Origin of the sequence: Waddlia chondrophila WSU 86-1044 (genome assembly GCF_000092785.1) — a bacterium.
Classification (GTDB): Bacteria; Chlamydiota; Chlamydiia; order Chlamydiales; family Waddliaceae; genus Waddlia; species Waddlia chondrophila.
On the sequence record NC_014225.1, the window covers coordinates 1612713 to 1669762 of the forward strand.

At 43.0% G+C, this 57050-nt stretch carries 57 protein-coding genes, 3 tRNA genes, 1 pseudogene and 1 riboswitch (2 of these 62 cut by a window edge); of the genes and pseudogenes, 25 read left to right on the top strand and 36 right to left on the bottom strand.

Annotated elements, in window-relative coordinates; genetic code table 11:
• Positions 1-39 carry the 3' portion of an FKBP-type peptidyl-prolyl cis-trans isomerase gene (locus WCW_RS07375; protein WP_013182586.1) on the top strand. 714 nt of this gene lie to the left of the window's left edge, so 39 of the gene's 753 nt are visible here — the last part of the coding sequence; its start codon lies beyond the left edge, outside the window; its stop codon occupies positions 37-39.
• Positions 39-503 carry a tRNA (cytidine(34)-2'-O)-methyltransferase gene (locus WCW_RS07380; protein WP_013182587.1) on the top strand — a complete coding sequence of 155 codons (465 nt, stop codon included), beginning with the start codon at positions 39-41 and terminating at the stop codon, positions 501-503. Before WCW_RS07375 ends, WCW_RS07380 begins: the two co-directional genes overlap by 1 nt.
• Here the strand turns inward: WCW_RS07380 and trxA are convergent.
• A complete protein-coding gene (trxA, locus tag WCW_RS07385) occupies positions 500-826 on the bottom strand; it encodes a thioredoxin (RefSeq protein WP_013182588.1) in 327 nt (108 codons plus the stop codon). The two genes, WCW_RS07380 and trxA, sit on opposite strands and share 4 nt — an antisense overlap.
• Positions 827-895: 69 nt before the next feature.
• On the opposite strand from trxA, the gene WCW_RS07390 reads away from it, so the two are divergent.
• On the top strand, positions 896-1750 hold the full coding sequence (locus WCW_RS07390; RefSeq protein WP_013182589.1) for a phosphatase domain-containing putative toxin: 855 nt from the start codon (positions 896-898) through the stop codon (positions 1748-1750).
• 18 nt (positions 1751-1768) lie between these two features.
• Positions 1769-2752 (top strand): oxygen-dependent tRNA uridine(34) hydroxylase TrhO, encoded by a 984-nt coding sequence (trhO, locus tag WCW_RS07395; protein ID WP_013182590.1) that lies wholly within the window; start codon positions 1769-1771, stop codon positions 2750-2752.
• A 4-nt stretch (positions 2753-2756) separates the two neighbouring features.
• Here trhO and WCW_RS07400 read toward each other — a convergent pair whose 3' ends face one another.
• From WCW_RS07400 to WCW_RS10290, 5 genes are all read right to left on the bottom strand, one after another.
• On the bottom strand, positions 2757-3068 hold the full coding sequence (locus WCW_RS07400; protein WP_013182591.1) for a hypothetical protein: 312 nt from the start codon (positions 3066-3068) through the stop codon (positions 2757-2759).
• Positions 3069-3160: 92 nt separating this feature from the next.
• On the bottom strand, positions 3161-3994 hold the full coding sequence (locus tag WCW_RS07405) for a hypothetical protein (protein WP_013182592.1): 834 nt from the start codon (positions 3992-3994) through the stop codon (positions 3161-3163).
• A gap of 111 nt (positions 3995-4105) precedes the next feature.
• The gene (locus WCW_RS07410) at positions 4106-4285 is read right to left on the bottom strand and encodes a hypothetical protein (protein ID WP_143876369.1); all 180 of its coding nucleotides are present in this window, start codon (positions 4283-4285) and stop codon (positions 4106-4108) included.
• A 308-nt stretch (positions 4286-4593) separates the two neighbouring features.
• Positions 4594-5934 carry a hypothetical protein gene (locus WCW_RS07415; RefSeq protein ID WP_013182595.1) on the bottom strand — a complete coding sequence of 447 codons (1341 nt, stop codon included), beginning with the start codon at positions 5932-5934 and terminating at the stop codon, positions 4594-4596.
• An 87-nt stretch (positions 5935-6021) separates the two neighbouring features.
• Positions 6022-6189 (bottom strand): hypothetical protein, encoded by a 168-nt coding sequence (locus tag WCW_RS10290; RefSeq protein ID WP_013182596.1) that lies wholly within the window; start codon positions 6187-6189, stop codon positions 6022-6024.
• 67 nt (positions 6190-6256) lie between these two features.
• Here WCW_RS10290 and WCW_RS07420 point away from each other — a divergent pair, with 67 nt between their 5' ends.
• Positions 6257-6766, top strand: a complete 510-nt coding sequence (locus tag WCW_RS07420) for a hypothetical protein (protein WP_013182597.1) — start codon at positions 6257-6259, stop codon at positions 6764-6766.
• 33 nt (positions 6767-6799) lie between these two features.
• Here WCW_RS07420 and WCW_RS07425 read toward each other — a convergent pair whose 3' ends face one another.
• Both WCW_RS07425 and pheT read right to left on the bottom strand, forming a co-directional pair.
• Positions 6800-7780, bottom strand: coding sequence for a toxin-antitoxin system YwqK family antitoxin (locus WCW_RS07425; protein WP_013182598.1), 981 nt, complete (start codon positions 7778-7780; stop codon positions 6800-6802).
• Position 7781: 1 nt separating this feature from the next.
• On the bottom strand, positions 7782-10175 hold the full coding sequence (gene pheT, locus WCW_RS07430) for a phenylalanine--tRNA ligase subunit beta (protein WP_013182599.1): 2394 nt from the start codon (positions 10173-10175) through the stop codon (positions 7782-7784).
• A gap of 158 nt (positions 10176-10333) precedes the next feature.
• Between pheT and ndk (WCW_RS07435) the strand changes: the two genes are divergently transcribed.
• From ndk (WCW_RS07435) to WCW_RS07450, 4 genes are all read left to right on the top strand, one after another.
• Positions 10334-10765, top strand: coding sequence for a nucleoside-diphosphate kinase (gene ndk, locus WCW_RS07435; RefSeq protein ID WP_013182600.1), 432 nt, complete (start codon positions 10334-10336; stop codon positions 10763-10765).
• A gap of 6 nt (positions 10766-10771) precedes the next feature.
• Positions 10772-11344, top strand: a complete 573-nt coding sequence (locus WCW_RS07440; RefSeq protein WP_013182601.1) for an anthranilate synthase component II — start codon at positions 10772-10774, stop codon at positions 11342-11344.
• Between the two features lie 3 nt (positions 11345-11347).
• Entirely contained in the window at positions 11348-11824 is a 477-nt protein-coding gene (gene ndk / locus WCW_RS07445; RefSeq protein WP_013182602.1) for a nucleoside-diphosphate kinase, read from the top strand.
• Positions 11825-11952: 128 nt separating this feature from the next.
• Positions 11953-12683 (top strand): IS1 family transposase gene (locus tag WCW_RS07450; protein ID WP_227738806.1). Its coding sequence is split into 2 segments (ribosomal slippage): positions 11953-12442 and positions 12442-12683, totalling 732 coding nucleotides; the frame shifts between segments, so codons are not numbered across the junction.
• Between the two features lie 20 nt (positions 12684-12703).
• Here the strand turns inward: WCW_RS07450 and lptB are convergent.
• Genes lptB through folK form a run of 4 tightly spaced genes read right to left on the bottom strand, consistent with a single transcriptional unit; the run spans position 12704 to position 15987 of the window.
• Entirely contained in the window at positions 12704-13435 is a 732-nt protein-coding gene (lptB, locus tag WCW_RS07455; protein WP_013182604.1) for an LPS export ABC transporter ATP-binding protein, read from the bottom strand.
• Positions 13428-14654 carry a hypothetical protein gene (locus tag WCW_RS07460; protein ID WP_013182605.1) on the bottom strand — a complete coding sequence of 409 codons (1227 nt, stop codon included), beginning with the start codon at positions 14652-14654 and terminating at the stop codon, positions 13428-13430. The genes lptB and WCW_RS07460 overlap by 8 nt, the downstream gene beginning before the upstream one ends.
• A complete protein-coding gene (kdsA, locus tag WCW_RS07465; protein ID WP_079891192.1) occupies positions 14651-15472 on the bottom strand; it encodes a 3-deoxy-8-phosphooctulonate synthase in 822 nt (273 codons plus the stop codon). Before kdsA ends, WCW_RS07460 begins: the two co-directional genes overlap by 4 nt.
• A gap of 2 nt (positions 15473-15474) precedes the next feature.
• Positions 15475-15987, bottom strand: coding sequence for a 2-amino-4-hydroxy-6-hydroxymethyldihydropteridine diphosphokinase (gene folK / locus WCW_RS07470; protein WP_013182607.1), 513 nt, complete (start codon positions 15985-15987; stop codon positions 15475-15477).
• A gap of 203 nt (positions 15988-16190) precedes the next feature.
• Between folK and WCW_RS07475 the strand changes: the two genes are divergently transcribed.
• A tRNA-Arg gene (locus WCW_RS07475) sits at positions 16191-16263 on the top strand.
• A gap of 1 nt (position 16264) precedes the next feature.
• On the opposite strand, the gene WCW_RS07480 is transcribed toward WCW_RS07475, so the two are convergent.
• The 3 genes from WCW_RS07480 to dtd all read right to left on the bottom strand — a co-directional run bounded on the left by WCW_RS07480 (position 16265) and on the right by dtd (position 17583).
• Entirely contained in the window at positions 16265-16630 is a 366-nt protein-coding gene (locus tag WCW_RS07480; RefSeq protein WP_013182608.1) for a hypothetical protein, read from the bottom strand.
• 80 nt (positions 16631-16710) lie between these two features.
• Positions 16711-16986 carry a KH domain-containing protein gene (locus WCW_RS07485; RefSeq protein WP_013182609.1) on the bottom strand — a complete coding sequence of 92 codons (276 nt, stop codon included), beginning with the start codon at positions 16984-16986 and terminating at the stop codon, positions 16711-16713.
• A 150-nt stretch (positions 16987-17136) separates the two neighbouring features.
• Entirely contained in the window at positions 17137-17583 is a 447-nt protein-coding gene (dtd, locus tag WCW_RS07490; protein ID WP_013182610.1) for a D-aminoacyl-tRNA deacylase, read from the bottom strand.
• 106 nt (positions 17584-17689) lie between these two features.
• On the opposite strand from dtd, the gene WCW_RS07495 reads away from it, so the two are divergent.
• Positions 17690-18535 carry a hypothetical protein gene (locus WCW_RS07495; RefSeq protein ID WP_013182611.1) on the top strand — a complete coding sequence of 282 codons (846 nt, stop codon included), beginning with the start codon at positions 17690-17692 and terminating at the stop codon, positions 18533-18535.
• On the opposite strand, the gene WCW_RS07500 is transcribed toward WCW_RS07495, so the two are convergent.
• The 6 genes from WCW_RS07500 to WCW_RS07525 all read right to left on the bottom strand — a co-directional run bounded on the left by WCW_RS07500 (position 18510) and on the right by WCW_RS07525 (position 24424).
• Positions 18510-19442, bottom strand: a complete 933-nt coding sequence (locus WCW_RS07500) for an RluA family pseudouridine synthase (protein WP_013182612.1) — start codon at positions 19440-19442, stop codon at positions 18510-18512. The two genes, WCW_RS07495 and WCW_RS07500, sit on opposite strands and share 26 nt — an antisense overlap.
• Positions 19429-19725: a hypothetical protein gene (locus WCW_RS07505; protein WP_041941582.1), complete on the bottom strand. Its 297-nt coding sequence runs from the start codon at positions 19723-19725 to the stop codon at positions 19429-19431. The genes WCW_RS07500 and WCW_RS07505 overlap by 14 nt, the downstream gene beginning before the upstream one ends.
• 15 nt (positions 19726-19740) lie before the next feature.
• Positions 19741-20040: a hypothetical protein gene (locus WCW_RS07510; protein ID WP_013182614.1), complete on the bottom strand. Its 300-nt coding sequence runs from the start codon at positions 20038-20040 to the stop codon at positions 19741-19743.
• Between the two features lie 61 nt (positions 20041-20101).
• Positions 20102-20707, bottom strand: coding sequence for a regulatory protein RecX (locus WCW_RS07515; RefSeq protein WP_013182615.1), 606 nt, complete (start codon positions 20705-20707; stop codon positions 20102-20104).
• Positions 20704-22605: a DNA topoisomerase IV subunit A gene (locus WCW_RS07520; RefSeq protein ID WP_013182616.1), complete on the bottom strand. Its 1902-nt coding sequence runs from the start codon at positions 22603-22605 to the stop codon at positions 20704-20706. Before WCW_RS07520 ends, WCW_RS07515 begins: the two co-directional genes overlap by 4 nt.
• 1 nt (position 22606) lies before the next feature.
• Positions 22607-24424 carry a DNA topoisomerase IV subunit B gene (locus WCW_RS07525; protein WP_013182617.1) on the bottom strand — a complete coding sequence of 606 codons (1818 nt, stop codon included), beginning with the start codon at positions 24422-24424 and terminating at the stop codon, positions 22607-22609.
• 84 nt (positions 24425-24508) lie between these two features.
• Here WCW_RS07525 and pseB point away from each other — a divergent pair, with 84 nt between their 5' ends.
• Entirely contained in the window at positions 24509-25522 is a 1014-nt protein-coding gene (gene pseB, locus WCW_RS07530; protein WP_013182618.1) for a UDP-N-acetylglucosamine 4,6-dehydratase (inverting), read from the top strand.
• 44 nt (positions 25523-25566) lie between these two features.
• Complete coding sequence (locus WCW_RS07535) at positions 25567-26595, top strand: Rossmann-fold NAD(P)-binding domain-containing protein (RefSeq protein WP_013182619.1); 1029 nt, start codon at positions 25567-25569, stop codon at positions 26593-26595.
• Here WCW_RS07535 and WCW_RS07540 read toward each other — a convergent pair.
• Genes WCW_RS07540 through WCW_RS07550 form a run of 3 tightly spaced genes read right to left on the bottom strand, consistent with a single transcriptional unit; the run spans position 26592 to position 29771 of the window.
• Complete coding sequence (locus WCW_RS07540; RefSeq protein WP_013182620.1) at positions 26592-27482, bottom strand: hypothetical protein; 891 nt, start codon at positions 27480-27482, stop codon at positions 26592-26594. The two genes, WCW_RS07535 and WCW_RS07540, sit on opposite strands and share 4 nt — an antisense overlap.
• A 6-nt stretch (positions 27483-27488) precedes the next feature.
• Positions 27489-28892 (bottom strand): asparagine--tRNA ligase, encoded by a 1404-nt coding sequence (gene asnS, locus WCW_RS07545; RefSeq protein ID WP_013182621.1) that lies wholly within the window; start codon positions 28890-28892, stop codon positions 27489-27491.
• A 12-nt stretch (positions 28893-28904) separates the two neighbouring features.
• Positions 28905-29771 carry a deoxyribonuclease IV gene (locus WCW_RS07550; RefSeq protein WP_143876370.1) on the bottom strand — a complete coding sequence of 289 codons (867 nt, stop codon included), beginning with the start codon at positions 29769-29771 and terminating at the stop codon, positions 28905-28907.
• Between the two features lie 89 nt (positions 29772-29860).
• On the opposite strand from WCW_RS07550, the gene murJ reads away from it, so the two are divergent.
• Together murJ and WCW_RS07560 are read left to right on the top strand one after the other, a co-directional pair.
• Positions 29861-31210 (top strand): murein biosynthesis integral membrane protein MurJ, encoded by a 1350-nt coding sequence (murJ, locus tag WCW_RS07555; RefSeq protein ID WP_013182623.1) that lies wholly within the window; start codon positions 29861-29863, stop codon positions 31208-31210.
• Between the two features lie 60 nt (positions 31211-31270).
• On the top strand, positions 31271-35077 hold the full coding sequence (locus WCW_RS07560) for a hypothetical protein (protein WP_013182624.1): 3807 nt from the start codon (positions 31271-31273) through the stop codon (positions 35075-35077).
• 68 nt (positions 35078-35145) lie between these two features.
• Here the strand turns inward: WCW_RS07560 and rpsD are convergent, their stop codons facing one another.
• Positions 35146-35766, bottom strand: coding sequence for a 30S ribosomal protein S4 (gene rpsD / locus WCW_RS07565; protein WP_013182625.1), 621 nt, complete (start codon positions 35764-35766; stop codon positions 35146-35148).
• 206 nt (positions 35767-35972) lie between these two features.
• Between rpsD and WCW_RS07570 the strand changes: the two genes are divergently transcribed.
• From WCW_RS07570 to WCW_RS10550, 3 genes and pseudogenes are all read left to right on the top strand, one after another.
• On the top strand, positions 35973-36611 hold the full coding sequence (locus tag WCW_RS07570; RefSeq protein ID WP_013182626.1) for a sensor histidine kinase: 639 nt from the start codon (positions 35973-35975) through the stop codon (positions 36609-36611).
• Between the two features lie 25 nt (positions 36612-36636).
• Positions 36637-37803, top strand: a pseudogene (locus tag WCW_RS07575) (sigma-54-dependent transcriptional regulator); the annotation flags it as partial.
• Positions 37804-37872: 69 nt separating this feature from the next.
• Complete coding sequence (locus tag WCW_RS10550; RefSeq protein ID WP_420805050.1) at positions 37873-38022, top strand: helix-turn-helix domain-containing protein; 150 nt, start codon at positions 37873-37875, stop codon at positions 38020-38022.
• 147 nt (positions 38023-38169) lie between these two features.
• Here the strand turns inward: WCW_RS10550 and WCW_RS07580 are convergent, their stop codons facing one another.
• The 3 genes from WCW_RS07580 to WCW_RS07590 are packed head-to-tail and all read right to left on the bottom strand — an operon-like array spanning position 38170 to position 40259.
• Positions 38170-38664, bottom strand: a complete 495-nt coding sequence (locus WCW_RS07580; protein ID WP_013182628.1) for a hypothetical protein — start codon at positions 38662-38664, stop codon at positions 38170-38172.
• A gap of 16 nt (positions 38665-38680) precedes the next feature.
• The gene (locus WCW_RS07585) at positions 38681-39769 is read right to left on the bottom strand and encodes an IS630 family transposase (RefSeq protein WP_013182629.1); all 1089 of its coding nucleotides are present in this window, start codon (positions 39767-39769) and stop codon (positions 38681-38683) included.
• Positions 39747-40259 (bottom strand): IS1634 family transposase, encoded by a 513-nt coding sequence (locus WCW_RS07590; protein WP_041941584.1) that lies wholly within the window; start codon positions 40257-40259, stop codon positions 39747-39749. Before WCW_RS07590 ends, WCW_RS07585 begins: the two co-directional genes overlap by 23 nt.
• Positions 40260-40379: 120 nt before the next feature.
• On the opposite strand from WCW_RS07590, the gene WCW_RS07595 reads away from it, so the two are divergent.
• The gene (locus tag WCW_RS07595) at positions 40380-41627 is read left to right on the top strand and encodes an ankyrin repeat domain-containing protein (protein WP_013182631.1); all 1248 of its coding nucleotides are present in this window, start codon (positions 40380-40382) and stop codon (positions 41625-41627) included.
• A gap of 55 nt (positions 41628-41682) precedes the next feature.
• Here the strand turns inward: WCW_RS07595 and WCW_RS07600 are convergent, their stop codons facing one another.
• On the bottom strand, positions 41683-42942 hold the full coding sequence (locus WCW_RS07600; RefSeq protein WP_013182632.1) for a hypothetical protein: 1260 nt from the start codon (positions 42940-42942) through the stop codon (positions 41683-41685).
• 357 nt (positions 42943-43299) lie between these two features.
• Here WCW_RS07600 and WCW_RS07605 point away from each other — a divergent pair, with 357 nt between their 5' ends.
• Positions 43300-44388 carry an IS630 family transposase gene (locus WCW_RS07605; RefSeq protein ID WP_013181751.1) on the top strand — a complete coding sequence of 363 codons (1089 nt, stop codon included), beginning with the start codon at positions 43300-43302 and terminating at the stop codon, positions 44386-44388.
• A gap of 109 nt (positions 44389-44497) precedes the next feature.
• Here WCW_RS07605 and WCW_RS07610 read toward each other — a convergent pair whose 3' ends face one another.
• The 7 genes from WCW_RS07610 to WCW_RS07640 form a co-directional block, all read right to left on the bottom strand.
• Positions 44498-46375 (bottom strand): motility associated factor glycosyltransferase family protein, encoded by a 1878-nt coding sequence (locus WCW_RS07610; protein WP_013182634.1) that lies wholly within the window; start codon positions 46373-46375, stop codon positions 44498-44500.
• On the bottom strand, positions 46359-49103 hold the full coding sequence (locus tag WCW_RS07615) for a 6-hydroxymethylpterin diphosphokinase MptE-like protein (protein WP_013182635.1): 2745 nt from the start codon (positions 49101-49103) through the stop codon (positions 46359-46361). The genes WCW_RS07610 and WCW_RS07615 overlap by 17 nt, the downstream gene beginning before the upstream one ends.
• 5 nt (positions 49104-49108) lie before the next feature.
• A complete protein-coding gene (locus WCW_RS07620) occupies positions 49109-52210 on the bottom strand; it encodes a 6-hydroxymethylpterin diphosphokinase MptE-like protein (protein WP_013182636.1) in 3102 nt (1033 codons plus the stop codon).
• 10 nt (positions 52211-52220) lie between these two features.
• Entirely contained in the window at positions 52221-52643 is a 423-nt protein-coding gene (locus WCW_RS07625) for a hypothetical protein (RefSeq protein WP_013182637.1), read from the bottom strand.
• Positions 52644-52747: 104 nt separating this feature from the next.
• The gene (locus WCW_RS07630) at positions 52748-53206 is read right to left on the bottom strand and encodes a type I restriction enzyme HsdR N-terminal domain-containing protein (protein ID WP_041941585.1); all 459 of its coding nucleotides are present in this window, start codon (positions 53204-53206) and stop codon (positions 52748-52750) included.
• Positions 53203-53841, bottom strand: coding sequence for a ribosome hibernation-promoting factor, HPF/YfiA family (hpf, locus tag WCW_RS07635; RefSeq protein WP_013182639.1), 639 nt, complete (start codon positions 53839-53841; stop codon positions 53203-53205). Before hpf ends, WCW_RS07630 begins: the two co-directional genes overlap by 4 nt.
• A gap of 31 nt (positions 53842-53872) precedes the next feature.
• Positions 53873-53946: transfer RNA gene (locus WCW_RS07640), tRNA-Arg, on the bottom strand.
• On the opposite strand from WCW_RS07640, the gene recO reads away from it, so the two are divergent.
• The 5 genes from recO to WCW_RS07665 form a co-directional block, all read left to right on the top strand.
• Positions 53943-54695, top strand: coding sequence for a DNA repair protein RecO (gene recO, locus WCW_RS10005; RefSeq protein ID WP_143876371.1), 753 nt, complete (start codon positions 53943-53945; stop codon positions 54693-54695). The genes WCW_RS07640 and recO overlap by 4 nt on opposite strands.
• A 46-nt stretch (positions 54696-54741) precedes the next feature.
• Positions 54742-54825 (top strand) — tRNA-Leu (locus WCW_RS07650).
• Positions 54826-54853: 28 nt separating this feature from the next.
• Positions 54854-55633 carry an RMD1 family protein gene (locus WCW_RS07655; RefSeq protein WP_013182641.1) on the top strand — a complete coding sequence of 260 codons (780 nt, stop codon included), beginning with the start codon at positions 54854-54856 and terminating at the stop codon, positions 55631-55633.
• The gene (gene yidD, locus WCW_RS07660) at positions 55630-55839 is read left to right on the top strand and encodes a membrane protein insertion efficiency factor YidD (protein WP_013182642.1); all 210 of its coding nucleotides are present in this window, start codon (positions 55630-55632) and stop codon (positions 55837-55839) included. Before WCW_RS07655 ends, yidD begins: the two co-directional genes overlap by 4 nt.
• A gap of 40 nt (positions 55840-55879) precedes the next feature.
• Positions 55880-56080, top strand: a riboswitch (cobalamin riboswitch).
• A 188-nt stretch (positions 56081-56268) separates the two neighbouring features.
• A protein-coding gene (locus WCW_RS07665) for a ribonucleoside-diphosphate reductase subunit alpha (protein WP_013182643.1) crosses the window boundary here: on the top strand, positions 56269-57050 show its beginning. 1975 nt of this gene lie beyond the right edge of the window; only the first 782 of its 2757 coding nucleotides appear in the window; its start codon is at positions 56269-56271; its stop codon lies off the right edge, out of view.

Below are 57050 nucleotides of genomic sequence, written 5' to 3' on the forward strand. Positions count from 1 at the left end.
GCCATGCTTCAAGAAGAGGATGACGATCAACTCCCCTAATGGTAAAAGTCGTCTTATATCAACCTCAAATTCCACAGAATACCGGAAATATCGTCCGTACATGTTCTGTCACAGGGAGCGACCTCTATCTGGTCGCCCCCTTAGGCTTTCAAATCACAGACCGTTGGTTAAAAAGAGCCGGGCTAGATTATTGGGAAGGTGTGAACATGCAAGTATTGGAAAATTTAGAAGAAGTATTAGAATCTCAGCAAACGCCTTTCTATTTTTTCTCCAGCCATGCAAAGCGACCCTATAGCAAAATTTCTTTCACAACTGACGACTGGCTGGTTTTTGGCTCAGAAACACACGGACTGCCCAAAACGTTTGTGGAAAAATGGCCAGAGAAGTTTATCTCCCTCCCAATGATTGAAGGGAAAAGATGCTTAAATTTAGCGACTTCTGTCGGCATCGCCGTCTATGAAGCGTACCGACAGAATCAATTCAACTTTTTCAAGGGCGACTAAATAGACATCTCTGCCGAAATCATCTCTTTGAGAGAGTCTTTGTCTTTGACACCAACGATTCTCTTCACTTCATTTCCGTCTTTAAAGAGGATCATAGTAGGAATAGAAGTCACATTGTACACAGATGTCGTCTTTTGAGAAGCTTCAATATCAAGTTTGCCAATTTTTGCTGTGCCTGAAAACTCTGCAGCCAATTCCTCAATAATCGGCTCCATCATGCGGCATGGCCCACACCAATCAGCATAAAAATCTACAAGCGTTAAGCCTTCTGTGATTTCACTATCAAAATTATCATCATTAAAATGTGCGATTTGACCGGACATAACTACATCTCCCTTTAAAACATCTGTGTAATTTGTTATCATTCTTGCATATTAAGAGAGTTTTTTTCCATGTCTAAGTGGCTGCTTTTAACCATTTTGTTAATTTTAATTTTCCTTGGACTTATCTATCCGCCTTTTGCCAAAAAATACTCCTACCTTCTGATCCTCAATAGCAAAAACCGCTATGAACTCCCAAGAAATTTCCACACAACTCCTTTTAACAGCTCAGGAAGCGGCCAGTTCAGCGAAAAAGAGCTTCAACGGATGATTTCTCAAATTCCAGCTTCAAACATTATGATTGTAGACTTGCGCCAAGAACCGCACGGATTTCTCAACGGCAATGCCGTCAGCTGGTATCATGAACATAATTGGGGCGATACCGAAAAGAATACAGCGGAAGTGCTGCATCAGGAGGATTCCTTTGTAGAAAATTTGAGGAAGCATTTAGTAACCATCGTTTATCACAACTCGATGTTTCCAGTTCCATATCTTGTAAAAACCGCACGAACAGAGCAAGATATCGTCGAACTTCAAAGATTGCAATACTGCCGGTTTTCGATTACAGATCACAGACGTCCCAAAGACAAACATGTCGATGCTTTTGTCCACTGGATTAAAAGCATTCCTCCTGATACATGGCTGCACTTCCACTGCTCAGCCGGGAAAGGGAGGACAACAACATTTCTTGCTATGCAAGACATGATGCTTCATGCGTCAAAAGACTCTTTGCAAACAATTATTCGCAGACAACACGATTTAGGCGGCATCAATTTGCACAGAATCTCCGATGCGGCAAACGACAGATGGAAAAAAAGTCACATTAAGAAAAGAGCTGACTTTATCGATATGTTTTACGACTACTGTAGAGAAGTCCCTTCATTCGATATGACATGGTCGGAATGGGTTGAAAAAAAAGGAATCTAAACCTTATAATTCTTAAGCATGAATCCATACCGCGTATTAGCTTTTTATCATATTGTTCCTTTGGAAAATCCCCATAATGAAGTTTTACGCCACAAGATTTTTTTTAAGGGAAGAGAGATCACTTCCCGGATCTATATCTCTGAACAAGGGATCAATGCTCAGATGTGCGCTTCGATTCAAGACGCAGAGGACTACATTTCCTGGCTGCAAGAAAATCCCCTTCTTAAGGATGCCTCTATTAAAATCGACGAATGGCATGAGCAGGTTTTCCCTAGGCAAACTGTAAAATACAGGAAAAATTTGGTTGCATGCGACCAATCGATCGACTTTTCCAAAAGAGGCGAACACATCTCTCCAGAAATTTGGAAAGAGATGCTTGAAAGTGATGAGGAATTTTGCCTGATCGATGTACGCAATGACTACGAATCAAAAATCGGACATTTCGAAGGGGCAGAGCTTCCTCCCTGCAAAGACTTTCGAGAATTTGAAAAATATGCCGACGAGCTAGATCGGCGGCACGGGAGTGAGAAACCTCCTGTGATGATGTACTGCACAGGAGGGATTCGTTGCGAGCTTTACTCCTCCATCCTTAAAGAGAAAGGATATGACAAGGTGTACCAGCTTGAAGGCGGCGTGATCAATTATGGCCATAAAGTGGGCAACAAGCATTGGCAAGGAAAGCTTTTCGTCTTCGACGATCGACTAACTGTTCCCGTTGGGGACGAGGAAACCCCTCCTATCTCCCATTGCCAATTTTGTTCCAAACTTTCTGATCACTACTACAATTGCGCAAACATGGACTGCAACACGCTTTTTATCAGCTGCTCCGAATGTATCAAAACTTACATGGGATGTTGCCAAAAGTCATGCCAGAATGCTGATCATGTAAGGCCTTATCATCAACAAAACCCTCACAAGCCCTTTCGCCGAAAGCATTTTTATGAGAAAGTTAGCTGCTCGTGCTCCAAGGCTCAAAGTGGCGACATACCCTCAGACCACTAATTGTCTATTTTTTAACTGCGCCCTTTAAAAAAGTGATGATAGCAGTTAAAACGCCCCCACTGACACCTCCAGCTCCAATACTAGCTAAAATTTGACTGATATCTAGTTCGTTTCCAGTTGCAGCTCCATTTCCTACAGCTGTAGCGGCTGTAATGACTCCAAAAGCTTTCAAGAGAAAATCTCCGGCTCCACCACCAATAAGTCCTGCGATTGTATTGACAATAGGACCTAAGTTTTTTTGAGACAGAGAAGAACCGGCAATATTTCCCCCAATAGCTCCACTAATTAAAGAGATAACTAGACTAAGAACGTTCATATAAATTCCCTCCCTGGAATTTGCTTTCCTTATAAAATAATCTTTATATTTTTTCGATTTATTTTGTCAAGGTCAACGAAATTCTCACTCTTTTATTTGGATGGGTTGCTGGATGCCCGCAAAATTTTCAGTAGATCCAGGATTCTTTTTTGTGTTTCGTCAGTGACAACGGTTAAACCAGGTTTGATTCCATTTTCAGAGAGTTCAAACGCACGCATTGTATTGCAAACCCGGCCATCCAGCCTCACCCCAATTCCTTGAATGCCGACCATATTTCCTAAATCTCCAAACATCTTCAGAGTCATCTCGCAAGCGGTGATGATAAATAATACACGTTTTTCGGGATGTTGATGCACAATCTCAAAAACTTTTCCCCCAATATAGTGCACAGTGGGAATTGATAGAGGAATCACGTTTTTTTCCGGAGCTGCATTGATCGCTTTGCCAATAAAGCATTGCCTGCAGGTCGGATGCTCGGGATCATGTATACAGCTATCTGTAAATCTTCCCGATGGACATTCAAAAGGTTTATGACAATAGGAAAATCCCAAAACCAAAAGAGAATCTTCTTTCCGTAAAAGCTCTTCAAAAGCTTTCACAGACTGTATTCCATAGAGGAAAAAGTCTTGATCGCGAATAAATGAGTCTTTACGAACGATAGACTTCAAATACCCCACTCCATATTTCAAAGGACGTTTCAAAAAGCCTTTCCGCACCTCTTTCTTATGATCCTTAGTCAAAATCCATTTTAAGCTTTTCCACTTAAGATGTTTGGCTGTCTCCGAGGTGATGCCGGGCATTTGAGGAAGTTTGGTCAATTTTTTGATAGGATAATTTTTTTCGAGTTTTGCCGAACCCGCTTCCCACTCTTTCTCCGCTTCATCCCAAGAGGAGCAGGTATCCCACATTTTTAGTTTTTGTCCCATTAGAGTCCTTATCTCTAGATATTTTTAAAATATCCGTGTTGAAAAAGGACTCATTATAGCCACTTCAAGCTCTCAAGGCAACTCTTTGTCAAAATTCAAATTCTTGAAAAATCACGATTGATATAAGTCGTTGTTATCATAGAGATGCCAAGCGGTTTCCTTGACCGTATCAAGGCCATCGGCAAATCCAATAAAACGCATCATTTCATCAACCTCTTCCATTTCTGAAATTAATTGATCATTGACGAATTCAAGATAAGCGATTTTTCTTCTCATCTCTTGCTCATCCATTGCACACCTCCTAAATGTTTTCATTTAGTATGCAAAAAAGATGCCATAAGAATGGTAAAAAAAACTCCCTCAAGCTCAGCAATACTTGCCGCTCCTGAGGGAAGTTTTACGGGAATAGAATGCTTTTCTGATTATCAATCAATCCAGAGGATCTAACACTCTGGCTAGATCTTCAGGATTTTATGACAATCCATGATGTTCAAATGAACTGCCTGCAAGTTAATCACAAAAATATTAACGACAGATTAAGATCAAATAAATATTTCGTAAAACACAGGGAAAGTTTGACCCCCTAAAACCGAAGGCAATCAAACTCCCTCTATCCATTGAGTGAGTCTAAGAGTATTTGCCATCATTCTAGCACTTCCTCGACTCTGAAATACTTGAAGACGTACTTGAATTTTTTTATCTATTAACCGACTTTCATACTCTTTTGCTGCAACATAAAATGCTTTGGCAACATTATCCACCCTGTTACCAAAAACTCCCAATCCCGGGGCTGTCGGCTTAAAAATTAATTGCTTTTGAGGATGCAATGCCGCTAATTTAAGAGCCTGCTGAAATTGGGCCCTATAGCTCTGTAAAGCACAAAGAAATTCTATCTTTTTCTTTTTCTGATCTGTAATTTTACCAAGGCTGTATATTCCAAATGCGGGAGCTGCAACCAATATCTCATAGACTTTTTCTGTGTTAGCTCCTTTAGGAATGTTTCCAATGCAAGGAAACTCCATCTTATGCCCGTTTGCTTTCAGTTGTTCAATCACAATACTCGCTGATTTTTCTGTTTTAGGGGTAAGATACCCGTGTTTTACAGCATTTTTAGTTGAATCATCAAGAACTTCACACAACCCGTTAAATCCTAGATTTGCTGCATGGTTAATAATCTCTACTTGTTCATCAGGAAATTGTAGCTGAGCACCAGGCCCCTGAGTAGGATCTGTTCGATAAGTCTCAACAGCAGTGCCGGGTTCTGGTGTAAAGCGGCTCACTGCTTCACAGGAATTGAATTGGCTTGCAACTCCATAGAGCACAACATGATCAGAGTTTTTGCCATCTGCTTGAATATCACCTTGAACGCCGTTTGTGTTTTGCCAAGTAAATACCTTTGCATCTAAATGTTTAATTTCTACATCATCAACCTTTGGACAAGACGAAAGCTTCCCAGGCAAAACAAAGAAAACTTCTGCTCCTATCCTTTCCGCTTCTTGCTGCATGTATTTTTTGGCGTTTTTGTGAGCTTCCCTTTGCTCAATAATCGATTTAACTTCAGTAAATTCGGGGTCTATCTTCTGTATGTGCATCATTTCCACAGGCTCATGAATCAAACGAGGCTCAGAAGCGCTCCTCAAAGATTCAGATCCCAATGTAGTTGCTGTGTGGGTGTTAGGCGTGCGCTCAAAGGTTTCATTTGCACTATTTCTTGAAAATATTTTTTGAAATAATCGACTGATTTTCTCGTGCGTGTCATTTTGATCAATGTGTCTTAGTTTTCTCCAAAGAGCGCTCAAACCTTGTATAATTCCAATAGTCCCAAAACCTAAAATGATTGTCGTGGTCCATGCGATCCCTTGAGTTAATGGTTCCCGAGCGTTATTACTAGGATCCATTATGAAGGAAGTTAAATTATCTATAGTATTTTTTGTAATCATTTAATGATTTTTAGTAAATTCAATTTATTAAATAGAACAATAGGGATTTTTCTTTAAGATTCGATAAACTTCAAAATCGGGCGGCAGTCAGGAAGCCTCTTTTATCAGTTCCCTTGCAACATCTTTTAGGGACACCATGCCATAAGGAAAACCTATTGCTCTTAGCACCTGGTCAATTTCTTTGTATTCCTCTGTCAATTGTTCATAGATGCGCTCCAATTCAGAAAGCTTTTTTTCTAAATTCATCCTTTCCATGAAATGTACCTCCGAATAAACTTTGTTGTAGGAAAGATGCTATTTTCATGCCAACAAGGACACCGTGATGACTGCTAACTACTTAGACTACAAATGGAAAGGGGGAATTCCTTATGGAATCCAAAAAGTGCCTGAATCGGCTGAAACAAGCTACCGGATACTTTCCGATCCCTATCGCAAGTGGATTTCGATTGAACAATACCAAGGAAATAAATTCGTCAAAATGATCTATGACTCCATCTTATTTGATTTCCGGATGTTGAAAACACTAAATCAAGCCGCCTGGAGAAAAGAGCAAGACGCCTCCCGTCATTTGATTCGCAATCAAGACGATCGAGCAGTCCTGATCGAAGAATACTCCTTTCACAAGGGAAAATGCATCGCATGCAAGACCTATTCAATCCACGGCATCTTAATCTCCCAACACAAAATCCATTACAAATCCCTAGGAGATTTCTTCGATGGGGTTGTCCTCTACGACGCAAACAGACACGTTGTTATGGAAAAACGCTATGCCATCGATGATTCCAGCAATGAGTTTGGAGAACTTCTCAGTGAAAACTGGAATCCAGCTTGAGAAGCTATCCTCTTAGAGGATAGCTTCAGTTGTTTATCTGATCAAATGGTTCATCTGCCTGTCGTACTCTACACGGGGAACTTTTCTTCCATACATGTAGTACTCCACAATTGTCGTTTCACCGATAGTGCGGTAGCAAGGACCATGCTTCTGACCATTTTTCCAAGTGATCTCTTCGACAAGAAACTGGCCATCGCGATACCTCTGCTCCACTCCATTTTTTTGACCGTTCAAATAAGGCACTTCCGCAATCTTTTCGCCATTTTGATAGACAACTGTGACCCCCTCTCGGTGATCATGATTCCAAGATTCGACTGTTTGAGGCTCCCCGCCAGGCAGAAACGTTTTTCTTTCTCCACTGACAATGCCGTTTTGATAGGGAATCACCTCTTTCGGCGCTCCATTTGGATAGAAAAAAGTGCGCAATACCAGCTCGCCATGCTGAATCTTATCTTCGGACTCCATGACACCATACTGGTCTCTATTAACGCGCCGCCCGCTTCCTTGATCCACTCTCGCTTCCAATTGCTGGTAAGGAGTAAAATATTCCCCTTCGATCAATTTGTTCCCTTCATATTCCTCATTATAATGAGGAGCGCTGTTTTCATACCAAACAGACACCTTCTTATGTGTCGGAGTGTCGTAATCGACCTGCTTCACCTTTATACCTGTGGAATCATTTTCCGTTGCTTGAACTAACCGCCCTTGGCTATACATTTCCGTTTTCTGAATTGCACCACTATGAGGGAATGTGTAAGTCGTCTCACCATCCAGAAAGCCATCTTTGTAATTTTTCGTCACCACAACACCCGATTTCAACGTAGAAACCACTCTGCCGTTCTGGCCACGATCCTTCCACTCCCTTTGTGGAACCTCCATTCCATATTTGTGAATATATGTTTGGCTCAAAGCCTCCTTTTCAGGCTTGCAAACGTCTCCGCACGAACGTTTGGAACAGCCAGAAAGCGCTACCGCCATCCCAACCGACAACCCCATTAAAACCACCTTATGCATATCAATACCTCCTAATACGTGCCTCAATTTGTGATGTGATCCGCGCATGTTCTGCGTCGACAGCTTCTTGAGAAACCGTTTTCTTCACATTTCTATAAATAAATCTCAACGTGACATTTTTCTTACTTTCACCAACCTTCTCTCCACGATAGATATCGATCAACGAAACATTTTCCAATAAACGCGACTTCACCGATGAAATCACCTCCAAAATTTCCTGAATTGCAACATTTTCTTCCACTGTGACCGTTAAATCTCGATCCGATGCCGGATAAACCGGCATCGGCTCCATCAGCCTACGGCTTTGCCGCATCTGATAAAGCAAATGAAGATCAATCTCTGCATAGTAAACCTTATTCGATAAATCCATCCGCCTCAAAATGGTTGGATGGATCTCTCCTAGAATTCCCACTTCCTGCTCTCCGATACAGAGACTTCCCTGCCTTCCAGGGTGGAAAAAATGGAGATTTCCGCTGCGGAATTGGTAATCCAATACTCCGGTTTCCAAGAGAAGCGATTCCACAATTCCTTTGAGATCAAAAAAATCCGCTCCATCCTTTTTCCTTTCCCAGTGATCCGGATGGCGGTTTCCCATCAGCAAAACTCCCGCCATCGATTGTTCCTTGAACCGGCCCTCTTCTTTAAAATGGATTCTGCCGATTTCAAAACCACTCAAATTGCGGCATTCATGATCGTAGTTGTGCTTAGCCACCTGCAAAAGCCCTGGCAAAAGGGAAGTGCGCAAAATGGATTGCTCAACAGATACTGGGTTGAGCACCTTTACAATATTTTCCGGAGGCATGATCGGCCCATTAACCGCTTCCTGCAATTTCGGCCCGATGAGATCGCAAGTCAAAAGCTCCTGAAGCCCCTCAGCCATCAATCTTCTGCGAATCTCTCTCTCAAACACAAAAATGGGTGCGTGGGGCATATCCGAACTTGTGAAATAGGAAGAAGGTTTTGGAATATTGTCAAATCCATAAATCCTTGCCACCTCCTCGATCAGATCCACTTCACTATTGATATCTGCCCGATAGGTCGGAATCGTCAAAGTGAAAGTATCCTTTCCGTCCCATTTAACACCAAATTCCAAGCGCGTGAAAAGGTCATTGACTTCACTCATTCCAAGCTGTGTTCCAAGTACCGCATTAACACGGGACAATCGGCATTTGACCTCTTTCGGCGAAAAATCCTTCTGTTTGACATCAACCACGCCACGGCAAATTTCTCCACCGGAAATTTCCTTAATCAGCACAGCCGCTCGATCAAGTGCCGCTAACACCTGGTTAGGGTCTGCTTCCCTTTCAAACCTGCGCGATGCCTCCGTCTGCAGCGCCAGCCTCTTGCTTGTTCTGCGAATACCTGCAGCCTCAAAATAAGCCGATTCTAAAAGGATATTGACTGTGCCCTCATGAACTTCAGAATTCAAGCCCCCCATAACGCCAGCAATTGCCACCGGTTTTTTTCCGTCGCAAATCAAAAGATCATCACTTGTCAGGACACGCCTCTTTTCATCCAAAGAGACAAAAGCTTCTCCTTCCTGAGCTGTCCGGACAACAATGCGCCTCTCTTCCAACAGGTCGTAATCAAAAGCGTGCAAAGGGTGTCCCATCTCCATCAACACATAATTCGTTGCATCGACAACGTTGTTGACAGGTCTTTGGTCGCACGCTAGCAGCTTTTTCTGCAGCCAATCAGGCGACGGCCCGACTTTTACCCCTTTGATGACGCGGCAGGCATAGCGGGGACATTTTTCAAAGCAAGCAACCTCAACAGAAACTGCCTCGAAAGCTTCTTCTTCATTTTCCTCGATCTTTATCGCAGGGAGTCGATACTGCTTGCCCGTCATTGCTGCTAATTCTCTTACGACACCAAGCACACTTGCGCAATGTCCTAAGTTAGGCGTCAGGGAAATTTCTAAAACTGTATCTCCATAAATCTCAGAAATATCCGCCCCGACCTGAATTCTGTCGGCAAACTCCATAATCCCGCTGCCATGATCTCCGATCCCAAGTTCGTCCTCGGAACATAACATGCCATACGATTCCACGCCTCTCAACTTTGTTTTTTTTATTTTAAAGGCTTTTCCCTCTTCATCTCTCAACACCGAGCCGATTTTCGCAAATGCGGTTTTCAATCCGGGACGGCAATTGGGAGCTCCACAAACAACCTGAAACTGCTCTTCGCCATCGAAAACCGTCGCTATGCAAAGTTTTTCCGCATCAGGGTGTCTTTCCGTACGCAGGACCTCGCCGACTACAACGTTTTCAAAAGCAAGCGGCAACGGAGTACATCCATCGACTTCCAGTCCGGCCATCGTCAGCATATTTGCGATCTTATGGGACGGCAAATTCAAATCAATCACTTCAAGAATCCAGGATAAAGGGAGTTTCATCAATCACTATCGGGGTTAAGTCAGGTTTTAGAAAGAGATCTAAAATACACGATCCCTCTAAATTTCGCAATGTTGCGATAAATCGGCGAATCGTCTAGAATTTATTCTTTAATTTCTTGATCTGAAACGATTTAAACCATTAAGGAGAGAATATTCAAATGGCTACTGAAAGAACGCTTTCGATTATCAAACCGGACGGCATCGGCAAAAACGTGGTTGGAGAGGTGATCTCTAAACTGGAAAAAGGAGGACTGAAGATTGTCGCCGCTAAAATGCTTCATTTGACTCAAGAGCAGGCTCAAGGGTTTTATGCTGTTCACAAAGAACGTCCCTTCTTCAATGACTTGGTGGCTTTTATGACTTCCGGCCCTGTCATGGTCATGGTATTGGAAGGAGACGATGCTATTTTGAAAAACCGCGAAATCATGGGAGCTACCAATCCTGCAGAAGCTAACCCAGGAACAATCCGCGCAGAATTTGCGACAACGATCGATGAAAACGTCGTTCACGGCTCCGACAGTCCAGAAACGGCAAAAACGGAAATCAACTTCTTCTTCTCTCCTGAAGAGATTTGTGCAAGAACGCGATAAATTGAGATGTTGCTCCTGATCGACAACTTCGACTCTTTTACCTATAACATTGCACATGCAATTGGGCTGCAAGGAGTCGACGTTCAAGTCAGGAGAAACAACAAATTAACCATTGAGGAGTGCCTGGAAATCGATCCCGATTTTCTGCTAATAGGGCCAGGGCCGGGCACTCCTAAAGAGAGCGGGATCTCTTCTTCCCTGATCAGGGAATATATGGGAAAAGTTCCCATTTTTGGAATTTGCTTAGGGATGCAGCTAATTGCCGAAATGTTTGGCGGAAAAGTTGTGCAATCGTCTTTTGGACCCATGCACGGAAAAACCAGCCGGATCTATCACAATAATGACAGAGCATTTAACAATCTTCCTCAAGGATTCAAAGCCGTTCGCTACCATTCCTTAATCGTGAACCGCTCCCAGCTTCCTGCATGTCTGGAAGTCACTGCCGAAACAGAAGAGGGCGAAATCATGGGCTTGGCTCATAAGAATTACCCTATTGAAGGTGTTCAGTTTCATCCCGAGTCCGAGATCTCCGATTGCGGCTCTCAATTATTCAATAACTTTCTAAACAAGGACTCTTAATACATGTTAAAAAAATTGATCTTCACAGCAGCCATCTTATTTGCTCCCCTTTTTGCTCAAGTAGAGCAAACTTTATCCATTATCAAACCCGATGCCGTCCAAGGCCATCATATCGGAGAAATCATTCAGATTTTCGAGGGAAACGGCCTACAGGTTGCAGCAATCAAAATGGTGCGGATGTCAAAAAACGATGCAATGGAATTTTATGAAGTGCACAAGGACCGCCCTTTTTACGAACAACTGACAAACTTTATGCATGCAGGCCCAGTTGTTGCGATGGTACTGGAGGGAGAAAATGCAGTTGCCAAAAACCGCCAGCTAATGGGCGAAACCAACCCTGAAAACGCCAAACCAGGAACGATTCGCTATCGATTCGCAAAAAGCGTTCAGAGTAATGCCGTGCATGGATCAGATTCTCTTGAAAACGCAAAAAAAGAGATTGCGTTTTTCTTTAATCGACAAGAAATTCACACCAGATAAATCGCGGACTCTCCAATCAAAAGGAGAGTCCAAGGTAGTCCTAAACATGTAATGCTCAAATCAAAATTCGTTTGACACTGATGGAAATTTAAAGTTTCATATTCAGCCATAACAGCTGGAGAAATGAAATGAACCCATCGTGCCCTAAATGCGAGTCAACCGCGGTAAAAAAGAATGGACATATCCACAATGGAAAACAAAATCATCGTTGCCTTGTTTGCGGCCGCCAATTTGTTCTAGACCCCCAACAAAAAATTATTACAGATCAAACTAAAAGTGAGGTCCGTCAAGCACTTCTGGAAAGAGTTTCTTTAGAAGGCATCTGTAGAATTTTCAGTGTGAGTATGCCCTGGTTATTGAGCTTTATACAACAGATAATTTATGAGTTGCCCGACGATTTAAACGCTACTGTGGTCAAGGATTATAAGGATTTTGAAGTGGCAATTATAGAGCTTGATGAACAGTGGAGTTATGTCGGAAATAAGAAAAATCAGCAATGGCTTTGGTTGGCGTTCCATTCGGCTAGCAGGCAGGTTTTGGCAATGCATGTAGGAAAAAGGGATAAGAGAGCTGCCGAAGCATTATTAGCAAAACTTCCTGAGGATTTAAAAAAAAAACCTTCTTTTACTCTGATAAGTTCTCTGTGTACTACGAAGTCCTTCCTTGGAAGCAACACCAGGCAGTCGGAAAAAATTCAGGAAAAACGAGTTACATTGAAAGATTTAACAACACCTTGAGGCAAAGATGTTCGAGGCTGGTTAGGAAAACCCTGTCATTTTCAAAAAAATTAGCCAACCATATTGGTATGATTCAGTATTTCATTTGTGATTACAACAAAAGGATGGCATTACTTGTTTAGGACTACCGAGTCCAAAATCATCATAACTTGAAATCTGCACCAAGATATGTTTTTTTTGCCTCTTCATTACTAATCAATTGCTCGACAGAGCCTGAAACCATCACTTTTCCGTCCGCAACAAGATAACTGCGATCAACAACGCTGAAAATTTCCCGTGCATTGTGGTCTGTGATCAAAATACTGATCCCTTTTGAAGATAGGTGGCTGATGAGCTCTTTTACCTCTTGGACAGAAATGGGATCGATATTGGCAAACGGCTCATCGAGAAGCAGAAATGTTGGCCGCGTGACCAAAGCCCGCGTAATTTCCAAGCGCCTTCTCTCGCCTCCCGAAAGCGCTGCCGCCTTTTTTTTCGCCAACCGCGTTAAATGAAGCTCCTCTAATAACTCTTCCAGCCGTAACTTTCGCTCACTTTTCTTTAAACTGAGATTTTCTAAAATGCACATCACATTCTGCTCAACCGTAAGACTGCGAAAAACTGAAGGTTCTTGCGCAAGATATCCCATTCCCATGCGCGCCCTCTTGTGCATCGGCACACGCGTCACATCCTCGCCTTTAAAGACGACCTTTCCTTTTTCGGGACGGATCAGCCCTACAGTCATGTAAAATGCTGTTGTCTTACCTGCTCCGTTCGGCCCCAAAAGGCCGACAATTTCACCGGCATCCACATAAAAGGACAGATCGTTGACAACTCTGCGGCCGCTATAAGTTTTCACAAGATTTTGTACTGTTAATACGTGCTGCTCACTCATTGACTTTCTCTATTAAAAAATATTGTCTCAGCCTGTCATACTCTTCATCTTTAAAATGAAAGCGCACCTTACCCTTTCCGGTCACTGTGTTTTTGTTTTTCTGGGAGTCCTTCAAAACAGATATTTCCGGCGCACTCATTTGCAGACGGTTGATTTTATCATAAAAAAGCACTCTTTTCCCCTGATCGGAAAAAAAACGGATTTCCTTCTCGCCTTTAATCATTTTAACCCTGTCTGCCAAGGCATATTGTTCAAGCGGCCCCTCTCGGTGGACCATTTTAACGTCTCCCATCAATAAACACTCTTGGGAATGGAGGTCAAAAACTGCATGGCGCGCATGAATTTTTCCTCTCGAGTCTGCGAAAAACAGATAGGCATCCGGATCTTCTTTGACAGAAAGCTCAACTAAATTCCCCATCTTGTCATATCTGGCAGCATCTGCTGTAAGCGACCACTGTCGATCTTTTGACAAAACCACATTTCCAGTTGCTTCGAGCGACAAGACCTCTTGCGCAATGCTGCCCCCCCCCCTGGGTACTTCCTCCATGACAAGAACCATTTGATCAGCTATCAACCGCGAGCCATCTAAGTTTGAGACTGTGACAGCCTCAAAAAAATGGGCATGTCTACTCTTTTCGTCAAATTGGGCGTATCCGCAATTCAGCACCATGCCGTCTGGAAACCGCATCTTTACATGACCCGATAAGATCATGATCCCTTGTCGATAAGAAAGATGATCTGAAGATAAAAAGGAAAAAATAACAGGGGAGAAATCCTCGATCTCAATATTAGCAGCCTCAAGAGTCTGGGAAGTGTAATGATACTCTGCCTCCTCTGCGCGCGCACTTTTTAGTGCACGATTTGTAGAAGCTCCATCAACTGTTGAATCTTCTAAAAGAGTTGCGGTGACCCAAAAAAATTGCTCGATAATCTCTTTTCCTTGCAGCGAGTTGGCATATTTAATATCTGCCCGATCGGCTTCCAAAGCCACCTGCAAACGGTGTTTGCCCTCATTGACCCAAATTTCCTTTTTGACCCCGAGCCTCCCCTGCTCTGCTTGCAACTCCCGACTTTCTTCGAATTGGCTGATGCGGCCAAGAAGTTCCTCATAACTTTCCGTATTTTTTGAAAATGTAGTAAACGTAAGAATCCCAAAGCATCCACCTAGCAACAAAATGCTTGCAGAAACAGGTAGGAAATGGGGAACTCGGTACTTCATAAAACATCGACTGCATCGCGAAGGCGTTGCAACAGGTCCAAAAGTTTTGGGAACGCATCAAACCTTAAAACCGAAGCTGCGTCGCTTTTCGCTTGATCAGGATCTGGATGCGCTTCCATAAACAAACAGTCGGCTCCAACGGCAACTGCTGCCCTAGCCAAATAAGGAATAAATTCTCTTTGCCCTCCCGACTTATCTCCCATTCCACCAGGCAGCTGAACCGAATGGGTAGCATCAAAACACACAGGCACTCCCAACTCCTGCATGATAGGAATCGCACGGAAATCACTGACAAGATTGTTGTAGCCAAAAGAGGTTCCCCTATCGACAGCGATGACACGGTCATTGCCGCTTTCTTTGATCTTTTCAATCACATTGCGCATATCCCAGGGAGCAAGGAACTGTCCTTTCTTTACACTGACCACTTTTCCTGTTTTAGCTGCTGCAACCAAAAGATCGGTTTGACGGCATAAAAACGCAGGAATCTGGATCATATCGACAACTTCTCCGGCTGCCGTCGCTTGTTCAGGCGAGTGGACATCGGTCACCACAGGAAGATCTAATTCCTTTTTCACTTTTTCTAAGATGCGTAAGCCCTCCTCTAATCCAGGTCCGCGAAACGAGTGTATAGAAGAGCGGTTTGCTTTGTCATAGCTCGATTTAAAAATGAAGTTGATCGGACGGCCGGAGAACATTTTTTTAAGCTCCTCGGCAGCTTTCAGACAGTGTTCTTCGCTTTCGATCACACAAGGACCAGACATCACAGTCATTGGCTCCCCTTGGCCAATCGTGAAATTTTTCATAGGCACGCGTCGCATCATCATCTTAAAATTTCCAGTTGTTCATTGTTGACATTGTCGAAATGTTGAATCATTTTTTCCAAATCCACAGTCATCAGCTCCCCTGTTTTGTTTTTAACAGCGAGACGGCTAACCAGCTCCCTCATTGGAATTAAAACAAAAAGGCGCTGATTCCACTTAGGATGAGGAATTTTCAAGTTCTTCTCATCAACTACCTCTAATCCGTGAAGAAGAAGATCAAGATCAATCACGCGAGGGTGGTTTTTAGGCTTGGGAAGCTTCCCCATTTTCCTTTCAATCTCCTCAAGGCGTTTATGCAGTTCAATTGGCTTAAGCGAGGTCTGAAACGTGCAGACTGCGTTGACATAGTCAGCTTGAGGAATCGCCTCTACCGGAGAAGTTTTGTAAAAATTTGAGCAGCGTAGGTTGGTAATCTCATGGATCGCCCGCATCTCCTCTAACGATTGATTGAGGATTGCGATAGAATCACCGATATTTCCTCCCATCCCAACATATGCTTGATCCATCTTCATGGGAAGGATTTTACCACAGGAGGAAAGAATTTACAAGATAGCGTTATACCGAAATATACCGAATCAACTTCAAGATTCGGTATAAACTCAAAAAAACACCAGACATTTTTTGCTTTTAAAAATATCTAGCATGAGACACCCTCTCAGATTATTCCTTGAACTAATCTATCTTCTAGTGCTAAGATTTTGATTTTCTCATCAATGGACTGATAGCTCAGAGGATAGAGCATCCGCCTTCTAAGCGGACGGTCGTAGGTTCGAATCCTACTCAGTCCGATCATTTCATCCATTTCCAAAGAAAATTAAGATACGAGAAGCTGGTCTCTTGATGAACAGGTTGACTAGCGGAATTTCTGATGGACTCCTTAGCTCTCGATAAAGTCTCCAATCTTTCCTTTGCCAAGTGAATTTGTTGATTGATGGAAGCTCTCCTTGCACGATATCTTTTCCCACCATGAGTATTTCGATGAGGAAGAGATGTGGAGAGATAGTCAATGTGCTTTCGAGCTTTTTCTATTTTTTTATCCAGGTCTGATTCAAAAGAAATTTTGCTCGATTGAGGCAAAATGGCTCCAACCTTCTGTGCTGTTCCCTCAAAATGGAGAATAGAGTTTGAAGAGTTGTTAAAAGGAGTAATGGTCATACGAATCCTTATGTCTTAAGATGATAAAAAATGCGGAAATATTGCTACTTCCGCAAGATGCATATAAAAGTCTAAATCACTTATTCGACGCCCGCCGCTGCAGACTCCTCTGAAACACGTTCTCCGTCTTCCAAAATCTCTAGATTGACACGGATACCGTTGCGGCTAGCAACTGACATTAAAAGGGTGCGGATTGCATTGATCGTTTTCCCTTTTTTCCCAATGATCTTACCAATGTCAGACTTCTCAACAGATAGTTCAATAATCAAAGTTTGTGTTCCACCAATTTCATTAATTTTCACTTTGTCAGGGTGGTCGACCAGGTTTTTGACAATGTACGCGACAAACTCTTTCATAATTCGATCCTCATTCCACAATTAAATTTCATTTTCCGACGCAATACGTAAGCGCATTGGCCATCTAGTTCGTATAGTACTTAATCGCGACTAAAAAAGCAAAAAACAGAACTCTCTATTACCAACAAGAAAAATTTAAATAATTTAACATTAACTATTTAAATTTTCTAAAATCATCGTTACAGGACCATGGTTGACCAAGGAAACATCCATAGAAGCTCCAAACTGCCCTGTCTGGACTCTGCCCATTTCCCTTTTGACCTCTTGGACAAATGTTTCATAAATCGGAATAGCGGCATCCGGTCCGGCGGCATCGATAAACGATGGCCTCCTACCCTTAGAGCTGTTGCCATAAAGGGTGAATTGACTGACGACCAAAATCTCTCCTTCCACTTCCTTGACACTCTTATTCATCTTGCCGGCATCGTCTTCAAAAATGCGCAAATTAACTAATTTATTGACATAACGTTTCGCGGATTCGAGAGTATCCGACTGATGAATTCCCAAAAGCACTAGCAAACCCTTATTGATTTTACCAACTGAAACATTGCCGATCTTCACCTCGGCACAGCTTACTCTCTGCACAACCAGCTTCATCTTAAATCCTTGTCCTAGTAGGAGTATTTTGAGCGATTTTTAGGAAAAAAAATATAAAAAAATGTCCTTTTATTATAGGCTACATTGAAAACACCCTCTTCAGCATATGTCGAAGTTATTATCATCTTTAATTCTCATCATTTGTTTCTCCATATCCCAAATTTCTGCAAAAAGTGATGCTCAGGAATATCATTCGTCTGAAATCCAAACTTTTTTTGAAGATATTCTCCTTATCATTAACTTCAACCACCCATATTATGGTAATATCGAATTTCTCAAGGAGATCTACTCCCCTTATTTTCCAAATATTGTTTTTTATGGAGAGGCAGCGCATCCGGAAGTCGTGAAAATAAAAACCGGTATTGGATGGCATGTTCATCGTGTTTTGAAAGATGCCTTGATCAGGTACCCTGGTTTTCGAGGTTACATATGTACCCAAGATGATTGTTTTATAGGCTTTTGGAACTTCCAGGAATTAAACAAAGATAAAATCTGGTTCCATCAAAATTGGACAGTCTCTCTTGATACTGTTGAGCACCCCTGGCCATGGTGGAAAAAAAGCTGCGGCCGCAACGCTGTTTGGCAGGCGTATCACAAACTCGATGCTTGCTCAACTAAACAACTTAAAGAAAATCTCGGCTATCGCAACATTCCTTATAGTTGGGCTGATTTTTTCTACCTTCCAAACTGCTACCGATCAAAATTCCTAAAAATATGCGACTGTTTCGATAATCCGGATGTCTTCCTGGAGATCAGCATTCCGACAATTTTGTTTTGCCTGGAACAGAAAAATAAAATGGAAATGCTACACGTCTTCTGGGGAGGAACAGGCGTAAATGCTAATTTTGATTACTATCATCCGAATTTTCATTGGATCCACCCGATCAAATTTTCCTGCCAAAGCTCCAGAGAATTTGTTCTTAATGTCATTGAAAGCCAGATAAACAACTAAGGCGTGCCATCACTTTTGCCATTTCATCGGGGACTGGAGCTTCTAAGACCATTTCCTTACCTGTAACAGGATGGGGAAAAATGAGCTTGGCAGCATGCAGCATCTGCCTGCCAAGCTGAAATTTTTGATTCATTGCTGAGCTCCCATAAACAGGATCGCCCAGAACTGGAAATCCGATCTGCTTCATGTGGACACGAATCTGATGCGTGCGTCCCGTCTCTAAAACCAGTTTTACAAGAGAGAGGGATACATCATATTTCAATGTTTCATAATGGGTCACCGACCGGCGCCCCCCTTCAACAATAGCCATCTTCTGCCGATGGACAGGATGCCTGGCAATTGGTGCGTCTACTGTTCCTTTTCCCGGATTCCCGACACAGACAGCGATATACTCTTTATAGACCCTTCTCGAAGAAAATAATTCGACCAGTTTATGCTGCGCTTCCGCCGTCTTCGCTGCTACCAAAAGCCCTGTTGTTTCTTTATCCAAACGATGCACAATACCAGGTCTTAGGGTTTCCCCTTCAGGAAGCTTCTTGCAATGGTAGAGCAACCCATTGACAAAAGTTCCCGTCCAGTTGCCTGCTCCCGGATGAACAACCAGCCCAGCTGGTTTATTAACCACAATGATAGCTTCATCTTCATGAATGATATCCAAGAAGATTTTTTCCGGTTTGAGCTCAATTTCTGGAGCCAGAACAAAGCAGACATCGATTCTGTCTCCTGCTGCCACCTTAGCCCTTTTTTTGACCGGTTTATGATTGAGAAGCACATGATTTTCTTCGATCAGCCACTGCAAGTAAGATCGAGAATAAGCATCTGGGTACCGCTCGGCCAACACTTTATCCAGCCGTTTGCCCGCCTCTTCAGCAGTCGTCATTAAGGTTTCTGTATCAGGAGTGATCATCAAGCAAAGAAACCAGGTAAAGAGGTGCTTCCTCGTAAGGAAAGTCGGGAACGAGCCGCTTCAAAAAACTGTAGATATTTTTTTCCAACAGCTCCAAGTTATCCAAAGAAATGATGGAACCAAGACGTTTGCCAATATAGCGCATTTGCTGGTAATTAATCTCGCAAAGATCCTCTCCTCCTTCTTGAATGAAGGCGTTTAACAAAGCTGGATTGACCTTCTTGAGCTTTTCAGCGAATAATGGATCAACGGGAAAACCTAAAAATAAACAAGCAGAAAACATCAATCTATCCGTAAATTACCCTTCGCGAGATTCTCTCATCATTTTTTTCAGGCGTTCTTGACGCTCTCTCATATCTTTGATGATATTTTGAGCAATTCCTTGCATCATCTTATCCCAAACTTCCGGAGCTTTTTCTTTTAAATCGCTGGCAGAGCTGATGACGGTATCCATGTCGTATTCTGCTTTCAGGTTTTTCTTATTTGCATTTGCCGTTGCTGATGCCTCTGCGGTCGCCGCATTTTGCGAAGAAGGCTGAACTTGAGCTGCGCTCTGCGTCTCTGCGTTCAAATTTGTGTTAGGTGAAATATCAACCATAATTAGAACCTTATTTCCTCTATCCCTCTAATTAATATTTTACCAGAAAAAGCGTTTATTATCAATTTAGCCAAAGTGCCAAAATTTCTTTGATGAGATCGGGATTAAATCCTTTGCGCATCAACGCTCCAAACACTTTTTGCCTCTCTTTAAAATCTCTTAAATCTTTGGAACGAAAACGGGTGTTCATCAAGCGTTTAATCGCCTTCTCTTGATCCTCATGCGTCACTAAATTTGCAAGAATAGGCTCATAGAAAGATTTTGGCACCCTTTTTTGATAGAGCTTTGCTTCTATCATCATAGGGCCCAACTTGCGCAGCAGTTGCGTCCGAATAAACTGCTCAAGCCAGGCTTTGTCATCAAGATATCCAAGATGATGGCAATCATCGATCACACGCTCTATTGTCTCTTGCGACACTAGCCGTTCCTGCAACTGAAAGCGCAATTCAAAAGAAGAATAGCTGCGTTGAGAGAGCCTTTTCAAAACAAAAAAACGGGAGCGCTCAAATTCTTTCCGAAAAAATTGTTCGGGTAAATTCTCTTCCTGAAAAGAAAATTTAGGATGTTTGCCAAAAATCGCCGTATGAATTTCTCGAAAAAAATGATCATCCACAGATAAATGCAAGATCTCTTTTCGCTGTTCATCAGGGATCACTTCTACATTCATTTGGCTGCTTTGATTTTTTTCACACCTCGGCTAGAGACCCTCACTCCTCTGGCTGACACTCCTTTAATCAGCACATCGGAAAAAGGAAAAGAGACTTTGGAAATTTTTTGTTTAATCTTAGGGATCAACTGCACCTCCAATATCGGCTCTTTTTCGGTAGAAAGATACGCCAATCCCATCCCTTCTTCAAAGAAGCGGTATTCCTTATCGAGAATGAACTGCTTGATAATAAACCGCTTCGCAAAGCACAGATGGGACTTCGGATCTTTATAAGCGACATTGAAGACAGTCTGCTTATCGGCTAAACCGACAAAGACAGCTTTGTTGTTGCTGGCGTGCACGTAATCCTTTTCAGGGATGTTAGTCACACGGTAAGAGCCGTCCTGATAAAGAACCAATAACTTGTCGAAATTCGTTCCTTCAATTGTCTCCGATCCGGACACTTTTGTTCCCACAAATCCCGATTTTAAATCGATTCCAACCTTCAGCTCCTTCGTTGCAATCGCCCGTTTATCCAGCTCCTGAATTTCGCCGACTCTTGTTCTTCTTGTGTAAATGTCCCGATATTTTGAAACCAGCTCTTTTAGATATTTAATTGTGAACTGCTTGATGCTCTTCAGGTCTTTTTCCACTCTAGCCAGTTCCTTCCTCAAACCGGCGATCTCTTCCTGATTTTTATCCATATCAAATTTTGAGATACGTCTGATTGGGATCTGAAGCAGTTTCTCAATATCATCTTTGGTCGGCACACGTGAAAGCTGCTCGTGGAACGGTTTCAAGCTGTCTGCGACAGTCGATCTCAACTTATCAGACGACTTTACCGTTTCCAAATGTTTGTAAAGCCTGTTTTCAATAAAAATTTGTTCAAGAGTTTTGTCAAAAATCTTTTCAAGCAGCCGATCCTTTTCCAGCTCCAGCTCCTTTTTGAGATACCCTTTAAGCAACTCTGCATGCAATCTTAAGATCTCATCAACAGTTGTTTCCCAAGGCAAATGATCCTTAATCACCATGCACATGCAATTGATCGAAACCTCACAGTCAGTATAAGCATACAAACTGTCGATTAAATCCTGCGCATAATGGCCGCGCGGCAGCTTAATCTCGATTTCCACCTTATCCGCCGTATAGTCATTGATCGAATCGATCTTAATTTTTCCTCTCTTGGCAGCCTCGTCGATAGATCGGATCAAAGACTCTGTCGTTGTTCCATGGCAAATCTCTGAAATGACAAGCGTTTTTGGATCTTGGATATCGATTTTTGCACGCAGCTTGAGCCTGCCTCTGCCTTTATCATATTCGGAAACATCCATGATGCCTCCTGTGATAAAGTCTGGGTAGATTTCAAAATCCTTCCCCTCAAGAACCGCTATTTCAGCTTGGAGAAGTTCAATGAAATTATGCGGCAAGATATTCGTAGACATCCCCACTGCAATACCGCTAGCTCCCTGCATCAACACAACGGGCACCTTGGCAGGAAGGCAAACAGGTTCTTGATTTCTACCGTCATAAGAAGAGACCGTCTCAGTCAAATCCGGATTGAACAACGTGTCTTTAGCCAATGGAGAAAGACGCGTTTCAATATACCTGGCCGCCGCTGCGGGATCTCCGGTATAGATATTTCCAAAATTCCCTTGGCAATCGAGAAAGAATCCTTTGTTGGCCATGTTGACCAGAGCATCAATGATCGCTGCATCACCGTGTGGGTGGTATGCCATGGTCTGCCCTGCAACGTTGGCGACCTTATGCAATTTCCCGTCATGAATTTTATAAAGGGTGTGCAAGATTCTTCTCTGAACAGGCTTCAAGCCATCGACAACATCCGGAATTGCACGATCAAGAATGACGTATGAAGCATATTTAATGTAGTTATCCTTGTATAAATACTTGATATCATCCATTTTAAAGCAATTCCTGATCTTCGTTCACAAGGTTGTTCATAATAAATTTTTTCCGCTCCGGAGTATTTTTCCCCATGTAAAATTGCAACGTTGGCTTAATATCTGAAAAAGAATTGACAGCCACTGGAATTAAACGAATATCAGGGCCGATAAATTGTTTGAACTCCTGCGGAGAAATCTCGCCTAATCCCTTGAAGCGCGTGATTTCAACCCCTTTTTTCAATTCCTTCACTGCCTTCTCTTTTTCCTTTTCCGAGTAGCAATAGATCGTTTTTTCTTTATTCCTCACTTTAAAAAGAGGGGTTTCCAGAATGTAAAGGTGGCCGTTTAAAACCAGCCCTTCAAAATAAGTGAGGAAAAGTGTGATCAAAAGGTTGCGGATATGCATGCCGTCCACATCGGCGTCAGTCGCTAGAACAACTTTCTCATAACGAAGATTGGAAATATCCTCTTCGATATTCAATGCGCTCATCACATTAAACATCTCTTCATTTTTGTAGAGTTGATCCATTTTCATGCCAAAGACATTAAGTGGTTTCCCTCTAAGAGAAAAAACCGCCTGCGTCAAAGGATCTCTCGAAGAGACGATAGATGCACTCGCAGAGTCCCCTTCCGTTAGAAAAATCATCGTCTTTTCGGCATATTTGGAACCATCGCCGAAATGATATTTGCTGTCCCTTAACTTCGGAATCTTGAAAGAGATCTTTTTTTGCTTCTCTTTTGCTTCTTTTTTGACAGCAGACAACTCTTTGCGCACTTTCTCATTGAATGCAATCCGCTCGATGATTTTTTTAGCCGTAGAAGGATGCTTAAACAAGAGATTCACAACGGCTTCCTTAACCTCCTGAACCAAAGGAGCCCGAATCTCCGTATTCCCCAGTTTATTTTTCGTTTGCGATTCAAATACTGGATCCTGAATTCTGATGGCTACGGTTCCAAAGACTCCTTCGCGCACATCAACGCCTTGAAAATTTTTTTTGGCATACTCGTTAACCCCTTTCAGCAAACCTTCCCGAAACGCGGATAAATGCGTTCCCCCATCAGAGGTATACTGTCCGTTCACAAAAGAAAAATAGCTCTCTCCATAAGATTGCGTATGCAAGAACGCAAACTCTAATTGTTTGCTCTTATAGTGGAGAGGTTCATAGAGTCCTTCTTCTGACACTTCCTGGTTTAACAAATCAAGCAACCCATGATCGGAACGGATGCGCTCTCCATTATAGTTGATTGTCAAACCGGTATTCAAATAAACGTAATTCCACAACCTTTTAACAATGTATTCATCATCAAACTTGAAAGATTTAAAAATCTCAGAATCAGGGATAAACTCAACGTATGTCCCATCCTTTTCTTGAGTTTTCCCTTTTTTATCTTTCTGAAGCCTGCCTTTAGAAAACTCAGCCTCGACAAATTTCCCCTCTCGATGACTGCGCACAAGAAACCGGCTGGATAGAGCATTGACAGCTTTTGTTCCGACACCATTTAATCCAACAGAAAATTGGAAAACATCGTCATTATATTTGGCTCCTGTATTGATCTGAGAAACGCACTCAATCACCTTTCCAAGAGGAATTCCCCTGCCAAAATCCCTGACAGTGATTTTTCCCAAATCTTGATCTTTAGTGATTAAGATCTGATTCCCATTTCCCATAATAAATTCATCAATGCAGTTGTCGATCACCTCTTTGATCAGGATATAAATCCCATCGTCGTAGTGGGAGCCATCGCCCAAACGCCCAATATACATTCCGGTCCGTTTACGGATATGCTCAAGAGCATCTAACGTTTGGATCGTGGTCTCATCGTATTTTTTTGCCATAGAAAACTGCTTAAGTAAAATGCGAAATAAAGATATAAATAAAAGCCAGAGAATAAATGATTTTCAATTACGGTTCAAGGGCAGATGGAGCACTTTAAGGATAAACGAATATTGATCACCGGAGGAACGGGCAGCTTTGGCCGCACTTGTGCTAAAAAACTGATAATCAATAGCAAATGCAAAAAGATCATCATTTTTAGCCGCGATGAGTGGAAGCAGTGGGAGATGAAGCAGTCCGATCCTGTTTTTGAAGATCACCGGATCCGTTTTTTCCTTGGCGACATCCGCGATCACACCCGATTGATGCGCGCTTTCAATGAAGTCGACATCGTCATTCACACAGCAGCTTTGAAGCAGGTACCAGCCGCAGAATATAATCCGACAGAGTTTGTTCAAACAAATGTCATTGGAGCAATGAACATCATCAACGCAGCAATTGACTGCAAAGTCAGGCAAGTGATTGCCCTTTCTACCGATAAAGCGGTCAACCCGATCAATTTATACGGCGCAACAAAACTCTGCGCAGATAAGCTGTTTGTTGCCGGCAATGCTTACGTCGGCACACAAGGATTTCCTTGTTTTTCAGTCGTGCGCTATGGAAATGTTCTTGCCAGCAGAGGCAGCATCGTTCCTTTTTGGAAGCGCTTGATTGATGAAGGCGCAAAATCGCTCCCCATTACCGATTCAAGAATGACCCGCTTTTGGATCACCTTGGATCAGGCTGTCGATTTTGTCATTCAGTGCAGCTCCCTTGCTCGGGGAGGAGAAATCTTTGTCCCCAAAATTCCCAGCATGAAAATCACAGATTTAGCCGATGCAATGGCTCCAAATCTTCCTCAAGAAAACATCGGCATCCGCGAGGGCGAGAAACTTCATGAGCTGATGATTAACGAAGAGAACTCGCGCCACACCCTGGAGTTCAACGACCATTATCTAATCGTTCCGGAAATTTTCATGAACACTGCAAAGCTTCTAGAAAAATTTTTGTCTGGAAGAGAAGGCTCTCCTCTTCCGGAAGGGTTTTCCTACCGTTCCGATACCAATACAAAGTGGTTATCTGCAGAAGAGCTGCGCCTCCTCTTGTCTACAATTTTGTAATTCGCTATAAATCGTTTTTTTTATTCATGAATGCGAGGTAGCAAATGCAGATCGGCGTTGTTGGCGTCAACCACAAATTAGCAGACCTTAAACTACGGGAAAGCTTCGCAAAAGTTTGCAATGAATACTTTAGGGATACCTTTGCAAGGCACGGCAAGCATAACACCCTTCTATTGACTACCTGCAACCGAACTGAAGTGTACTTTTCTTCGGATGTCCTTTCCGAATCTCATAGCTATGTTCTGAATATTCTCAGAGAGAATCTGCCTGTCTCAGATGAAACCTTTGATCAAAAACTTTACACCTATTTCGGGCATGACTGTTTTATCCACCTGGCCCGTGTAACCGCAGGACTGGATAGCGCAATCGTCGCAGAAACAGAAATTCAAGGACAAGTTAAAATCGCTTATGAAAAGGCAGCAGATGCAGCGATTCTTCCTAGAGAGTTGCACTACCTTTTTCAAAAATCATTGAAAATCGGCAAATCGATCCGCTCTGAGCTGGGACTAGGCAGAGGAGTTCCCAATCTCGAGCACGCCGTTTTAAACGCCGGCTTTCACTTTTTCGACAAACCTGAAAAAGCCAATATTCTGTTCATTGGAGCCTCGGACATCAATTGCAAAATCCTCTCCTTTCTCCAAAGCAAGGGGTGCAAACACCTCACTCTTTGCAACCGCACAAAATCAAATGCTCTGGAGGCAAGCAAAAAATACCATATCAACATTCTCGATTGGGAACAAAGGAAGATGTGGACAGCGTTCGACTGGGTCATCTTCGGAACGAAAGCCGGCGACCACATCATCAGCAAATCCGACCTTCATCAAAAGCCGGCATCGGACCTTCTTTTAATCGATCTGTGCGTGCCACGCAACGTTGACCCAAAACTTGGAAGGGAAGAATCGATCACTTTGTTGAATATTGACCAGATCAACCGGATGTTGAAGTTCCGCAAAAAAAGACTCAACAATCACCTCTCTAAAGCGGAAAAGATCGTTTATACCTCTACAAAGAGACATATCGATCTCTTCCATTCAAAGGAGGAAAGAAAACTGCAGCTGCTTGCTACAGGTTAAACAATCAATAACTCAAGGCCTTTAGCAAGAGCTCGACTGGCATCAGATAAGGCATCTGACGGCAGCATTTCAGGCTTTGAAGACTCTTGTTCAGCTTCACGCACGATTGCCATATCGTATTTGCTGGCAGCGGCAAATCTGGGATTGGCGTGCGTCCAATACGAAGGCTCCAATACAGTCTTAAAATGCTTAGCTACGTTCTCAGGAGTTGAATTAAAGTCGCCGATGCCGATCACATCCACTTTTTTGTCATGCTTTTCCCATAAGCCATCGATCACTTTTGCCAATGCAGACAAACCCTTTTCAGGATATTGCGAAGCCGTGCCCGGAACATGGACACCAACAACAATCATTTCTCGCCTAGAGATGACCTCTTGCACATGAACGTAAGGCACGCGCAAAACAGAATCCCTTCCCTCTTCTTGATAGTCGACATTAATCACAGCGGATGTACGAATGGAAAATTTAGAGTTATCGACAACAATTCCTGTAATATTTTTGGTTTTGGTCCAGCCTTCCGGCTTTTCAGCAAGAAGATGAAATTCCCCGTCTCCAATCTTTTCTGCAAGTTTTTCATAAAAAGTCTCGTATCCCTCAACGATGACCTGGATGTTGACAGCTCCGTCAAGCAAGCGATTGGCAATCGTTTCCAGCTGACTTTCGATTTTCACGTTTAACACATCGATATTTGTATCCGCTAATACCGTCTGAGCAAATACCTGACTTTCATCGTTTGCAAAAAATTTATGGTAGGCAGGATTGCTGATATTCCAGCTATTAATCGTACCCAAAGAGGTTTTCAACGCAACTTCGCAGTGATCGCTTTGCAGTTTTGAGCTAACGGGATCTTTTTTCTCAAAAGGTCTAATCGGAGAAAATGCAGACATCACCAATTAAAACTCCGCCTTGCCTGGATACCTTGGAAAGGCGATCACATCGCGGATATTCTCCACCCCAGTTGCAAACTGCACCATTCGCTCAAAGCCCAAGCCGTAACCAGCATGAGGCGCTGTTCCATATTCGCGCAATTCCATATACCACCAATAATCGTCGAGATTCATTTTTGCCTCTTTCATCCGCTCTTTAAGATATCCATGCCTTTCCTCTCGTTGGCTGCCGCCAATAATCTCTCCAATTTTAGGGAAAAGCAAGTCCATATTGGCAACAGTCTTTTCGTCATCATTCAAGCGCATGTAGAAAGGTTTGATCTCCTTTGGATAATCGGTAATAAAGACAGGTTTATTGAAATATTTTTCCGATAAGTACCGTTCATGCTCCGATTGCAGATCGAGTCCCCAGCGCACCGGATAATCAAATCTTTCTCCGGATTTCTCCAAAATCCGCATCGCATAAGTGTAACTGGCTCGCTCAAACGACGTTTCAATGATCAACTTCAACCGATCAATCAACCCTTTAGAAATGAACTTATCGAAGAATTCGAGATCCTCCTGGCAATTATCCATTAAGTATTGGAGAAGAAACTTCACATAAGCTTCCGCATTGTCCATATCCATATCCAAATCGCAGAAAGCCATCTCAGGTTCAACCATCCAAAATTCTGCCAAATGTCGGGAAGTATTAGAATTCTCAGCGCGGAATGTTGGTCCAAAGGTGTAAATATCGGAATGAGATAAAGCGAAAATTTCCCCGTTCAGCTGGCCGGAAACTGTAAGAAACGCGGGCCTTTCGAAAAAATCTTTGGAGTAATCGATCCCTCCCTGCTCATTTCTGGGGGCTTTTTCCGGATCGAGCGTGGAGACGCGAAACAGCTCTCCGGCTCCTTCGCAATCAGATGCCGTAATGACAGGCGTTTGCACATAGATAAACCCTTTCTCCTGAAAAAATTTGTGTGTGGCATACGCTAAAGCGCTCCTAACGCGAGCAACAGCTCCCAAAGTATTTGTGCGAGGTCTTAGATGCGCAATCGAGCGAAGAAACTCAAATGAATGCCTTTTCTTCTGCAGCGGATAGTTTTCCACGTCGCAACTGCCAATGATCTGGATCGATTTGGCCTGCATCTCAACTGCCTGCCCTTTTCCTGGACTCTCTACAATCGCTCCTTCAATGGAAACCGATGTTCCGGTCGTTAACTGCTCAGCCAATTTCTGGTAATTGGGAATTTCGGGATCAGCAATCACTTGAAAATTTGACAACGTCGATCCGTCGTTGACTTCAATGAATGTGAAGGTCTTTTGGTTGCGCACTGTTCGTACCCAGCCTTTAATAGTTACCTCTTTGCCAATGATTTCCTGAAATCCTTTAGGCGGGTTTTTGAGATCTTTAATTTTCGTACGCATGTTAATTTTCACCTATGAACCTATCCCTCGTGTTGCAAATTCTCTGAGTAATTCAATTTCATGGATCCAGGCATCGGGGCCTCCAGGAGTTTCAAGATACTTCGGAATCTCTTTCAATCTTGGATCGCGCATCATCACCTTAAAACACTCCATGCCGATCTTTCCCTCTCCCAAGGGTTGATGCCTGTCAACGCGGCTTCCCAAGTCTTTCATTGAATCGTTGACATGCAACGCCCGCAAGTAAGAAAGTCCGATTTTATCATCGAATTCCGCAAGCGTTTGATCCCAACCGACCTGATCACGGATATCATAGCCTGCAGCAAAGATGTGGCAAGTATCAATGCAAACGCCAATCGGAATCCTTTTTTCTACACGTTTGACGATATAGCCAAGCTGATCGAACTGATAACCGACAGCCGACCCCTGTCCGGCAGTGGCTTCGAGAAGCAAAGTGGTCGGACCGCCGTCCACCATCGGTTCTGTTTCAAGCAAGCTTTCGACAATCCGATCCAGGCATTCCTGGGGATCGGTCTTAAGCGCAGCTCCCGGATGGAAGTTAAGATAAGTAATTTTTAAATCAAGACAACGCTGAAGCTCTTCTTTAAACGCCTTTCTACTTTTCTCCAGCACATCGACTGAAGGCGCTCCCAAGTTGATTAGATAGCTGTCGTGGCTCATGATCTCGCGAAGGCCGGTTTCCGACAAAGCCTCATTCCATTTTTTTTTGATCTCCTCAGTGATCGGCTTCCCTTCCCATCTCTTCTGATTGCTGGTAAATAATTGGATCGTTGTCGCACCGATTCGTTTTCCTTCCAGAAGCGCGTTAAATACTCCTCCAGCAGCAGAAGTGTGCGCTCCAATCAATAAATTTTTACTCATGTTGTTATCTTTTTTAAACAAGAGCATAGCGGATTTTTTCGTCGTTTTCAAGCATTGCATCATATTCGCAAATCTAAGATGCTATTTCCATGGACAGCACGAAAAGCATCCTTAAATCTGCCAGCCACTTTTTCAGTGGAACGATGCTAAGCCGCATTTCAGGCGCTGTGCGCGATATCGCTATGGCATTTACTTTCGGAACAAAAGAGACTGTCGCAGCATTTTTCGTCGCCTTCAGGTTGGCGCATCTCTTAAGGCGGCTCTTCGGAGAAGGGGCATTGCAAACAGCATTTGTTCCAAAATTCGAAAAAATCCGGCAACAGTCTCCCAAAAGAGCCGCTCAATTTTTTACCAGCCTCTATCTGATTTTATTTCTCATACTAATCGGAATCACCGCCGCAAGCGTTGGGATTTTAAAATCATTGATCCCGATTCTGTCAGCAGAAAATCGAGAAATTGCTACCTTAACAATCATCATGATGCCGAGCCTGATTTTTATTTGCCTCTGGGGACTAAACTGCAGCTTGCTACAGTGTGAAAAAAAATTTTTCCTCCCCAGCGCAGCACCTGTTCTCTTCAATGCTGTTTGGATTCTTGGAGCATTAAATATTTGGTACTTGCAACCTCAAAACCCAATGTATTGGCTGGCAGCTGCAATCGTAGCTGCCAGCATCACACAATGGATCACGACAATTCCACAAACAGTGTCGATCCTTAAAAGTTGGGGAATGCCGCCTCCAAGTCTTTGCAACCCTGATATCCGAACATTGTCTCAGCCGCTTCTGCTCGGAATTTTAGGAGTGGCTGCCGTACAAATCAACAGTGCGTTGGATCCTCTTTTTGCCAAAATGGCCAATGGAGAAGGACCTGCTTTCCTTTGGTACGCAATTAGAATTCAGCAAGTCCCGCTCGCTCTTTTTGGAATCGCCCTTTCTTCCGCTCTTCTCCCCCCTTTGTCTAGAGCTCTTGAAAACAAAGAATACGAAAAATACCGTAAATTCTTAAGATACTGTTTATCGCGCACGCTTTATCTAATGATTCCTTGCACTTTAGGCTTGATCTTTCTAGGCAAGTGGGGAATTTCCCTCGTGTATGGCCACGGCCATTTTACCCAAGAATCAATAAATAGCACAAACCTCTGTCTATCTGGCTACGCCGTCGGGCTTATTCCCATGGCGCTAGTCCTTATCTATGCTCCTGCTTTTTACGCAAAAAACAACTATTTCATCCCTTCGGCAACTTCTACCTTTTCCGTCGTGATGAATATTGCCCTTAACACCTTATTTGTCTCGTATTTGGGATATGGACCTGCCAGCGTAGCCTATGCAACTAGCCTGAGCGCCTGGGCAAATTTTGTTCTTTTAGCCTTAATCTTTCATCTCCAACCTTTTTATTTGAATAGATTTATTTTTCAAGCAAAAATTAAAAATAAAATTTAATTTTATGCTATAATAAAATGGAGAGGGGTAGAAATTTTCTACAAATTCAGGAGAAGGAAGATGGTAGACGAAATCTCATCCGGCGGAATAAGCAATCCAACAATCATCACCACAGGCCCAACTCCCCCACAGACAGAGCCAACAGTCAATGAACCTCCGGAAAATTCTGTCGAGACGTTTGGAGATACTTTGCTGCAAGCCGAAGAACCTGCTGAAGTCTCGCTTCTGATCAATGGCCAGATCGACCTTCCTCCCGGAAGAATTTCGATTAGGGAGTTGCAGGAAATCATCCAAGAAACGATTCAAAAATTGAAACGGGCAATCATCGACGCTCAGCAGTTGGACCCGCTCATCTCCGAAAGATGGCATCGAGCATTGGCTTTCGAAGCGCAATCTTTAGAAGATCTGCACTCCGAACTTTTGGAGACTGTTGAGAGATGGAAGCAGCTGGAAACAAAAGCGAAAGAAATTTACGATGCCCATAGCGACCTCGAAGCAGCAACGATTGATTTCAACAACTTTATGACAACTGTTTGGTCTCAAGACCGTGCAGCTATTCAAGACTTAAATGCCATTTTAAACACTTACAACCATCTCACTCCACAAGGAGTGACAACCATCAATAACAGCTTATCTCAAGCGGAAAAAAACGCTCTTTTAGCGGGACTTACCGAACAAGAGATCGAAGACCTTGGCGGCGAGGAATACGCTGTCGCATTTCAGTACATCAACCAAAAAATCGGTGAGTGGAACCAGTATGTCGCCAATCGCCCAGACGTGCAAGAAGCAATTAACAACATTGTCCAACAAACAACTGCTTATAACGAGCTCATTAACGATTACAACACATTAACCAACAGTATCAATGCGGAAAGAGCAGAGTTTGGACTGCCAAACCTTCCTTTCTACGACAGCACTCCAGTACCTAATCCGCAACCTCTGTATACCACCCTCCCTTCCCAGCCTGAGATCACTGTTCCTCTCATTCCCAGCAACGCAACTGAAAGGCTGACGCTTTTTTTACAAGAGCCTACTGAAGAGAGAACGAATGACTTTATAGCTGCTCTGGATGCAATTAACGGAGTAACTCCGGAGCAAGCGAATACAGCCGTGGAAGAAGCGATTGCCAACGGACCTTATGCCACCGAATCAGCTTTTTTCGGAGCCGTCCGGACAGAACTGGGAGCTCTCTTTGATCCCCCTTCAGACGGGTATCAAAAATTTGATCAAGCCCTCAACGAATTTCCCATGCGCTACGGGTTGGAAGTGCCCAGCAGCGCTCAAATAGGAACGATTCCCTCTCCTATTTATCCCGGTGATCCGATCGACGTCAATTCCTACGAATTGACGGTTCTCTTCTTTATTCCGCTTGTCAACTCATTTCTTGGGTACACCTCTCTTTTTCAACAATCCCTAAGTCTTGAAGAAGCTGTCATTGCCAATGAAATTTTTTTTCAATCTCTTAGGAATCAAAATTTTACACTTCCATTTGGATACTTCGATACGCTTAATCCTGTTTTTCAAGCCGGAGCCAATTCAATTGGAGGATTAGGACTAGCATCAGCTGCCATGGGACTGCAAAGTCGTCATTTGCAAATCGTGCTTTCCCGCATTCTATTCAGAGAATCAGCGGCAAACGCCAGCTTGCCCATCTCTGCCAGACTGTATTCGAGACTCCAATTCACCGCTCTTCAGATTTTATCGAAAAGCTCTCTAATGAGCTCTATGCCTGCTTTACGCTTCGTTGCTTCTAGGCTCGGGTCCGTAGCTGCACAAAGCCCCGCCGTTTTTGCTGCCATTTCCCTAGCTTATGCCGGCCAAGTCGGCGCCATCGTTGACTCCGGACTTTTCCGAATCATTGTCAATGGACAAATCAATCGCCTCGGCTTTTATGCTCGGCAGAGATTTGGAGCGGCAAGCAGAAATCTGCAAGCGGCTCAACGAGAGCTTGCGCTAGCGATCAAATCCGGAAATCCCTTCCGTATGGCAAGTGCTGTCGATAGACTTACTCAAGCTGAGGTTGAACTCTCTAATGCAACCCGCCTTTTCAACGCATTCGGCCTAACATCCATTGGTCACTTTGCATCTCTATCGTCACAGCTGGCTGCAGGGCTGAACCTATCACTGCTTGGAATCTCATCCGCCTTTTATGCCCGTGCATTAGGCATACCAAACCTTGTTCCCCTGATCTTCGCCCAGGTTTCACAACTCCCTCCCCAAGACTTGCTTATCGCCTTAACCTCGCGAGCAACTCTTTCGGATGTGCTCGAAAATCCTATCAGTCTTGTATTCGCCAAGCAAACACTGACAAATCTTCTAGTCCACCGCTTAGGTTATTCGGCAGCAGTTTCCGCTGCGATTGTGAACAACGCGATCAATCATGCGATCTATTCCGGAGTTGGCCTAAACACAATCAGCAGTTTCCGCAACGAGTTAGTCCGGCAATTCACTGCAGAAGGAGTCAATCCTTTGCAAGCAAATTTACTGGCAAATGAAACTGTTGCGCTTATCCGAGGAGATATTGGAGCGCGTTATTTAAACATTGCTTTCGGCCTTAATATGGACACATCCGCCGCTGCAGCTTCTCTTGTCAATAGTTTATTTGGAGTCGATATCGGCATCGGTGGAGCAATGCTGTCCAATGCGATCACTCGTTCTCTGCAATACGGCGGCTATGGATCTCGAGTTCGTCTACAAAATGAACTCTTTGAACAGTTTCGCGATTTCGGCTTAAGCCGCGGCGATGCACTTGCCTATGCCAGCCAAACGTTAAACTTTTACGAAACCGTCGGCATTGTCGTCCCTCTGACTCGATTCCCTGGATTGACAAATGCCCTTCTTGGAGATCCTTTGCTACGCAGTATCGCTTTAGGACAAGGGCTAGTGCGCAAAGAAATTTTGGAAGATCTTCAAACCCGCGGGCTCAGCAACACGCAAGCAGAGTTTATCACCGACCAGCTTTTAGCACTTGCTTCGGGAAACTTTGTTTTAGCTCCTGAAACAGTCAGGTTTGAGCTAGCGCTTAGAGGAGCGATCAACAGAGCTCTGGTCAATCCAAACGCATTTGAAACACAAAGAGAGTTCCGCAATAGACTTCGAGAGGAATTGCGGGCTGTCGGCTTCTCGCTAAACGATGCAATCTTCCTTGCCAACAGCACAGCAGCATACAACGTCAACGGAGCTTTTCTTCCTGTCACAGGCGTTTCGGCTTCCAAATTACAAGCTGTCAACAGCGCATTTGTCGGAGAACTGACAAACAACGGAATTTCACGCAGTCAAGCTAATTTAATCTTTGAACACGCTCTTAAGCAAGCGAACCAGCGCGCTCCGTTCTTTTCATCAGACGATTTTTTAAACATTTTGAAAGAAGAAGTATTCAGCACTGTACAAACTGAAACAGGGCGAGGAGACGGAAGCTACCTTTTCGACAGAGCTGTCGCTTCCGTTTTAAGTGCATCCCAAACACTGAGCCTGGATGCCCTTGTTGAGCAAATCAGCAATTCCGCCACCGGAGTTCTCAGACCTGATTTAGGCGGAGCGCTTGCCAGCCGATTGCGCGATCAAATTTTAGTTTCCATTTTAGGGGGAAGAACGATTGACGAAATTTCTAACGAAGAACAACGCAACCCTTTATCAATCGTCAATCTAGTGACAGATCAAGTGCGCCGCCTGAGGAATGAAGAAGATGATGCCGAACAAATCCGCATGCTGCGCAAACTGATTCAACTGCTGGAAAAATTAGCAACACCAAACGCTTCGATCGGCTACTTGCTCTCTTCTTTAGGTGATAACCCAGGCACTTTTATTGGAGCTGCCAACGTCAGCAAAGCTGGTGAGAACTACCAAGCTCTGCAAATTCCTACATAGGCAAAAAAAAGCCCGCTTTACTCATGAAAAACGGGCTAAAAACAAAGGAGGAGGTAATCTGTATCGCCTTAGTTTGTGTGATCCAAAAAGTCACAAACTTCAGGTAAGTTAATCTCTAATGGCCAAGGAATTTGCTCCAAGGTTGGCATCGACAATAACTGACCGGAAAATTTGTTGCGATCAAGAGAAAAATACTCCGGAACATCCTTCATGGAGTTGTCCAGAGCTTCATTGACCGCTTTCATCTTTTGCGACCTTTCTTTCACAGAAACCACCATTCCAGGCTTCACCTGGAAAGAACGGATATCAACTTTTTTTCCATCAACAAGGATGTGGCCATGAGAAACCAGCTGATGAGCTGCAAAAATGGTACTGGCCAACTTGAGACGGTAAACAACGTTATCTAAGCGGCATTCAAGCATTTCAGCCAAATGAAGCGGCGTATTTCCCTTTAGCTTGAGAGCTTTTTTATAGTAGTTCACAAGCTGCTTTTCGCTGATCATTCCATAGACAGCTTTTAGCTTTTGTTTTTCTTCAAGCTGCAACCCATAATCGGACTTCTTGCGGCGGCGAGCGCCGTGAACCCCCGGAGGGTTGGGTTTGTGGATGAGCGGATTGCGTGCTCTGCCAAAAATATTGACGCCGAAACGGCGGGCAATTCGATTTCGATTTCCTGTATAGCGTGCCATGTATTCTCCTAAAAAATCGTACGATTTGTTTAAATAAAGAGTTCTCTCCAAATCGCAAGTGCACATTATGGCACACTCTGTCTATTTTTGCAAACAACAGTTTGCCTCATCCCAACACTCTCTATTTAATTAATAATTAAATATTTAATTCCTTTTTCGCCTAAAAAAGAGAAACCCTTTATGATGACGTATAGGAGAAGTTTGAAATGAGCACCAACGAGTCCGAAGAAAAAGCATTTCAAGAAGCTGCCTCTCTCCTCATTCATCGGCTACGCAACCCTTTAGGAGGAATAAAAGGATTTGCTTCTCTGTTAAAGCGGGATCTGGAAGGGCAGCCCAACCTTCAGAAGATGGCGGCGATGATCGTCGAAGGAGCGGACAATCTTGACCGGATCATGACCGCAGCTCTTGATTTCGCAGAGCCATTAAACCTAGACAAGGAGTATTGCAACCTGATTCCCATGATAAAAGAGGTGTTCGATCACCACCAGATCAGCTGGACAACTTCTATCGACACTGCAAATGTTTATATGGACAAAAGCCAAATGCGCAAAGCGCTCAGCTACTTATCCGACTTTGCCGCCCACCCCCAAGAAAAAGGAAGTTTTCCCGAAGCTCAAGTTAATGTAACGGATTCAAACATCGCAATCACGCTTGTCGACCAAGGGACTGTCATTCCTAAAGATCGAGTATCGAAAGTCTTTTCCCCTTTTTTTGTCGCCCCCTGGGGGGGAGAAGAAGGAGCATTGGCACAAGCAAAAAAAATTATCTGTTCCCACGGAGGAACGATGGAGATTGATTCTTCCGATAACGGAACGACGATTATTGCAAAAATACCTAGATAGCGTCCCTAAATTACAGAGGCTAAAAATGTCGATAGAAAAAATATTAGTCATAGACGATGAAGAAATCATCAGAACCTTCATTGCTGAAACTCTGTCTCGCGAGGGATTTGAGGTCTCTACTGCGGAAAACGGCAAAAAAGGGATCGGCCAGTTCAAGGACTGCTCTTACGATCTGGTGTTCACTGATATGAAAATGCCAGACCTAACTGGTATTGAGGTTCTGACAAAAATCAAAGAAGTCTCTCCTCAAACCCCTGTAGTCGTGATTACAGCGTATGGCAGTATTGAAAACGCAGTGGAAGCGATGCGCTATGGAGCCTTCAACTACCTGATTAAGCCTTTTTCTCCGGACACCATTGAAGCTGTCGTGGAAAAAGCAAAAGAACACCAATCTTTGATCACCGAAAATCAATACTTAAGAGAGGAAGTCTATAACAAGAGAGCGGACACGAAACAGGGTGTGATCGCAGAAAATACCGAGATGCAGCAAATTTTAAAAGACGTGGCTCGAATTGCAAAAAGCAACGCCAGCGTTTTCATTACAGGAGAGTCAGGCACAGGAAAAGAGGTAATCGCACAAGCGATCCACGATCAATCCTTAAGACATAGCCGTCCCTTCATAAAAGTCAACTGCGCTGCAGTACCTGAAGCCTTGATTGAATCTGAATTTTTCGGACACGAAAAAGGGGCCTTTACAGGAGCTAACCAGAAACGAATCGGACGTTTCGAGCTTGCCAATGGAGGAACCTTGCTTCTAGATGAAGTGACAGAAATCCCATTGACAGTGCAAGCAAAGCTATTAAGAGCGATCCAGGAGCAAATTTTCGAAAGAGTTGGAGGATCGAAACCGATCAAGGTAGATGTCAGAATAATCGCGACGTCAAATCGGGATATCAAACAAGCCATAGACAATCACGTTTTGAGGGAAGACCTTTACTACCGATTGAACGTAGTTCCCATCCATCTGCCGCCTTTGAAGCATCGATCCGATGACATTCTGCCATTAGCTGAATACTTTCTTACTCGCATGTCGAAAGAAAACCATAAAAAGGTAAAAAAGCTGACTTCCGCCGCCAAACAGAAGCTCCTTAGCTATCACTGGCCGGGAAATGTGAGAGAATTAGCAAACATTATCGAGCGGGCTGTCGTCATGGAAAACAAAAATGAAATCTCTCCTGAATACATTTTCCTGGAGCCTACAGGGGATCTGCCAGCAAAACATCAAGCAGACTTGGAGGCATCGGAAGAAAAAGGACTTCCTGTGGGTCTTTCTCTGCGTGAGCTGGAAAAACAACTGATCATTGAAACACTGCTTGCCCACAACAATAATAAGAAGAAAACCGCTGAAATTTTAGGAATCAGCCCACGTACCCTGCGCAATAAGCTGAACGAATATAAAAATGGGAGCTGAATTCACCCAAATTTGAAGCGATTACCTGAACCATAAAAATTTTTTATGGTTCAGGTAATCATGGATATATCACATTCCTACAGGAGGGTTATATGTACCATGAAATCCAATCGCTATCTTGCCTTCATAAGTTGAGATAGTCTAGACTTAATCTGACGCAAAATTAAGTGGAAACATGCTGTCTGTCAGGTCAAGTCCAGAAGAGTTTGAAGTCTCTTCGGCATTAATTCCTTTTCCTTCCCCTACTTTGCTCTCATCCGCTTCTTTTTTTCCCTCTAAATTGGAGCTTGAAGAATCCTCTGTTTCGTTCTCTTCTGACGCATTTTTTTCTTTGATTTCTTCAGCAAAGCAAATGCCTTTTTCAGAACTTATGAATAAATTTCTTACAGATTCTGAAAAGAGGGCAAGACCTAAGCTGCAAATAACAGCAGCAACCCCCAATAGACCTCTTCCAAAGCGTTCTAAACCGGAAAAATTGCGCACTCTTATCTCAACGATCGTATATCGACGCCCTTCATAGTCGGAACTAGCTTCTTTTCCTTTCTCAGTATAAGAACCACCAATATGATAGCCTTTAAAGCTGTCGACAGGATGCCATTTCTCATTATTATACCGTTTATTATTCGAAAATAAATTTGACATCCCCTAAAACTGCATCTTAGGGGGTGGCGGGAGCCCCCATTGCTCGGAATCTATCTCCAACTCGAGATCTAAAACAACTCCCTAAAGAGCTCCCAGGATCTAGACCCGATAAAGTACGGAAAAACCCAAAAATTGCTTGACGGAACTCATAGAAATCCGAGTAGTACGTATTATAGACCACTGTTTCTTTCATCCACTTCCACAGTCGTTCGATTGGGTTCAAGTTTGGGCTATAGGGAGGGAGAAAGTGGAGTTGAATTTTAGAATTTTTTAGATATTTTGTAACCTCCCGGTTCCGATAATATGGGGCATTATCACAGAAAACGTGTATCCGGGTTTTCCCTGAATAATGTTGTTCAAGAGACTGAAAAAAGCGGATAGTCGCATCAGCATTTAACGTTTTGTCCTCTTGAAGAAATACTTCGTAAGATAGGATATCAATGGAACCGGTCAAATTAAGTCTGGATCTACCTGTATTTGCAGGTATTAGTTTGTCTACACCTTTTTTAATCCATCCATATCCAAGTTGAACGTTGTGAATAGGGTGAACACCGTCCGTGAAGCAAATCGTTTCATCACCAGGAAGATTTGCCTTGAATTTTGCATATGCGTCGATCCATTTCTGCTGTTCATCTTTGTCGGCTTTTCCTGGCACAAGCTTGGGTTTTTTGTAAGAAAATCCATGTCTTTTAAGCCAAGATGTCATTCCTGGTATCGAATAATGATGGCCAAATCTCACGTTCACATATGCAACAATGCTGGTAACGTGGAGATAGGTGTATTCAAGCAAGTGCTTCTCGAGCTCACTGGATTCTGAATCAGAAAGCTTTTCCATGCTGCCGCCACCTTCAGGCCGTAATTTTTTATGGCTCTGATATTCTTTGATATGATTACGAATAGCACCCTCAGAGAGTAGCAGAGCTTCGGCAATCTCCGGAAAGGTCCACCCTTTATCGTAAAGCAGTATTGCCTTAATACGATCGCAAATACGTCGATCTCTTTCGAATCGATGTTGTGCCTGAAGTTGTTCTCTTTCTTGTTTTGTGAGAAATTGCATGCTAACAGCATGCTGGGAAGTCGATTTAGCAACAAGTAAAATTTTCATTCATGAACGGTATATGATCCCTGCTATATCCCTTAGTAATTTTAATTCTGTGATCATCTTGTTCAAGGTCACTGTTATAATCACCATCAACATGAAAACTTGTTGAGTCAAGGTGTAGGCTGCTGATTTTAATGCCTAGAGTTTTTATAGCTTGAAGAGATATTGCACTGAATAAATCTGTCACACCCAAAGAAAAAAGCTTGTCAAGGGTTCTTCCGAGTACATTATTATCCACTTGTTCTGGGGAAACATCCGCTCCTATAAGATGTTCTAGAGGTTTATCTTCGAAGTATTCGGAGTATAAGTATAAAGTTCTTCCAATAAATCCTAACCCATTCATAATCATGCATTTGACACACTGACCGAAAGTTAGATTCTTATTTGGATCCTGATCTCCACAAGCCTTGTCAACCTGCTCCACGAGACCAATTTCATCACACATTCCTGCGACAAGACCCAGATGATCAATATTTGTTGTTGCTAATTCCATAGGCAAAGAATTTAGCAGATTTTTTCAGAAAATCAAAATTGAAATTTAAGGGTGACAAATGACGGTTACATTAATAAAAAACATTTATAAATAATTTAAAATTAATTATTTTAGACATTCATGCAAGTAACTCCCAGAAATTTTTTTACAGACTTTATGTTGGATCCTTTTTCCGAGAGAATCAGTAAAACAGACCGCAAAATCTGTTTTCTCGCATCATTCATCCTGGGATTATTCACAGCAGGACTTATCCATCTTAGCATGGCAATTTATAACTGGGCTGCCCGAAACATTGAAAACCACACCCGTGCACAAAGCGCGGGGGAAGGGCACAACCATCCCACCGTCCACTCTTCACATCGCCGCACCCCATCTGCAAATCAAAGAGATATCGAGATGATTCGACGCGAGTTGGAAAATACATTAGAAGCTCTCGAAGAACAAATCACAGACGACACTCAGCTGCACGATTTTAAAAAACTATCCCACCAAATTTTTGACAACTCTTCCCTACTGATCACCGAATGTGCAGAAGAGTCTGAGCTGCGTCGATCCATCATTGAAAGCACCAAGGACGAGCTCGGCGGATTGATCTCAACTGCTATTGGAGTCAAAGATATTCCAGAAGCGCAAAACTCTTTCAATCTGGCAAAGTGGATACATGAGGTTTCCAGTTTCATCCGCAAAGGAAGGCATCGTTACAAACCTGAAATGCAAGATGAACTTGACGCCATTTTGAAAAGTGGGCTAGACGTCAATACAAGAGCTGATTTATGGTTGAAGGGAACTGTTCTTCACCATTTAGCAAAATTAGGGAGCCCAAGTGAATTCGTCTCCATTATTGCGGACAACGGAATCAATTTTGATATTCAGGACGATTGGGGCAATACCGCGCTTGTTTGGGCAATTGCAAATGGAAATAACAGCATGGCTTCAGAAATCCTTAACTATCATCAAAATTTGGATATCGAATGCCACGGTAATCCTGCACTGCACCTGACCATCGCCAAAGGGTATAAGGACCGCACAAGAGACGGAAAACATCTGACTGTTTCTAATCTTCAACTTGTCCGGAAATTGGTCGATAATGGTGCAAGTCCAAATCTGATAAATAGAAATGGATACACAGCTCTTCACCTAGCTTGCATTCGCCGCGATCCTGGAATGATTCAAGCACTGCTTGACAAGGGAGGGGATTTGTCTCTCGAAACGCGCGATGGAAGGACCTGTAGAGAACTGCTGGAATGTACATTCGAAGAAGCAAAGGCAATCATCGAAAAGATTACTCCGCCCTACCTTCTGCCAAAAGAGGATTTCGACAACGGCTATCTGGCGTGCGTGAGCCTCCTTAACCAGGATATTTCATAAACTCTCGAGAAACATAAGGTGATCTCTCATGCATGAGAGATCACACTTTTTCCGTTTAAACTTTATCAGTAAAAAATAAGTTCAGAAACCCATTCCAAGCGGATCGGAAAAATCCTCCAATCGCATTGATCACTCCGCTGAACCACGAAATTTTCTTCTTTCTTTCCGCATTCACTTCAACGGGATCTTCCCTACGATCATTTAGCTCTTCCTCTTCTTCGATCTTTTGAGCTCCATTTAGACCTAGAAGCTGGTGATCATCAACTAAATCTTCAACTAAATCTAAATCAGGGGCATCATGGACGAGTGGTTTCTCTTGAAGATCATTTAGCTCTTCCTCTTCTTCGATCTTTTGAGCTCCATTTAGACCTAGAAGCTGGTGATCATCAACTAAATCTTCAACTAAATCTAAATCAGGGGCATCATGGACGAGTGGTTTCTCTTGAAGATCACTTAATTGCTCATTGATCTCATTTCTTCTTATTAAAAATTTTTCATCCAATTCTTCAAGACATTCATAGATTCTATCAATATCATCATATTTATTCAAACAATTACGATAATTATTTCCATTTTCAAATAGCATTTGAAATTTAATCTCCGACAACGAAGTGTTATTCTCTCTTCCTTTTCTAATCTCTTTTATCGCTTGAAGAACATTTTGCAAAGATTCTCGACCATTTGGAGAAATATTTTTTTTCAACCTTTCTTCGATCCGCTTAATGATTCCATTCAGCATCTCCTCATTTATGAGAGTTTGGAAAAAATATTCCTCCTTTTCTTGGATTCCCTTCTGAATTTCCTCAAGCTCTTCCGTCAACATTTTAATTGTATACTCATCGGAAGCTAAATACGCTTGCTTCCTCTCTTTTTCCTCGCATGTCAAGAACCGTTTTTCTTCGAGCTTACCAAATAATTTCCATATTTTATCATCATTGACTTCCCCAGAATGGATGTAATCTTGCTCCGATTGCACTCCCAATTTATGATAGAGATAAGCTTTTACACATTCTTGCTTCTCTGCATCCGATCCGAAAAGAGCAGCAGAAAACTCACGAATCCTATATAGAATGTGATCTCTTCTCCACACAAATTCATTCTGAGCAGAACAATTCCCGAATCCTTGAAAAAATTTATGACTCTTAGAATCATAAAAGAGCTTCGCCCCATTCCTGCATAAATCCATATTTTTGCTAAAAAGATCACTTAAGTCTCTATATCTATCAATTGCAGGCTTTACATGACTTTCGTATTGGCTGTTGTTATATTGTTGATAAAGATACTCTCTTCCTAAACGAATATTATCCTTATTCATAATAAAACCTCATTTTTTTTAAGACTAACACAAAATAATTAAGCAATTATAAAGATCTTTCAATTATACCGTTTATTATTCGAATACGTCGATCTCTTTCGAATCGATGTTGTGCCTGAAGTTGTTCTCTTTCTTGTTTTGTGAGAAATTGCATGCTAACAGCATGCTGGGAAGTCGATTTAGCAACAAGTAAAATTTTCATTCATGAACGGTATAAGTTGAATTTCATTTGCACTAGTAACAATTTTAAAATCAGACATTAAAAACTCCCTTTATTTATTGTAAGGAATAATACCATAAATTACTTTTATTTTTCAAAAAAAAACAAACATGAGAGGGTGCCTATACCGTTCATGAATGAAAATTTTACTTGTTGCTAAATCGACTTCCCAGCATGCTGTTAGCATGCAATTTCTCACAAAACAAGAAAGAGAACAACTTCAGGCACAACATCGATTCGAAAGAGATCGACGTATTTGCGATCGTATTAAGGCAATACTGCTTTACGATAAAGGGTGGACCTTTCCGGAGATTGCCGAAGCTCTGCTACTCTCTGAGGGTGCTATTCGTAATCATATCAAAGAATATCAGAGCCATAAAAAATTACGGCCTGAAGGTGGCGGCAGCATGGAAAAGCTTTCTGATTCAGAATCCAGTGAACTCGAGAAGCACTTGCTTGAATACACCTATCTCCACGTTACCAGCATTGTTGCATATGTGAACGTGAGATTTGGCCATCATTATTCGATACCAGGAATGACATCTTGGCTTAAAAGACATGGATTTTCTTACAAAAAACCCAAGCTTGTGCCAGGAAAAGCCGACAAAGATGAACAGCAGAAATGGATCGACGCATATGCAAAATTCAAGGCAAATCTTCCTGGTGATGAAACGATTTGCTTCACGGACGGTGTTCACCCTACTCACAACGTTCAACTTGGATATGGATGGATTAAAAAAGGTGTAGACAAACTGATACCTGCAAATACAGGTAGATCCAGACTTAATTTGACCGGTTCCATTGATATCCTATCTTACAAAGTATTTCTTCAAGAGGACAAAACGTTAAATGCTGATGCGACTATCCGCTTTTTTCAGTCTCTTGAACAACATTATTCAGGGAAAACCCGGATACACGTTTTCTGTGATAATGCCCCATATTATCGGAACCGGGAGGTTACAAAATATCTAAAAAATTCTAAAATTCAACTCCACTTTCTCCCTCCCTATAGCCCAAACTTGAACCCAATCGAACGACTGTGGAAGTGGATGAAAGAAACAGTGGTTTATAATACGTACTACTCGGATTTCTATGAGTTCCGTCAAGCAATTTTTGGGTTTTTCCGTACTTTATCGGGTCTAGATCCTGGGAGCACTTTAGGGAGTTGTTTTAGATCTCGAGTTGGAGATAGATTCCGAGCAATGGGGGCTCCCGCCACCCCCTAAGATGCAGTTTTAGGAGATGTCAAATTTATTTTCGAATAATAAACGGTATACAAAAAGTCCGTATACCGAATCAACTCAAAAAATCGAAATTTCATATTTTTTTTAATCACTATCGGTGTAAACCCTTCATTGCAAATTCTAACAACTTCAAATTTACCTGTGCTACCTCGGAAAGGAAGATGTATTTCCGTTTATTGAGATCGATCTTTCTTAAGTCCTTCTCTGCATCCGACAAAGAGTTCGTCGGATCGGATAAATCCTTGACCTCCTTATCCAAAACCTTTGTATATACCGCATTAAAGATCTCAAGCACTGCTTGAAAAGCTTCCTCATCAGCCAGTTCAACTTCAACTAATGAAGCGTAGGGCGTCTGCAACGGCTCGACATGCCCTTGCTTTTCGATCACATCGCGCATCTTTTCATTCTCTTCCTGCAAAACCGACAAACTCTCCAAACAATGGATCAACCCCTCCCTTAATTGATCCATCAACTCTCTTACACTCTTTTGCGTCACTTGAGGCAAGACTGCCTGGTCAAGAGCTGCAGCGATACGGGATGGGAGCCGGTAAGATTTGACAAGATACTCATCGAAGACAACGCTTAAATTCTGATTTTCCACACCTTCAAACCCAAGCCCTCCTTCCGTCGCATTGATTAATTTGACATCAGGATGCTCTTTGGCAAAATCCGACACCCATTTCGACTCAGAAATCCATTTCCATAACGTATAAAGAGGACGGCCATTGATATCCTCTTTCAATAAGAGATCCTCACCAAGGGATTTTGGATCAATTTCATTCACTTCCACTGCATTGTCTTTCGAGATTACTCCGGGAGAATAAAGCTTGCAGCCTGTGAAACCAAGATCCATGCCGACGAAAATGATAGGGCTGCACCCCATTCTGTAAGCAATCTCTAAAGAAAAATTGACAACATTCCTCCCCTCTTCAATTTCTTCCTCTTCAATTCCCAGTTTTTTTTCAAACCAGCCTGCAATTTCGTACCCTCCAGTTCCTGTTATGTAAAGTCTGGGTCCTTTAAGGAGATCCAATGCCTCCGGAAACAAACGCTGACGGTAAAAAAAAGGATAGTCCAATCTTGGAAGCTCTCTCAAGCGGTCGGCCTGCTTGGCATTAGGATCGATTCCCACACCGAAATGGGGGCTCACTCCAGCATGAAGCATCGCATTCAAGGAAGAACTTCCCCCAAAAATCAACGCTTTGTTCTTCATGTTTTTCAACGTTTTCAAACTGTTTTCCAAAGACGGCCCCGCCCCGCAAATGATTGCCGGAACCCGTTTGAATTTTCCGAACAGGCGATTGCCAAGAAGCGCCTGGTCCCACTTGAGCACATTCATATAAAAATTTCGATAAAATGCCGCACCATACTCCAGATACTCTTCTAACAGGCTGTATTTTGTCTGCATATCATAGGTCAGCCGGTGCTTTAACTCCTCGAAAAAACGAGCGCGGTATTTTTGATACGCTTGAGAAGGAAAAATTTTAAACGACCGTCCATAATAATGCCAAAATAGCTCGTTGAAGATCATATCGGCATCTTCGAGATTCTTTACGTAGGTCAGCTGAACCTGGCTGTGATTAAGAAGCTCGGAAGCTGTCTCGGTTTCAAAAAAACGGTAGATCACTCCAAGATTATCTTCCAAAAAGATCAGGCGCCTTGCCTCTTTTTCTTTTAGCCACTCTTTTGCAGCAAGAAAGTCATATCCCAAACCCACTCCGTAGATGAACACAATCTCTGTATCTTCAATCGCAAATGACTTAAGCCTTTCCCTGGATTCGCCTAAAGGATCACTCAAGGAATGGTAAGAAAAGGAAAAGTTTCCATCTTCATAGCGAAGCGCATCCGATTGTTTGGATAAAAGAAGATGATCCACTTCAACAAACTGCAGCCAAATCGCCTCTTTAGGGTGGGAGTGGGACCAAAGGGCCATATTTTCTTGTAGACGTTCTTCAGTTTTCCTGGTCATTAACAAGTTTTTCCATTTTCTTTTTCAACAAACCTAAAGAGCGGGTTCTCTCTTCTTGAGAAAGCGTGATCTCTTCACTGATCCTGTCAGGAATGTAGACCTTTTCCACGATCAACTTTCCCTTTTGACTCCACTTGCGCAAATCGTAATTGCCTTTGTCATCAAGAAACTTTTTTTCCGTTTTCAATTGCCCGTTGGCATACCACTTACGCGCAATCCCTACAGAGCGCCCGTGCTCATACTCAGACTCCCGCATCAAACATCCTTCCGGAGACCAATGCAGCTCTTTACCATGCCGCAAGCCATTGAGGAACTCCACGATCCGTTTCCTATTTCCATTTGCATAAAAAAGTTCCACCTTTCCATTCAACAGACCGTTATCATAATAATAGCGTGTTTTAACCTCGCCATTTTCTTCGAAAAATTCCTGACAGCCTTGGGGAAGATTATCTTTAAACCGCTGAATACTGAAAATTCTTCCGGAAGGATAAAACTGAAGGTTGACTCCTTGCCTCTCATCATTAAAGAACCAGCCTTGCGCCAAAACATTTCCATCAGGCCCATAGTACGTCGAAGGGCCGTGCAACCTCCCTTTTTTATAGAAGCATCTCCCTTTCAACCACCCTTTTCGATCATACAGCAAACACTCGCCATTATGACTATCACCTACCCATATCTGCCCTTTTTCCGGAGATTCTTTTACCCAAATAGGAGAATAATCATCTTCAAGATCGATTCCCAGCTCCTCTTGCCGAATTCTTAGCACGCCATTTTCAAACACACCTCCGGCATCGGGAATGGAGACCTCTTTTGCTTTTATTGAGTCTCCAGATTTTGCAGATAATAACGACCAATCAGTTTTTTTTATCCCTTTCAACTGGATCTCCACATATTTGTGAAGATATTTCAATCGATACAACTCTGTCAGCAGCATCTTTTTGTATCGATCCTCTTGATTTAGCAAATGAGAGTGAAATCGCAGCTGGATCATATCGCGCATCTTCTTCTTTTCAAAGGCAAAATCCATCTCCTTGATGAGATATTCATAAATCGGTTCCTGTTTAAGCTTCTCTTCTAATTCGGAATACCTGTCTGTTCCAACGCGCTCGGGAAAACCTATCCTTTGGTCATCTGCATCCAAAAGATCCATGATCATCTCTTTAAGCTGCCTCTCCCCTCTTTCAAGGCTCTCTTTCCACTCGTTTGCCGCTTCCTGAACCTTGGCACGGGTCACAGGAAGAGACCGCGCCAGCACAACATTCACGTGCACCCAATTATCCAAGTCATAACTTCTTATCAAATAGCGCTTTTTAATCTCTTCCAGAGGGATCTCCTCAGCCCCCTGGATCACCAACCCTTCAACCGTTCCATTAATGAGCTTCAATTCAGGATGCTGCTTGGCGTACAAGGTGTAGTAAGCGCCCTCGTTGATCCAGTCAGAGCGGGTAAAAATTCTTTTTCCTTTCGAGTTAACAGCAGGAATGACACGGCTTTTTGGAATCTCTTCAATGAACTGTGTTTCAGTTTTTTTATCCGTTGGATGTGCAACAATCCCTTCAGGATAACGCTTCTGCTCCGTATAGGAAAGATCCAACCCTAGAAAAACAATCGGATCGCATTTCAAATGCTCTGCTAAAGACATGCACGCGCACGTCGTGCTAACGTTGAAATGCACTTGCTGATCTTCTATTTCAAGCTTTGACAGCATCCACTTCACTGCACCATAAGATTCCGGCCCCCGAAAAAAAAGCTTGTTTGCGTGCAAAAGATCCGCAGCTAATGCATTAAAATGCACAGTTTGAAAATAAGGAACGGAAAATGCCGTGTTCATCAACATTCGACTCTCAGAGGTTCGATTCGGATCGATTCCGCATCCAAAGTGGGGAAGAATACCACAAGAATTTAAGACATTCATTCCCGTACCCGCTCCAAAAAGAAGCGCGCGGTTTTTTAACTGTTTGATAAGAAGCAGCTGATCCTTAATCGAAGGTCCAGCAGCGCAAATCAATGTCGGAACCCCTTCAAACTGCCTAAAGAGATCTTGGCCTCTCAACATTTCCGGAAGAGATAAAAGATTGGAGGAGAGATTTGCGATCAGCTCTTTGATCCTATCGCTGCTGCTAAATGCAAACAACCAGACAAGATCTTGTATTCTGAGATGGAGCGATTGCTTAAGCAATTTGCTGAAATCGGACCTGTGCTTTTCATAAGCTTCCGATATCGTGATTAGGTAAGTGTCGCGAATGCCGATATGAAGAAGCATCTCGAAACCCGCGGGGTAGCCGATTTTTCCACTTTCAAAATTTGATTCAATTGGCACAAGGAGAACTTGAGAGTGCGAAAGCATCTCAACTGCCAAAGGCATTTCGAAGACCTTTTTGATCAAACCAAAATCATCTTCCAAGACAATCATCAAACGTTCAGGATCCTCCTCCAGCCATTGCCGGGCAGCCTGGAAATCATAACCTGCCCCCAGGCCGTAATGGAAGATTGTCTTTAAACCTTTCCTCAGCTGTAAACTTTCAAAGAAACGCTCTGATTCCTTCAACGCCCCTGCCTGATCATGGTAGGCAAAGGCATTTCCATCCCACTGATGGAAAAGATTATCCTCTCCCAGCTCTGTCTTCAGGGCAGCGAGATGATCTGTCCTAGCATCTTCAATAAAGGAAACGTGATCGGGCCACTGCCTGCTAAATAGCTCAAAGCACCTTTGTTTGTTAGTTGTCATGACGCTCAAGCGCCGTTTTTGTCCTTTGGATGTTTCAGTAATTGATCCATCAATTGAAGGGTCTGCTCAATCGATTGAATATCCTCAGACATCTGCTCTGCAATTTGATCCAGCTGGCTTCCCAGAATTTTTTGCGTTTCAGGTGTCTTCCAAAGAGCTTCTTTAGCCCCCTCTGTTGTCTCTTCTCTAAACGATTCAATTTGCTGATAGACCTCGCGTAAGTGATCCATTTCGAAAACCAACTCTTTCATTTCCGAAGCAAATGCATCTGCATTTTCAATACCTTCTGCACGGTTCAACTCAGGGACAATATGGCTGACATGTCCAATAATCTCCTCAATGGATCCCGCCAGTTTGCCTGCCTGATTAGAAACTTTCTCAAAATAATCTTCTCTGAGAAGCAGGTCAGCGGGAAGCTTGACCCCGTCTGAAGACCATCCATGAACATAAATCACCTTTCCATTTTCATCATAAAAAATCTCTCTTGCCAACTGTCCATTCAAATGCCACGAGCGGGAAAATCCAATTGGCTTGTCGTTGTTATAATTGATCTCGATCTCTTTGATGCCTCCAAGATTCCAGATGATCTCTTTCCCGTGCCTCTTACCTCTAATGAAGTTGATTTTCCTTTTCAGGACTCGGCTGGAAAAATATTGGCAAACAAGCCCGTCCAGCTGCCCATCTAAAAAATAGGAACTGAATTTCAAATTCCCATTGGGATAAAAGCTTTCCTGTTTTCCCGACCGTTTCCCGTTGCGATATCCTTTAATTGCATAAAGGGAGCCCGAACGGTCATAAAACACAGATTTGCCATGTTTGCTTCCATTCAAGTAAAACGTTTGGCAAGCCAGCTGTCCATTTGAAAAGTAGCCTCTTGACGGCCCGTGCAACTTTCCAGATTGATAAAATTGGTCGCTGACCACTCTCCCTTCGTTATCGATAAATTCAACTTTACCACTCCATCCAGTCTGTGAAGAAACAAACTCTTGCATCCTGTCTCTGTCGTTCTCAATCTCGATTTTTAAAATGTGCTTTGTGTCAAGCTCCCCTTCAAAGGCCACGCCAAGCTCCGCATCTTCTACCCTAAACGCATTTTCATTGACTTCGTATGTTTGGCAGCTTATCCGTTCAAGCGCCTTCTGAACATCATTAACATCTTCTTTATCCGCATGTTGACTTGACAACCCTTCTGTAATCAAGTGTCGAATGCGATCTTCTTTTAAAGTTGTCATGATCCTTTCGATATTTTCCTTACAGACCGCTTTAAGAAAATGATAGCGTTTGAGATTCAATTGCGTGCGGCGCAAATTGATCTCTTTTTGATCGATCCGTTTGTCCTGTTCCTTATAAAATGACTCCATATCTTCTCTGCCATAAAAAGAGAGAAATGACTCGTTAAATCTCGCTAAAATGGCCTTGAAAGCCGCCTCTTGATTCAACAGTTTCAATTCTTGCAAAGCTATGTCTGTGATGAGTTTCGGATTTTCCTGATCCGATTGTTCAATCACCTCAAGAATTTTGTTAAATTCCTCTATCAAAATTGAGCAGTGACGTTTGCACTTCTTCAAACTGTCGGCCAAAAGCCGCATCTTATCAGCAACAACTTCCGAATCCACAATCTTCTGAAAAATGCTTTCCTGAACTCTTACATGGATCAAAGCTTCCAAATCGACCGGCGTCTTAAGATACCGATTCTTTACCTCTTCAAGAGATACATTTGGAACAGCTTCGACGCCGATGCCTCCTTCAGTTGCGTTGATCACCTTTATCTCAGGTTTTGTAATGCAAAATTGAGAGATCCATACCGATTCCTGTATCCATTTCCAAAGAGTCTGCACAGGATTGCCGTTGATGTCATCTTTTTCGACCACCTGCTCATTAACACTTCTCGTCTTCGGCAGCTTACCAAGATCGAGTATGGGATGGGGCAATATTCCGGATGCATACGATTTTCCTTCAGTATACGCCATATCGACCCCTACAAGGATAATCGGCGAGCATCCCAAGCTTGCTGCAATCGCAATGCCGAAATTGACAACATTCGATCCCTCTTCCAAATTTTTCCCTTCGATCCCCAGCTGCTCTTCAAACCATCTGGCAACCTGATATCCTCCGCTGCCGCTGACATAGAGGTGCTCTCCATGCAAAAGCCGCAGTGCCTCAGGGAATACGCGATTGCGGAAAAAATAGGGAACTTCATATCCCTGATTCATAAATAGACGGGAATATTGGCTCAAATTAGGATCAACTGCGATACCGAAATGAGGAAGCCAACCATCAGCATTCACAGCATTCATGGAAGACCCTCCTGCAATCACCAGCGCATGATCGCTTAATGTCTCCAAAAGAGCTCGATTTTTTTCCAATGAAGGACCTGCCCCACAAATAATCGCCGGCACTCCCTGAAATTTCTCAAACATCTGGTCTGCAAATTTTGATTCGGAAAGCTCTAACAGATTCCGGTAGTAATTTGCGAAAAACTGCCGCCCATAGGTCAGCTGTTCCAACAGCTGGAAAGTATTAAAGTTTTTGTAGTAGCCTACAAGCTTTCTGCAATCTTCTACGGTCTCCGGCTTTGTCTCTTCGTAGAGCTTCAAAGACGAGAAAACGGGTTGATGCAGAAAAAGAATTGCGGGGATAGAGCCGAAACTGGATTCGAGAAGCCTGCCTTTCTCCCCTCTTTCTAGAAAATACAAAAACGTCTGATCGTGAGTTAATAAATTTCTCCCGATTTCGGAATTAAAAAGATGATAAACGACTTCCAGATCATCTTCAAGAAACACTAAACGGTGTTCCTTAGCCTTTTCAAGCCAAGACTTCGCGGCGTTGAAGTAGTGCCCTGCTCCAACTCCGTAAACAAAGATCACACTCGATTGGTAAAGATTGAGCGAACGGAACCACTCCTCAGCCTCCTCAGCAGCATTCTCGGCTGAGTGAAACGTCTTTTCAACTCCGTCAATGGCCTCTTTAAGATTCGGTTCGCCGTTGGCCGTCTCGCAAAAAGCGATTCTTTCAGGACAGAGCTCTAACAAAAGGGTAGACTGCTTTGGACAGTCAGGCGCCCATCTACTCACATTTTTAAGGAGTCTTTCCGAATGCATTGTCATCTCCTACCTCCTAAAGCGGCAGCCACCCTTGTCCGCCAAGTTTTTTGAATTTTTTCTTTCTTTTTTTTCCCGTCGATTTTTCTTGTTTTTTCTGCATCTTGGCAGCGCGGAACCTAAGCTCATATTGCTTTTCCAATACCTGCAGTCTTTTCTTCAATTGATCAGCGCGCGCAATCATTTTCTGACTTTTCGTCGTTGGATTGTCAGAAAAATTCTCTATGTGGCTTCCCAGCTCCTCATCGGTAATTCCGCTCATTTTAAGCGCCTGATCGGTGACATTTCTAAAGAACTGCACCTTCATTTCCAGAAAGTCCAGCTGATTCATCAAGTCTTTGTCGACTTTTCCCTTGATCGCTTCTTTCTTGTTTTCATCAGCGACTTCCAGCAATTCTGCAATTTGATCTAATATTGAATCGAAAGGCTCTGATTCCACTTCCTACCAACTGCCTTTTTTAAGAGGGTGTCTATAATTATACGTTCATTTTTGATTATAACATATAATTTTAAATAGGCAAATTCGGATAGAAACTCTTCTCGTTAAAAAAGACAGCTATTGACCAGATCGGCATATCGAGGAAGCCCATTGATAAATTCATAGCCATTCATCGAAGGGTTAAAACGACCGGTTTGGACTCCTTCCGCATTTGCAAGGGAAATGAATAAAGATTGTAAATAACGGTTATACCCGATGACTTGATTCTTTGCTTTCGCATCTAATTTAACCGACTTGCATTCAATAAGCAGCAATGGATATAGCGAATGCTTTGGATGAATTCCCTTGGCAAAGCAGACAATATCTGCCCGCCTGCTCGGAATCTGACGAGAATTCAAATTAAGATGAGGCATCTGATCCAGCCCCCTCTCAACAACAAGAGTTTCCAATGGATAACCTAAACGGTTCACCATTAAGCTAAGAAGAGATTGCCTGATCATCTCTTCCGGAGTCGAAGCTACAGAAAATTTTCTGACCAGGCAATGGAGAAATCCTTGACTCAAGACTCGACTTCAATCACTCCGAAGTTTTCGTCATGACGTCTGTAAATCACTTTTAATTTTTGATCTTCCTCGTGACGGAAAATTAAAAATGGATCAAGCGAGAGCTCCATTTTCATGACTGCCTCGTCAAAGGTCAACGTTTTTAAGGGAACAGTTTTCTGCTTGACAATCTCATGCGGTTGATACCTTTTCAGCAGCTCTTCCCTGTCCTGATCCTCGATGTCAAGGTTGAAATCCTCTATCTCAGCCTCTTCAGGCTTTTTGAAGACATTAACCTTCAAGTCGACAATATTGGCCGGCTTGGCAGTGTGCTCCCTGATACGCGTTTTATAACGGCGCAACTGGGTTTCAATTTTTTCGACAGCGCGATCAATCGAAGCATACATATCCGTAGTGGATGCGGTGCTTTTGATTTTGACATGATCCACTTTAATCACAATGTCAACCCGGTGATCAAGCTTTTGGATATCCATAATGACACGAACATCTATGATACGAGACGTGAAGCGCTCGATTTTTGAAAGCTTGTCAATAGCGTAGTCTTTCATCGCATCTGTGACGAGGACATCGCGCCCGGTAACATGGATCTTGTAACCTTCTCCTACAAATTCTTTTGCTTTTGCATTCCCTTTCATCTTATCTATGACCTCGCCAAGTTTTCAGATCTGCACCGAAGAGGACTCGAACCTCTAACCACCCGGTTCGAAGCCGGGTACTCTATCCGATTGAGCTATCGGTGCTCAAACCAACTCTTTCAAGTGGACATTCTAACCACACGCAAGATAAACTGAAAGCAAAAAATATGGAAACGATACGTGCAGAAGGGATTATCCTTCAATCCCTCCCTGTAAAAGACTGGGATCTATTAATTACCGCATTCACAAAAGAGTTCGGTGTCATGAAATTCTACTACAAAAAGGGTCAAAGCAAGAAGAGAAGCAAAGGAGCGTTGACCTCGCCATTGACATGCGCTGAATTTATCTGCCGAAAAGGAAATTTTGATCTGATCCCGCTTAACGAAATTTCTGTGATCGATCTCCACATTGACTTGAGAAAAACGCTGGAATTTCTCGAATACTCATGCTCCTGGCTGAAACTGATCCAGCGTTCACAGCTTCCCGGGAAACCAGCTCCGAATCTTTACCTGCTATTAAAAGCATTCTTACACTCCCTGCCCCAATTTCCAAAACCGGAAACGCTGCATGCTTGCTTTCTACTTAAACTTTTAAGACACGAAGGGCTGATAGAGCTCAACCCTTTTTGCTCAGTTTGCAGTGGACCTGCCGCTTTCCAAGCGGGAGAACCGTTTTGCGCCTCCCACTGTTCAACCAACGCCATCCCCTTTAATGCAAATGAATTGGATTTAATGCAGACGCTGACATTTTGCCGCTCGCTCAAGGAAATTGAAAATGAACGGATCGACTTTTCTTTCCTTGAAAAAATCTCGCAACTTTATAGAAGGATCGCCGAAGATTTTTCTACTTGCTAGAATCCACCTCCCAATGGTATAGTTTGGGCTCTTTAAGTGATATCCTGCGGAAGTGGCGGAACTGGTAGACGCGCTATCTTGAGGGGGTAGTGGGGTTTTCCCCGTGGGGGTTCAAGTCCCCCCTTTCGCAATTTTTAAATCAATCCATTGAGGCCTCAATGGAGTGTTGCGCTTTTTGCACAGCCTCTTCTTATCAAATTAAGCCGCTTTTTGAGTCGCTTAAGGCTCAATATACTTCTTCGTTGATGAGAGACGTTATCCATGTGGAGTTTTCCAAGGGCGTTGATGTCTTTTATTTTCCCTTTGGAGCTGTTGTCTGCTGGGGCGTTCCTTTAGAAAAAGGAAAGCAATATCTCAATTTGGTTGAAAATTTTGCCATTAAGCCATTGAATGAAATTGAAGAAGAACATTTCACATTTACTTATGGAAATAAGTATCAATTCATTGAAGACAATCTCGTTCTGCCAAACGATTTGGCAATGACGAAATTGACAGTTTCCCACGGTTTTGCTCAATCCGTGAAATTAGGAGCTTTTGAACACACGATCTCAAGTTCATTTGAAAAAACCCGTCAAATCCCGATCAATCTAGCTTCAAAGGGGAAAATTCCGCTCTCAAGAAAAGAGATACGAAAAAAAATGGGCGCCCTATTTTTAGATCGCAGTTCAATCAACCTTCACGTCGATGTTTTAGACACGCCTGAATTCTTTTGGGAGCATCCTGAACTTGAGCCTATGTACCTCGACGTCGCCAATGAACTGGATATTCAAAACCGCGGGCAAGTCCTTAACCAACGATTAGACGTTCTGCGGGAATTATTTGAGATGCTTGGAAATGAGTTGAATCATCAACACTCATCCAGGCTGGAATGGATCATTATTTGGTTGATCTTGATCGAAGTGATCATCACTCTTCTCACCCGTCTGAATCTCTTATGAAGCACCTACTCTCTTTCCTTATTACTCTTTATCAATGGTGCATCCGACCTCTTCTGGGGCAAAACTGCCGTTTCAGTCCCTCCTGTTCGGAATATGGAAAAGAAGCGCTCATCAAACATGGAGCGATCAAAGGATTGTGGCTGATTCTAAAACGGTTAATCAAATGCCATCCCCGCCACCCGGGCGGCTGCGATCCTGTCCCCTGACCGTCATTTTTCTCTTTCTGGAAATCACAGCTTTCGCATATAACTCTTCTTAACTGTCAGTGGCAAACACCATCCGGTTTTTGCCTTAAAAGGGAACTCGGTGAGAAGTCCGAGACTGCCCCGCAGCGGTATTTGGGAACGAAATTCGCAATCTTAGCACTGACTGAACAAGTTGGGAAGCAGCGAAAAGTAGGTGATTTTGCCCATAAGTCCGAAGACCTGCTGACAAGGCCGCATACAAAGCGGCAATCATATCCCCAAACCTTCGAGGGAAAGGTTGGACCGGTTCAGATTGTCTGTTTTTTTACACAGCTCTTCTCCACCCTGTCCCCTATTTTCTCGAAAACGATATCGCGCGAGGGAGGCGATGGGGAACAATTAAGCTGGAACTCCCTCCTTAAAAATCGAACGCTAAAAGGGATGATATCCATGACCATCAACACATTAGAACAAAAAATCTCCGTAAGGAAACGGGATAAACAGATCACTCCATTCAATCCGGAAAGGATTAAAAACGCGATCTCTTCTGCTTTTAGAGATGTATGGAATCTTCAATCCTACCACACACTTGACAAAGCGCAGCAAGTGATCATCGGGCAGGTGTTTGAGGCCGTCATCGAAAAGATTCGCTGCGAGAAGCCGTTCGATACTCCGATTGATGTGGAAAGGATTCAAGATTACGTCGAACTTATCCTGATGCGGCAAGAACACTACAAAGTGGCCAAAAGCTACATCTTGTACAGAGAAAACAGGGCAAAAGCACGGCAGCAAAAAGAGGAGGAGGCTCCAGCGATCCGAGTTAAACTCATCAATGGCGATAGCGTTGCTTACAGCCAAGAAAAGCTGAAGCTCTCATTGAAACGGAGCTGTCAAGATTTTGAGCCTCTCTGTTCTTCTGAAGAACTGATGAAAGCGATCGAACCTCAATTATTCGACCGAATCTCAAGCGAACAGATCAGGCAGGCTGCAATCCTGGCCGCCAAAAGCTTAATTGAAAAAGAGCCTGCTTATGACAAGGTTGCCGCTAACATCCTTCTTCAAAAAATTTACCGGGAAATTGAATCCTTACCCTTCTCCAATTTCTCATCCTACATCCAAAAAGGTGTCGAAGCGAAAAGACTTCATTCCGATCTCCTCGGATTCGACCATCGCCTTTTGGAAGAGGCGATGGAGCATGAAAGGGATCGGCAATTCTCCTACCAAGGGCTTCA

Excerpts from the sequence above, each read along its gene's own strand:
- WCW_RS07380 (WP_013182587.1), top strand. The coding sequence starts at position 39 with ATGGTAAAAGTCGTCTTATATCAACCTCAAATTCCACAGAATACCGGA.
- trxA (WP_013182588.1), bottom strand. The coding sequence starts at position 826 with ATGTCCGGTCAAATCGCACATTTTAATGATGATAATTTTGATAGTGAA.
- WCW_RS07390 (WP_013182589.1), top strand. The coding sequence starts at position 896 with ATGTCTAAGTGGCTGCTTTTAACCATTTTGTTAATTTTAATTTTCCTT.
- trhO (WP_013182590.1), top strand. The coding sequence starts at position 1,769 with ATGAATCCATACCGCGTATTAGCTTTTTATCATATTGTTCCTTTGGAA.
- WCW_RS07400 (WP_013182591.1), bottom strand. The coding sequence starts at position 3,068 with ATGAACGTTCTTAGTCTAGTTATCTCTTTAATTAGTGGAGCTATTGGG.
- WCW_RS07405 (WP_013182592.1), bottom strand. The coding sequence starts at position 3,994 with ATGGGACAAAAACTAAAAATGTGGGATACCTGCTCCTCTTGGGATGAA.
- WCW_RS07410 (WP_143876369.1), bottom strand. The coding sequence starts at position 4,285 with ATGGATGAGCAAGAGATGAGAAGAAAAATCGCTTATCTTGAATTCGTC.
- WCW_RS07415 (WP_013182595.1), bottom strand. The coding sequence starts at position 5,934 with ATGATTACAAAAAATACTATAGATAATTTAACTTCCTTCATAATGGAT.
- WCW_RS10290 (WP_013182596.1), bottom strand. The coding sequence starts at position 6,189 with ATGGAAAGGATGAATTTAGAAAAAAAGCTTTCTGAATTGGAGCGCATC.
- WCW_RS07420 (WP_013182597.1), top strand. The coding sequence starts at position 6,257 with ATGACTGCTAACTACTTAGACTACAAATGGAAAGGGGGAATTCCTTAT.
- WCW_RS07425 (WP_013182598.1), bottom strand. The coding sequence starts at position 7,780 with ATGCATAAGGTGGTTTTAATGGGGTTGTCGGTTGGGATGGCGGTAGCG.
- pheT (WP_013182599.1), bottom strand. The coding sequence starts at position 10,175 with ATGAAACTCCCTTTATCCTGGATTCTTGAAGTGATTGATTTGAATTTG.
- ndk (WP_013182600.1), top strand. The coding sequence starts at position 10,334 with ATGGCTACTGAAAGAACGCTTTCGATTATCAAACCGGACGGCATCGGC.
- WCW_RS07440 (WP_013182601.1), top strand. The coding sequence starts at position 10,772 with ATGTTGCTCCTGATCGACAACTTCGACTCTTTTACCTATAACATTGCA.
- ndk (WP_013182602.1), top strand. The coding sequence starts at position 11,348 with ATGTTAAAAAAATTGATCTTCACAGCAGCCATCTTATTTGCTCCCCTT.
- lptB (WP_013182604.1), bottom strand. The coding sequence starts at position 13,435 with ATGAGTGAGCAGCACGTATTAACAGTACAAAATCTTGTGAAAACTTAT.
- WCW_RS07460 (WP_013182605.1), bottom strand. The coding sequence starts at position 14,654 with ATGAAGTACCGAGTTCCCCATTTCCTACCTGTTTCTGCAAGCATTTTG.
- kdsA (WP_079891192.1), bottom strand. The coding sequence starts at position 15,472 with ATGCGACGCGTGCCTATGAAAAATTTCACGATTGGCCAAGGGGAGCCA.
- folK (WP_013182607.1), bottom strand. The coding sequence starts at position 15,987 with ATGAAGATGGATCAAGCATATGTTGGGATGGGAGGAAATATCGGTGAT.
- WCW_RS07480 (WP_013182608.1), bottom strand. The coding sequence starts at position 16,630 with ATGACCATTACTCCTTTTAACAACTCTTCAAACTCTATTCTCCATTTT.
- WCW_RS07485 (WP_013182609.1), bottom strand. The coding sequence starts at position 16,986 with ATGAAAGAGTTTGTCGCGTACATTGTCAAAAACCTGGTCGACCACCCT.
- dtd (WP_013182610.1), bottom strand. The coding sequence starts at position 17,583 with ATGAAGCTGGTTGTGCAGAGAGTAAGCTGTGCCGAGGTGAAGATCGGC.
- WCW_RS07495 (WP_013182611.1), top strand. The coding sequence starts at position 17,690 with ATGTCGAAGTTATTATCATCTTTAATTCTCATCATTTGTTTCTCCATA.
- WCW_RS07500 (WP_013182612.1), bottom strand. The coding sequence starts at position 19,442 with ATGATCACTCCTGATACAGAAACCTTAATGACGACTGCTGAAGAGGCG.
- WCW_RS07505 (WP_041941582.1), bottom strand. The coding sequence starts at position 19,725 with ATGTTTTCTGCTTGTTTATTTTTAGGTTTTCCCGTTGATCCATTATTC.
- WCW_RS07510 (WP_013182614.1), bottom strand. The coding sequence starts at position 20,040 with ATGGTTGATATTTCACCTAACACAAATTTGAACGCAGAGACGCAGAGC.
- WCW_RS07515 (WP_013182615.1), bottom strand. The coding sequence starts at position 20,707 with ATGAATGTAGAAGTGATCCCTGATGAACAGCGAAAAGAGATCTTGCAT.
- WCW_RS07520 (WP_013182616.1), bottom strand. The coding sequence starts at position 22,605 with ATGGATGATATCAAGTATTTATACAAGGATAACTACATTAAATATGCT.
- WCW_RS07525 (WP_013182617.1), bottom strand. The coding sequence starts at position 24,424 with ATGGCAAAAAAATACGATGAGACCACGATCCAAACGTTAGATGCTCTT.
- pseB (WP_013182618.1), top strand. The coding sequence starts at position 24,509 with ATGGAGCACTTTAAGGATAAACGAATATTGATCACCGGAGGAACGGGC.
- WCW_RS07535 (WP_013182619.1), top strand. The coding sequence starts at position 25,567 with ATGCAGATCGGCGTTGTTGGCGTCAACCACAAATTAGCAGACCTTAAA.
- WCW_RS07540 (WP_013182620.1), bottom strand. The coding sequence starts at position 27,482 with ATGTCTGCATTTTCTCCGATTAGACCTTTTGAGAAAAAAGATCCCGTT.
- asnS (WP_013182621.1), bottom strand. The coding sequence starts at position 28,892 with ATGCGTACGAAAATTAAAGATCTCAAAAACCCGCCTAAAGGATTTCAG.
- WCW_RS07550 (WP_143876370.1), bottom strand. The coding sequence starts at position 29,771 with ATGAGTAAAAATTTATTGATTGGAGCGCACACTTCTGCTGCTGGAGGA.
- murJ (WP_013182623.1), top strand. The coding sequence starts at position 29,861 with ATGGACAGCACGAAAAGCATCCTTAAATCTGCCAGCCACTTTTTCAGT.
- WCW_RS07560 (WP_013182624.1), top strand. The coding sequence starts at position 31,271 with ATGGTAGACGAAATCTCATCCGGCGGAATAAGCAATCCAACAATCATC.
- rpsD (WP_013182625.1), bottom strand. The coding sequence starts at position 35,766 with ATGGCACGCTATACAGGAAATCGAAATCGAATTGCCCGCCGTTTCGGC.
- WCW_RS07570 (WP_013182626.1), top strand. The coding sequence starts at position 35,973 with ATGAGCACCAACGAGTCCGAAGAAAAAGCATTTCAAGAAGCTGCCTCT.
- WCW_RS07580 (WP_013182628.1), bottom strand. The coding sequence starts at position 38,664 with ATGTCAAATTTATTTTCGAATAATAAACGGTATAATAATGAGAAATGG.
- WCW_RS07585 (WP_013182629.1), bottom strand. The coding sequence starts at position 39,769 with ATGAAAATTTTACTTGTTGCTAAATCGACTTCCCAGCATGCTGTTAGC.
- WCW_RS07590 (WP_041941584.1), bottom strand. The coding sequence starts at position 40,259 with ATGGAATTAGCAACAACAAATATTGATCATCTGGGTCTTGTCGCAGGA.
- WCW_RS07595 (WP_013182631.1), top strand. The coding sequence starts at position 40,380 with ATGCAAGTAACTCCCAGAAATTTTTTTACAGACTTTATGTTGGATCCT.
- WCW_RS07600 (WP_013182632.1), bottom strand. The coding sequence starts at position 42,942 with ATGAATAAGGATAATATTCGTTTAGGAAGAGAGTATCTTTATCAACAA.
- WCW_RS07605 (WP_013181751.1), top strand. The coding sequence starts at position 43,300 with ATGAAAATTTTACTTGTTGCTAAATCGACTTCCCAGCATGCTGTTAGC.
- WCW_RS07610 (WP_013182634.1), bottom strand. The coding sequence starts at position 46,375 with ATGACCAGGAAAACTGAAGAACGTCTACAAGAAAATATGGCCCTTTGG.
- WCW_RS07615 (WP_013182635.1), bottom strand. The coding sequence starts at position 49,103 with ATGACAACTAACAAACAAAGGTGCTTTGAGCTATTTAGCAGGCAGTGG.
- WCW_RS07620 (WP_013182636.1), bottom strand. The coding sequence starts at position 52,210 with ATGACAATGCATTCGGAAAGACTCCTTAAAAATGTGAGTAGATGGGCG.
- hpf (WP_013182639.1), bottom strand. The coding sequence starts at position 53,841 with ATGAAAGGGAATGCAAAAGCAAAAGAATTTGTAGGAGAAGGTTACAAG.
- WCW_RS07655 (WP_013182641.1), top strand. The coding sequence starts at position 54,854 with ATGGAGTGTTGCGCTTTTTGCACAGCCTCTTCTTATCAAATTAAGCCG.
- yidD (WP_013182642.1), top strand. The coding sequence starts at position 55,630 with ATGAAGCACCTACTCTCTTTCCTTATTACTCTTTATCAATGGTGCATC.